Source organism: Nonomuraea sp. NPDC049625, assembly GCF_040675285.1.
Lineage (GTDB): Bacteria > Actinomycetota > Actinomycetes > Streptosporangiales > Streptosporangiaceae > Nonomuraea > Nonomuraea angiospora_A.
Genome location: NZ_JBFAOQ010000003.1, coordinates 170,257 through 227,155 on the forward strand (window position 1 = coordinate 170,257; position 56,899 = coordinate 227,155).

The 56,899-nt window shown below is 71.5% G+C and carries 50 protein-coding genes (2 of these 50 running past the window's edge); 21 read left to right on the forward strand and 29 right to left on the reverse strand.

Translation table 11 applies throughout. From position 1 onward, the window contains the following. Together AB0J87_RS14315 and AB0J87_RS14320 are read right to left on the reverse strand one after the other, a co-directional pair. On the reverse strand, positions 1-184 hold the 5' portion of the coding sequence (locus tag AB0J87_RS14315; protein ID WP_363965346.1) for a sugar ABC transporter substrate-binding protein. The gene continues 1,073 nt to the left of window position 1, outside the view; 184 of the gene's 1,257 nt are visible here — the first part of the coding sequence; it begins with the start codon at positions 182-184; the stop codon falls past the left edge of the window. 46 nt (positions 185-230) lie between these two features. Beyond that, on the reverse strand, positions 231-1,394 hold the full coding sequence (locus AB0J87_RS14320) for a PLP-dependent aspartate aminotransferase family protein (protein ID WP_363965348.1): 1,164 nt from the start codon (positions 1,392-1,394) through the stop codon (positions 231-233). An 11-nt stretch (positions 1,395-1,405) separates the two neighbouring features. Here AB0J87_RS14320 and AB0J87_RS14325 point away from each other — a divergent pair, with 11 nt between their 5' ends. Together AB0J87_RS14325 and AB0J87_RS14330 are read left to right on the forward strand one after the other, a co-directional pair. Then, a complete protein-coding gene (locus tag AB0J87_RS14325; protein ID WP_363965350.1) occupies positions 1,406-2,440 on the forward strand; it encodes a LacI family DNA-binding transcriptional regulator in 1,035 nt (344 codons plus the stop codon). Between the two features lie 41 nt (positions 2,441-2,481). Beyond that, positions 2,482-4,644 carry a helicase-associated domain-containing protein gene (locus AB0J87_RS14330; protein WP_363965352.1) on the forward strand — a complete coding sequence of 721 codons (2,163 nt, stop codon included), beginning with the start codon at positions 2,482-2,484 and terminating at the stop codon, positions 4,642-4,644. 48 nt (positions 4,645-4,692) lie between these two features. Here the strand turns inward: AB0J87_RS14330 and AB0J87_RS14335 are convergent, their stop codons facing one another. From AB0J87_RS14335 to AB0J87_RS14380, 10 genes are all read right to left on the reverse strand, one after another. Next, positions 4,693-6,180 carry a cation acetate symporter gene (locus tag AB0J87_RS14335; protein WP_350722197.1) on the reverse strand — a complete coding sequence of 496 codons (1,488 nt, stop codon included), beginning with the start codon at positions 6,178-6,180 and terminating at the stop codon, positions 4,693-4,695. Further along, positions 6,177-6,605, reverse strand: coding sequence for a hypothetical protein (locus tag AB0J87_RS14340; RefSeq protein WP_350722198.1), 429 nt, complete (start codon positions 6,603-6,605; stop codon positions 6,177-6,179). The genes AB0J87_RS14335 and AB0J87_RS14340 overlap by 4 nt, the downstream gene beginning before the upstream one ends. Next, positions 6,605-7,351, reverse strand: a complete 747-nt coding sequence (locus AB0J87_RS14345; protein WP_363965355.1) for a LytTR family DNA-binding domain-containing protein — start codon at positions 7,349-7,351, stop codon at positions 6,605-6,607. The genes AB0J87_RS14340 and AB0J87_RS14345 overlap by 1 nt, the downstream gene beginning before the upstream one ends. Before the next feature lie 33 nt (positions 7,352-7,384). After that, complete coding sequence (locus AB0J87_RS14350) at positions 7,385-8,563, reverse strand: histidine kinase (RefSeq protein WP_192786257.1); 1,179 nt, start codon at positions 8,561-8,563, stop codon at positions 7,385-7,387. A gap of 75 nt (positions 8,564-8,638) precedes the next feature. After that, a complete protein-coding gene (locus AB0J87_RS14355; protein ID WP_363965357.1) occupies positions 8,639-9,043 on the reverse strand; it encodes an HIT family protein in 405 nt (134 codons plus the stop codon). A gap of 18 nt (positions 9,044-9,061) precedes the next feature. Next, complete coding sequence (locus AB0J87_RS14360) at positions 9,062-9,778, reverse strand: DUF1838 family protein (protein ID WP_363965359.1); 717 nt, start codon at positions 9,776-9,778, stop codon at positions 9,062-9,064. A gap of 26 nt (positions 9,779-9,804) precedes the next feature. After that, complete coding sequence (locus tag AB0J87_RS14365; protein ID WP_363966588.1) at positions 9,805-10,224, reverse strand: protease inhibitor I42 family protein; 420 nt, start codon at positions 10,222-10,224, stop codon at positions 9,805-9,807. A gap of 51 nt (positions 10,225-10,275) precedes the next feature. Further along, positions 10,276-10,914, reverse strand: coding sequence for a DUF3618 domain-containing protein (locus tag AB0J87_RS14370; RefSeq protein ID WP_363965361.1), 639 nt, complete (start codon positions 10,912-10,914; stop codon positions 10,276-10,278). Further along, positions 10,911-11,291, reverse strand: a complete 381-nt coding sequence (locus AB0J87_RS14375) for a phage holin family protein (protein ID WP_363965363.1) — start codon at positions 11,289-11,291, stop codon at positions 10,911-10,913. The genes AB0J87_RS14370 and AB0J87_RS14375 overlap by 4 nt, the downstream gene beginning before the upstream one ends. A gap of 255 nt (positions 11,292-11,546) precedes the next feature. Next, complete coding sequence (locus AB0J87_RS14380; protein WP_350722209.1) at positions 11,547-12,308, reverse strand: methyltransferase domain-containing protein; 762 nt, start codon at positions 12,306-12,308, stop codon at positions 11,547-11,549. Positions 12,309-12,403: 95 nt separating this feature from the next. Between AB0J87_RS14380 and AB0J87_RS14385 the strand changes: the two genes are divergently transcribed. Together AB0J87_RS14385 and AB0J87_RS14390 are read left to right on the forward strand one after the other, a co-directional pair. Then, entirely contained in the window at positions 12,404-15,379 is a 2,976-nt protein-coding gene (locus AB0J87_RS14385; RefSeq protein ID WP_363965365.1) for a DEAD/DEAH box helicase, read from the forward strand. Continuing rightward, entirely contained in the window at positions 15,379-16,143 is a 765-nt protein-coding gene (locus AB0J87_RS14390; RefSeq protein ID WP_363965367.1) for an SWIM zinc finger family protein, read from the forward strand. Before AB0J87_RS14385 ends, AB0J87_RS14390 begins: the two co-directional genes overlap by 1 nt. A 12-nt stretch (positions 16,144-16,155) precedes the next feature. Here the strand turns inward: AB0J87_RS14390 and AB0J87_RS14395 are convergent, their stop codons facing one another. The 8 genes from AB0J87_RS14395 to ctaD form a co-directional block, all read right to left on the reverse strand. Further along, positions 16,156-17,094: a diacylglycerol kinase family protein gene (locus AB0J87_RS14395; protein WP_350722214.1), complete on the reverse strand. Its 939-nt coding sequence runs from the start codon at positions 17,092-17,094 to the stop codon at positions 16,156-16,158. Positions 17,095-17,185: 91 nt separating this feature from the next. Continuing rightward, a complete protein-coding gene (locus tag AB0J87_RS14400) occupies positions 17,186-19,900 on the reverse strand; it encodes an immune inhibitor A domain-containing protein (protein ID WP_363965370.1) in 2,715 nt (904 codons plus the stop codon). A gap of 176 nt (positions 19,901-20,076) precedes the next feature. Further along, on the reverse strand, positions 20,077-20,418 hold the full coding sequence (gene frdD, locus AB0J87_RS14405; RefSeq protein ID WP_363965372.1) for a fumarate reductase subunit FrdD: 342 nt from the start codon (positions 20,416-20,418) through the stop codon (positions 20,077-20,079). Beyond that, positions 20,415-20,798: a hypothetical protein gene (locus tag AB0J87_RS14410; protein WP_363965374.1), complete on the reverse strand. Its 384-nt coding sequence runs from the start codon at positions 20,796-20,798 to the stop codon at positions 20,415-20,417. The genes frdD and AB0J87_RS14410 overlap by 4 nt, the downstream gene beginning before the upstream one ends. Continuing rightward, positions 20,795-21,529: a succinate dehydrogenase iron-sulfur subunit gene (gene sdhB, locus AB0J87_RS14415; protein ID WP_350722219.1), complete on the reverse strand. Its 735-nt coding sequence runs from the start codon at positions 21,527-21,529 to the stop codon at positions 20,795-20,797. The genes AB0J87_RS14410 and sdhB overlap by 4 nt, the downstream gene beginning before the upstream one ends. Continuing rightward, a complete protein-coding gene (gene frdA / locus AB0J87_RS14420) occupies positions 21,522-23,255 on the reverse strand; it encodes a fumarate reductase (quinol) flavoprotein subunit (RefSeq protein WP_363965377.1) in 1,734 nt (577 codons plus the stop codon). Before frdA ends, sdhB begins: the two co-directional genes overlap by 8 nt. 4 nt (positions 23,256-23,259) lie before the next feature. After that, positions 23,260-23,493, reverse strand: coding sequence for a hypothetical protein (locus AB0J87_RS14425; RefSeq protein ID WP_350722223.1), 234 nt, complete (start codon positions 23,491-23,493; stop codon positions 23,260-23,262). Between the two features lie 33 nt (positions 23,494-23,526). After that, positions 23,527-25,242, reverse strand: coding sequence for a cytochrome c oxidase subunit I (gene ctaD, locus AB0J87_RS14430; RefSeq protein WP_363965379.1), 1,716 nt, complete (start codon positions 25,240-25,242; stop codon positions 23,527-23,529). 269 nt (positions 25,243-25,511) lie between these two features. On the opposite strand from ctaD, the gene AB0J87_RS14435 reads away from it, so the two are divergent. After that, entirely contained in the window at positions 25,512-26,339 is an 828-nt protein-coding gene (locus AB0J87_RS14435; protein ID WP_363965381.1) for a TIGR03619 family F420-dependent LLM class oxidoreductase, read from the forward strand. 95 nt (positions 26,340-26,434) lie between these two features. Continuing rightward, positions 26,435-27,640 (forward strand): aminotransferase class I/II-fold pyridoxal phosphate-dependent enzyme, encoded by a 1,206-nt coding sequence (locus tag AB0J87_RS14440; protein WP_363965383.1) that lies wholly within the window; start codon positions 26,435-26,437, stop codon positions 27,638-27,640. 1 nt (position 27,641) lies between these two features. On the opposite strand, the gene AB0J87_RS14445 is transcribed toward AB0J87_RS14440, so the two are convergent. Beyond that, positions 27,642-28,211, reverse strand: coding sequence for a hypothetical protein (locus AB0J87_RS14445; protein WP_350722230.1), 570 nt, complete (start codon positions 28,209-28,211; stop codon positions 27,642-27,644). A gap of 100 nt (positions 28,212-28,311) precedes the next feature. Here AB0J87_RS14445 and AB0J87_RS14450 point away from each other — a divergent pair, with 100 nt between their 5' ends. From AB0J87_RS14450 to AB0J87_RS14480, 7 genes are all read left to right on the forward strand, one after another. After that, positions 28,312-29,673, forward strand: coding sequence for an FAD-linked oxidase C-terminal domain-containing protein (locus AB0J87_RS14450; RefSeq protein ID WP_363965385.1), 1,362 nt, complete (start codon positions 28,312-28,314; stop codon positions 29,671-29,673). Between the two features lie 205 nt (positions 29,674-29,878). Then, positions 29,879-32,188, forward strand: coding sequence for a protein kinase (locus tag AB0J87_RS14455; RefSeq protein ID WP_363965387.1), 2,310 nt, complete (start codon positions 29,879-29,881; stop codon positions 32,186-32,188). A gap of 66 nt (positions 32,189-32,254) precedes the next feature. Next, the gene (locus tag AB0J87_RS14460) at positions 32,255-32,893 is read left to right on the forward strand and encodes a TetR/AcrR family transcriptional regulator (RefSeq protein WP_363965389.1); all 639 of its coding nucleotides are present in this window, start codon (positions 32,255-32,257) and stop codon (positions 32,891-32,893) included. Positions 32,894-32,946: 53 nt separating this feature from the next. Beyond that, on the forward strand, positions 32,947-34,479 hold the full coding sequence (locus AB0J87_RS14465) for a carboxyl transferase domain-containing protein (protein WP_363966590.1): 1,533 nt from the start codon (positions 32,947-32,949) through the stop codon (positions 34,477-34,479). Continuing rightward, positions 34,476-36,350, forward strand: coding sequence for a biotin carboxylase N-terminal domain-containing protein (locus AB0J87_RS14470; protein WP_363965391.1), 1,875 nt, complete (start codon positions 34,476-34,478; stop codon positions 36,348-36,350). Before AB0J87_RS14465 ends, AB0J87_RS14470 begins: the two co-directional genes overlap by 4 nt. After that, complete coding sequence (locus AB0J87_RS14475) at positions 36,347-37,108, forward strand: enoyl-CoA hydratase-related protein (RefSeq protein WP_363965393.1); 762 nt, start codon at positions 36,347-36,349, stop codon at positions 37,106-37,108. Before AB0J87_RS14470 ends, AB0J87_RS14475 begins: the two co-directional genes overlap by 4 nt. Beyond that, entirely contained in the window at positions 37,105-39,039 is a 1,935-nt protein-coding gene (locus tag AB0J87_RS14480) for an acyclic terpene utilization AtuA family protein (protein WP_363965395.1), read from the forward strand. The genes AB0J87_RS14475 and AB0J87_RS14480 overlap by 4 nt, the downstream gene beginning before the upstream one ends. Here the strand turns inward: AB0J87_RS14480 and AB0J87_RS14485 are convergent. Then, positions 39,028-39,900, reverse strand: coding sequence for an ROK family protein (locus tag AB0J87_RS14485; protein ID WP_363965397.1), 873 nt, complete (start codon positions 39,898-39,900; stop codon positions 39,028-39,030). The genes AB0J87_RS14480 and AB0J87_RS14485 overlap by 12 nt on opposite strands. Before the next feature lie 27 nt (positions 39,901-39,927). On the opposite strand from AB0J87_RS14485, the gene AB0J87_RS14490 reads away from it, so the two are divergent. From AB0J87_RS14490 to AB0J87_RS14510, 5 genes are all read left to right on the forward strand, one after another. Beyond that, on the forward strand, positions 39,928-40,734 hold the full coding sequence (locus tag AB0J87_RS14490) for a GNAT family N-acetyltransferase (RefSeq protein WP_363965399.1): 807 nt from the start codon (positions 39,928-39,930) through the stop codon (positions 40,732-40,734). 81 nt (positions 40,735-40,815) lie between these two features. Beyond that, positions 40,816-41,829, forward strand: coding sequence for a phosphotransferase family protein (locus tag AB0J87_RS14495; RefSeq protein ID WP_363965401.1), 1,014 nt, complete (start codon positions 40,816-40,818; stop codon positions 41,827-41,829). An 87-nt stretch (positions 41,830-41,916) separates the two neighbouring features. Continuing rightward, positions 41,917-42,171: a hypothetical protein gene (locus AB0J87_RS14500; RefSeq protein ID WP_355194919.1), complete on the forward strand. Its 255-nt coding sequence runs from the start codon at positions 41,917-41,919 to the stop codon at positions 42,169-42,171. A 57-nt stretch (positions 42,172-42,228) separates the two neighbouring features. Beyond that, positions 42,229-43,080, forward strand: a complete 852-nt coding sequence (locus AB0J87_RS14505) for a helix-turn-helix transcriptional regulator (RefSeq protein ID WP_363965403.1) — start codon at positions 42,229-42,231, stop codon at positions 43,078-43,080. Positions 43,081-43,149: 69 nt separating this feature from the next. Next, the gene (locus AB0J87_RS14510) at positions 43,150-43,416 is read left to right on the forward strand and encodes a hypothetical protein (protein ID WP_192786285.1); all 267 of its coding nucleotides are present in this window, start codon (positions 43,150-43,152) and stop codon (positions 43,414-43,416) included. A gap of 337 nt (positions 43,417-43,753) precedes the next feature. Here the strand turns inward: AB0J87_RS14510 and AB0J87_RS14515 are convergent, their stop codons facing one another. From AB0J87_RS14515 to AB0J87_RS14530, 4 genes are read right to left on the reverse strand one after another with little or no spacing between them, the layout of a single operon-like run. After that, complete coding sequence (locus AB0J87_RS14515) at positions 43,754-44,722, reverse strand: ABC transporter substrate-binding protein (protein WP_363965405.1); 969 nt, start codon at positions 44,720-44,722, stop codon at positions 43,754-43,756. Positions 44,723-44,736: 14 nt separating this feature from the next. Continuing rightward, entirely contained in the window at positions 44,737-45,684 is a 948-nt protein-coding gene (locus AB0J87_RS14520; protein WP_363965407.1) for an ABC transporter permease, read from the reverse strand. After that, a complete protein-coding gene (locus AB0J87_RS14525) occupies positions 45,681-46,502 on the reverse strand; it encodes an ATP-binding cassette domain-containing protein (RefSeq protein ID WP_363965409.1) in 822 nt (273 codons plus the stop codon). The genes AB0J87_RS14520 and AB0J87_RS14525 overlap by 4 nt, the downstream gene beginning before the upstream one ends. A 48-nt stretch (positions 46,503-46,550) precedes the next feature. Beyond that, positions 46,551-48,923: a GMC oxidoreductase gene (locus AB0J87_RS14530; protein WP_363965411.1), complete on the reverse strand. Its 2,373-nt coding sequence runs from the start codon at positions 48,921-48,923 to the stop codon at positions 46,551-46,553. A gap of 157 nt (positions 48,924-49,080) precedes the next feature. Here AB0J87_RS14530 and AB0J87_RS14535 point away from each other — a divergent pair, with 157 nt between their 5' ends. The 3 genes from AB0J87_RS14535 to AB0J87_RS14545 are packed head-to-tail and all read left to right on the forward strand — an operon-like array spanning position 49,081 to position 53,051. Continuing rightward, the gene (locus tag AB0J87_RS14535) at positions 49,081-50,142 is read left to right on the forward strand and encodes a hypothetical protein (RefSeq protein WP_363965413.1); all 1,062 of its coding nucleotides are present in this window, start codon (positions 49,081-49,083) and stop codon (positions 50,140-50,142) included. After that, entirely contained in the window at positions 50,139-51,068 is a 930-nt protein-coding gene (locus AB0J87_RS14540) for an acetoacetate decarboxylase family protein (protein WP_363965415.1), read from the forward strand. The genes AB0J87_RS14535 and AB0J87_RS14540 overlap by 4 nt, the downstream gene beginning before the upstream one ends. Before the next feature lie 48 nt (positions 51,069-51,116). Next, a complete protein-coding gene (locus AB0J87_RS14545) occupies positions 51,117-53,051 on the forward strand; it encodes a peroxidase family protein (RefSeq protein ID WP_363965419.1) in 1,935 nt (644 codons plus the stop codon). A gap of 17 nt (positions 53,052-53,068) precedes the next feature. On the opposite strand, the gene AB0J87_RS14550 is transcribed toward AB0J87_RS14545, so the two are convergent. From AB0J87_RS14550 to AB0J87_RS14560, 3 genes are all read right to left on the reverse strand, one after another. Next, positions 53,069-53,587, reverse strand: a complete 519-nt coding sequence (locus tag AB0J87_RS14550; RefSeq protein WP_363965421.1) for an N-acetylmuramoyl-L-alanine amidase — start codon at positions 53,585-53,587, stop codon at positions 53,069-53,071. A 197-nt stretch (positions 53,588-53,784) separates the two neighbouring features. Then, positions 53,785-55,824 (reverse strand): glycosyltransferase family 39 protein, encoded by a 2,040-nt coding sequence (locus AB0J87_RS14555; RefSeq protein ID WP_363965423.1) that lies wholly within the window; start codon positions 55,822-55,824, stop codon positions 53,785-53,787. Beyond that, positions 55,821-56,899, reverse strand: the 3' portion of a protein-coding gene (locus tag AB0J87_RS14560; RefSeq protein WP_363965425.1) for a bifunctional glycosyltransferase family 2/GtrA family protein. 97 nt of this gene lie beyond the right edge of the window; the window shows 1,079 of its 1,176 coding nt (coding positions 98-1,176); its start codon lies beyond the right edge, outside the window; it ends in the stop codon at positions 55,821-55,823. The genes AB0J87_RS14555 and AB0J87_RS14560 overlap by 4 nt, the downstream gene beginning before the upstream one ends.

Here is a 56,899-nt window from a genome sequence, read left to right on the forward strand (position 1 = left end):
CCTTGATGCCCGGGTTGGCCTTCTCGAAGTCCTTCAGCAGCGTTTTGATGAGCTTCGTGCGTTCGGGACTGGTCAGGCTCTCGATCATGCGGAGCCGTACCTCGCCGGGGGACGACGAGCCGGAGCCGCAGCCCGCGAGCAAGAGCGTGGCGGCGACCGCGGCCGCCAGGAGGGGGGTTCTCATGCTGAGCCTCCAGCTTCAGACAGCGCTGTCAGTCACGCGCTGCCAGTCACGCTAGGCGACCGACCCCCTCCAGCGCTAGACCGAGGTCCTTGATCAACGTGTCCGCGGGCTCCAGGCCGACCGAGAGCCGCACGAGGCCGACGGGGATGCCCATGGTGGCCCGCACGCTCTCCTCGGTGGACAGGGCGGGGGCGTTCACCAGGCTCTCAAAACCTCCCCAAGACACCCCAATCCTGAAATGTCGCAAATTGTCGAGGAAGAGTCCGACCTCCTGGCGCGATTCCGTGTCCAGCACGAGGCTGAACAGGCTGGAGAACCCCGACATCTGCCGCTTCGCGAGGTCGTGCCCCGGATGGGATGGCAGCCCGGGGTGGTTCACCGCCCGCACGGCCGGATGCTCCGCCAGGAACTCGGCCACGGCCAGCCCCCGCTCCTGGTGCGCGGGCATCCGCACGGGCAGCGTGCGCAGCCCCTTGATCACCTTGGCCGCGTCGTGCGGCGACATGGCGGCCCCGTACAGCTGGTACTCGGTCAGCGCCAGCGGCCTGATCAGCCGGGACGGGCCCACCACGACGCCGCCCACGAGGTCGCTGTGCCCGCCGATGTACTTCGACAGCGAGTGCACGACGAGATCGACGCCCATGGTCAGCGGCTTCTGGAAGATCGGCGTGGACCAGGTGTTGTCCATCACGCTCACCAGCCCGCGCTCCCGCGCCCACGCGGTGACTTCGGCGATGTCGACCACGGCGTAGGCCATGTAGGAGGGGGACTCGAAGTAGAGTAGACGGGTGGTCGCCCTGATAGCGCTGTCACACTCCGCGAGGTCGTTCACGTGCGTATGCGTGACCCCGAACTTCTCCAGGTAGCGCAGGAACTGGGTGGTCGGCCCGTACACTGCGCCCAGCACCAGCACGTGATCCCCGGCCTTGACGAGCGAGGAGATGGTCGCCGAGATGGCCCCCATTCCCGACCCGAAACACTTGGCACGCTCTCCCCGCTCGAGCGCGGCGAGCTTACGCTGAGCGAGATCGACCGTCGGGTTGGTCCCCCGCCAGTAGACGTACCTCTCGTCCTCGTTCCTGATCGCCTCGCCGAGCTCCTGCGCGCTCCCGAACGTGAACAGCGAGTTCTCGAACACCGGTGGGTTGACCGCGCCCAACGCCCAGGGCTCGTCCTCGCCCAACCGGCCACAGATCCATTCGTCATCCATGGGGGCAGACTATGACAGCCAGGGATCTGGGTGACCGGGCGGCCTCCCAGGGTGAAACCACTCGCAAGCCGACCATGGCCGACGTCGCCAGGCACGCGGGCGTGAGCCTCAAGACCGTCTCCCGCGTGGTCAACCAGGAGCCGCACGTCCGGGCCTCGCTGCAGGAGCGCGTGCAGGCGGCCATCAGCGCGCTCGGCTACCGCCGCAACGAGGCCGCCGCCCGCCTGGCCAGGGGCGCGACCATGCTGACGCTCGGGCTGGTGATGGAGAACATCTCCAACGAGTTCTACTCCCGCCTGGCCGCCGCCGTGGAGTCCGCAGCGGCCCGGTACGAGGCGCTGGTGGTGTTCGGCTCGTACGAGGAGAGCGCCGACAAGGAGCGCATGCTCATCGAGTCCATGTACGCCCGGGGCGTGGACGCCCTGATCGTCGTCCCCTCGGCGGCCGATCACTCGTGGCTGGCCGAGCACGCCTCGCTCACCACGGTGTTCGTGGACCGCGTGCCCCCGGGCCTGGAGTCGGCGGACGTGGTGCTGCTGGACGACGTGCGGGGCGGCCGGGCCGCGACCGAGCACCTGCTGGCCCGCGGCCACCGCCGGATCGCGCTGGTCTCGGACGACGAGGGCATCAGCTCGGTGCACGACCGCGCGACCGGCTACCGCGCGGCCCTGCGCGCGGCCGGGCTGCCGGCCGACGACACGCTGACGGTCCGCGGGCTCTTCGACCCGTGGCGGGTCTCCCACGAGGTGAGCCGCCTCCTGGACCTGCCCGACCCTCCGACGGCCTTCTTCGCCACCAACAACCGCGCCGCGATCGGCATCCTGCAGGCGCTGCGGGAACGTCCGGAGCGGCCCGCGTACGTGAGCTTCGACGACTTCGCCCTGGCCGACGTGTTCAACCCCGGGGTGACGGTGGTCCGCTACGACACGGCCCGCCTGGCCCGCAGCGCGGTGGACCTCCTGCTGAACCCGTCGCCGTCGCCCCGCCGCGTCAAGGTCCCGGTCGAGCTGGTGGCCAGAGGCTCGGGCGAGCTGCCGCCCTCCTGAACACCGTGCGTGAGCGGCGTTCGTCTCGCTAGGGTCGAGTTGTGCCTCTTCCCGCCGCCGACCTCGCCCGGCTTCTTCGCAACCGGCCGGAGCTGGCCGCCGTCCCCTCCGCCGAGGCGCTCGAACGCCTGCTCGCGGCGCCGGAGCTGGCCGTGCCCGCCCTGCTCGCGCTCGACGCCGACTGCCACCTTGTCAGCCAGGCGCTGCAGATCCTGGGCGGTGAGGCCGGCCGCGCGGCGCTGGCCGAGCTGCTCCACGATCCCGGCGACCGGCTCGGCGAGACGATCGAGACCCTGGCCGCGTGGGGTCTCGTGACCCTCGACGGGGCCGGCGACGGGGGCGGCGATGGGGGCACGGTGAGGTCCCCGCACCCGCAGGGGCTGTGGGCGAACCCGTTCGGGCTGGGCCGGCCGTTGCGCGAGCTGACCGCCGAGGATCTGAAGTCCCTGGTCAAGGGGCTGGGCGGCAGGCCCAAGGGCCGCAAGTCGGAGGTGCTCGCCCAGGCGGCGGAGATCGTGCGCGACGGCCGGGCCGTCCGCGCCCGCGCCGCCGCGTTGCCGCGCGAGGCGGCAGCGCTGCTGGAGTCGATGGCGGACGGGCAGCCGGTCTTCCAGCACGCCGTCTGGTACGGCACCGTCGATGCGGACCATCCGGTCACGCGCCTGGCCGAGGCCGGGTTCGTGGTGCGGGACGGCTGGGAGTACGAGATGCCCATGGAGGTCGCGCTCGCGCTGCGCGGCGACGGCTGGAAGCCGGAGCTCACGGGCCAGCCGGACGTGCCGTCGGTGGAGCTCACCGGGCCCGCGGACGGGCTCGCCGCCGCGCTGGCCGCCGTTGACCAGGTGGAGGCGCTGATCGAGCTGACGGGAACGCAGCCCATCGCCGAGCTGAAGGCGGGCGGGGTGGGCGCGCGGGAGCTGAAGCGGGTGGCCAAGGCGCTGGACGTTCCCGAGCAGGCGGTCGTGCTCTGGCTCGACCTCGCCTTCGGCACCGACCTGATCGCCTCCGAGGCCGGCCAGAGGCTGGCGGGCACCACGCTGGCCGACGAGTGGCTGGGCCTGGATCCGGCTTCGCGGTGGCAGGCCCTGGTGGAGTCCTGGCTGGCGATGCCGCAGGCGGCCACGTTCAGGGTGACGGGCTGCTGCGAGGAGCACATGACGCCGCAGGCTCCGCCGTACCAGTTCGAGAGCGGGGCCGGCGAGATCCGGCGGGCCGCGCTGCGCGTGCTCCGGACGCTGCCTCCCGGGCGGGGGTCGAGCCCTGAGGGGTTGCTCCCGGCCGTGGGCTGGCGGACGCGGGCGGTCAAGGAGTTCGCGCCGGCCGCCGCCGAGTTCGTGGCCGCCGCCCTGCGCGAGGGCGAGCTGCTCGGGATGGTCCAGGAGGGTGCGCTGACCGAGCTCGGCCGCGCCCACCTCGACGGCGCCGGCGTGGCCGGCCGCTTCCCCACGCCGACCCACACCGTGACCCTGCAGAACGACCTGACCGCGATCGTGTCAGGGGTGCCCGCGCCGCAGCTGACCGCGTTCCTGAACGGCTGCGCCGACCTGGAGTCACGCGACCGGGCCAGCGTGTGGCGCTTCTCGCACAAGAGCGTGCGCCGGGCGCTGGACGCGGGGACGACGGCCGACGGCCTGCTCGACGAGCTGGCCCGCGTCGCCGCCAAGGCCGTCCCCCAGCCGCTGCGTTACCTCGTCACCGACGTCGCCCGCCGGCACGGCGCCGTCCGCGTCACCTCCGCCGCCTCCGTGGTGACCGCGGAGGACCCGGCGCTCATCACCGAGCTGTGCGGGACCAGGGCCCTGCGCAAGCTGGCGCTGCGCGCCATCGCCCCCACGGTCGCCCTCAGCGCCCTGCCTCCCGACGAGACCCTCCAGCTGCTGCGGCAGGGCGGCCACGCCCCGGTCGCCGTGGCCCCCGACGGCACCATCAAGGCGGAGCCGCCCCAGCGCCGCCGCCTGCCCGTGGAGCCCGACCCGGCCTGGGACGCCACCGCGATCCTCCAGGGCGGCGAGCCCGGCACGCCCGCCGAGGCCCTGTCCGTGGCCTCCGTCACCGGCGAGCCGATCGTCATCGTCTGGCAGCGGCGTGAGCACTACATGGAGGACATCGAGCTCACCCGCGGCACGGTGTCCGGCTACTGCCACGACTGCGGCGCCGAACACACCTTCCAGCGGGCCCGGATCAAGGAGGCTCATCTGCCCTGATCGCCGGCGGGATCACTGGCGGGGTCACTGGTGGGGTCACTGGTGGGGTCACGACGAGCGGGGGCGCCAGTCGCCGCGGTCGAGGTCGAGGTCCTCCGGGGTGTGCAGCCTGACCATGGTCCTGGCGACCCCGGGCGGCACGCGGTGCGGGGTCAGGAAGGACACCGACACCATCACCGCGAACGCGATCGGCACCGTCCACGCCGCCGGCTGGCCCAGCAAGGCGCCGGCGGGCCCGTCGTACGGACCGGCGACGATCGTGACGAGCACGGCCGCGCACGCGAGCCCGCCGCCCACGAACAGCCCGGCCAGCGCCCCCGTGGTCGACAGGCGGCGCCACCAGATGCCCAGCACGAGCAGCGGGCAGAACGACGAGGCCGCCACCGCGAACGCCAGGCCCACCACGTCCGCCACCGGCAGCGCCCGCGCCCACAGCGCCAGGGCCAGCGGCACCGCGACCGCCATCAGCGTGGCGATCCTGAACGAGCGCACGCTGCCCTTGAGCAGGTCCTGCGCGATCACCCCCGCCACGGACACGGTCAGCCCCGACGACGTGGACAGGAACGCGGCGAACGCCCCCGCCGTCACCAGCGCCGTCAGCAGCTCGCCCAGCGTGCCGCCGACCATCCGCGCGGGCAGCGTCAGCACGACCGTGTCCGTGCGGACCAGGTCGGGCGCGTAGAGGCGGCCGAGCCAGCCGTACACGGCGGGCATCAGGTAGAAGGCCCCGAGCAGCGACAGCACCACCAGCGTCGTGCGGCGGGCGGCCCGGCCGTCCGGGTTGGTGTAGAAGCGCACGAGCACGTGCGGCAGCCCCATGGTGCCCAGGAACGTGGCCAGGATCAGCGAGTACGTCGAGTAGAGCCCGTACTCCTTGCCCCCGGCCAGCGGCACCTGCCAGGTGGCCGCGTCCTGCGGGCCGACCGCGGGCGCGCCGTCGGCCTTCCACGCCATCAGCAGGAACACCAGCGGCAGGGCCAGCGCCGTCAGCTTGAGCCAGTACTGGAACGCCTGCACGAACGTGATCGACCGCATGCCGCCGGACAGCACGTTCACCGCCACGACGACCGCGACCAGCAGGCCGCCGACCCACACGGGCGCGCCGGTGATCTCCCGCAGCACCAGGCCCGCGCTCTGGAACTGCGGCATCAGGTAGAACCAGCCGATCAGCACGACGAGCACGCTCGCGGTGCGGCGCACGGCCATCGACTCCAGCCTGGCCTCGGCGAAGTCCGGCAGCGTGTACGCCCCCGAGCGCCGCAGCGGCGCCGACACCAGCACGAGCAGCACCAGGTAGCCGCCGGTCCAGCCGACGGGCAGCCAGAGCATGTCCACGCCGAACGACAGGATGAGCCCGGCGATGCCCAGGAACGAGGCCGCCGACAGGTACTCGCCGCCGATGGCCGAGGCGTTCCAGAGCGGGCTGACGGTGCGGGAGGCGACGTAGAAGTCGGAGGTGGTGCGGGAGACCCTGATCCCGAACGCCCCGATCAGCACGGCCGCCACCACCACGATCAGCACCGCGGTGAGGCTCATCGGCGTTTGACCAGTTCGGCGAAGTGGCGCTCGTTGCGCTCGGCCTGGCGCACGTACAACCAGGCGCCGATGACGAAGGCGGGGTAGATGAGCCCGGCGAGCACCGCCCACGGGAGCGGGACGCCGAGCAGGTGGACCGAGCGCAGCTCGGGGATGAGCAGGAACAGCAGCGGCAGCCCGCCGACCACGCACGCCAGCACCGTGCAGACGAACAGCGCCAGCCGGACCTGGGTGCGCAGGAACGAGCGCATGTAGACCTCGCCGAGCCTGGTCTGCTCGTCGATCTCCCGGGTGGCCGGGTAGCGGGGCCGGCGCGCGGCGGCCGTACGCGGGCTCATCACGGCCACCCGGCGCAGGGTCTCGCGCCGGGACGCCTCGGCGCGGGGCAGCGGGGCCCGGCGCCCGGGACGCGGTTCGGGGCTCATCAGGACCTCGCCTTCCTGGCTCTGCGCACCAGCAGGTCGCGCAGCTCGCGCGTGTGGCGGCGGCTGACCGGCAGTTCGGTGTCCCCCACCCGCACCGTGCACTTGCCCGAGTCGATGTGCAACTCCTCGATGTGCTTGACGGCCACCAGATGGCTCCGGTGCACGCGGACGAACCCGGCCGAGGCCCACCGCTCCTCCAGGGTGGCCAGCGGGATGCGCACCAGATGGCTGCCCGTCACCGTGTGCAGCCGCGCGTAGTCCCCGTGCGCCTCGACGTAGATCACGTCGGCGCTGGACACGAACCGCGTCACCCCGCCCAGTTCGACCGGGATCGTGTCGGTCTCCCCCGCCTCCGCGGGCACGTCGGCCGAGACCGCCACCCGCCGGATCGCCTCCGCCAGCCGCTCCGGGCGTACCGGTTTGAGCAGGTAGTCCTCGGCCTTGATCTCGAACGCGTCCACGGCGTGCTCCTCGTACGCCGTCACGAACACCACCCGGGGCGGGTTCGCGAACTGCGACAGCAGCCGCCCCAGCACCACGCCGTCGAGCCCGCGCATCCGGATGTCGAGGAAGACCGCGTCGATCGGCCGGCCGTCGGCGATGGCGCGGTCGAGCAGCCGCAGCGCCGCCGCGCCGTCCCTGGCGGTGGCCACCTCGCCGATGCGGGGGTCGGCACGCAGCAGGTACGACAGGTCTTCGAGGGCAGGCAGCTCGTCATCGACCGCGAGGACCCGTAGTTGCGCCATAGACAGTGATAAAACCGACAAGAAAGATCGAGGTCAACGGGCAGAGACGCCTGGGTGATATTTCGGCAACCTGATGTTGACCTTGGTGCCCGCTCCCTGGGCCGTCTCGACCACGAGGCCGTACTCGTCGCCGTAGACCTGGCGCAGCCGTTCGTCCACGTTCGCCAGCCCGACGCCGCCCGTGGGGGCGATGTCACCTGCGAGGATGCGGCGCAGCCGGTCGGGGTCCATGCCGAGCCCGTCGTCCTCGACGCTGATGCGGCACTCCGCCCCGGCGTCCTCGGCGATGATCGTGATGCGGCCGACGCCGTTGCGGCTCTCCAGGCCGTGCCTGACGGCGTTCTCGACGAGTGGCTGCAGGCACAGGAACGGCACCGCGACCGGCAGCACCTCGGGCGCGATCCGGAGCGTCACCTGGAGCTGGTCGCCGAACCTGGCCCGCTCCAGGATCAGGTAGCGGTCGATCGAGCGCAGCTCCTCGGCGAGCGTGGTGAACTCGCCGTGCCGGCGGAAGGAGTAGCGGGTGAAGTCGGCGAACTCCAGCAGCAGCTCCCTGGCCCGCTCCGGGTCGGTGCGCACGAAGGAGGCGATCGTGGTGAGCGAGTTGTAGATGAAGTGCGGGGAGATCTGCGCCCGCAGCGCGCGTACCTCGGCCTCCATGAGCAGCGTGCGCGAGCGGTCCAGCTCGGCCAGCTCGAGCTGCGAGTCCACCCACCCGGCCACCTCCTGCGCGGCCCTGACCAGGCCGGCGGAGGCGTCCTGCCCGTAGGCGGCCAGGGCTCCCACGACCCGGTCGTCGGTGGTGAGCGGCACCACCACGGCCTGGCGGATCGGGCATTCGAGCAGCTCGCAGTCGATGGTCAGCACCTGGGTGCGGCCGTCTTTCAGGGTGGCCGCCGCGTGCTCGAACGCCTGGTCGGCGTGGTGCTCGCCGGCGCCGTCGTAGACGAGCAGCCGCTCACCGTCGGTGATGGCCAGCGCGGCCGAGCCGAGCAGCGCGCGCAGGTGCCGCGAGGCCCGCTCGGCGCCGTCGGCGGTCAGCCCGGCCCGCAGCGGCGGACCGGCCAGCGAGGCGGTGTGCAGGGTCTCGAACGTGGCCCGCTCCGCCGGGCTGGTGCCCAGCTCGCGACGGCCCCGCATGACCCGCCAGAGCACGATCGCGGGCACGCTCACGAGCACCGCGACCACGGCGACGCCCACCACGTACTCCACGCCGCCAGAGCTTAACTCAGAGGCCCTCCTTCGTCGGTCCTCTGAGCAACTCCCGTGTCCATTGGCTCGCTTCGCTCACAGTGCCTTGGCTATCAGGTCCGCGTACGACTCCGCCTCCTCGGTGGAGTCGTACTTGGTGCGCGGCCAGAAGAAGCCGCGCAGCCCGTCCTTCCTGTTGCGCGGCACGATGTGCACGTGCAGGTGGGGCACACTCTGGCTGACGCGGTTGTTCATGGCCACGAACGTGCCGGCGACCTGGAGCCCCTCCTCCACCGCCCGGGCCACGGCCTGCACCCGCTCGAAGAACGGCCCCACGTCGGTCAGGTCGGCGAGCGTCTCCACGTGGATCCTCGGCACCACCAGCACGTGCCCCTTGAAGACCGGCCGGACGTCCAGGAACGAGACCGCGACCTCGTCGGAGTGGACCATGGTCGCCTGTCGCTCACCCGCGATGATCTCGCAGAACAGGTCAGTGCTCACCGCCCGACCCTATCCGCCTCATCCGCGGGGCCGCCCCGCCCGCTCGGCGAAGGCCGTCCAGCTCGTCACGTTGGGCGCCGACCACTCGGCGGGGGCGTGCAGGAAGTGCTCGCCCACCCGCTCGCGCAGCCGCTGCGGCACCTCGGCCACCTTGGCGCCCCGGCAGTGGTAGACCAGCCCGCCCGCGCGCTGCCCCATCGCCATCCACGGCAGCCACGGCGAGACCCGGCACCACGAGAACACGCACGGCACGTCCGGCACGCCCGAGTCCAGGTCCTTGGCCGAGGCGAAGAACTGGAACAGCTCCATCGCCCGGTAGGTGTCGTTCGCCGAGTTGTCGGGGTAGTCGGCGACCTTCAGGGGCGAGGGGTAGGCCAGGCGGATGTCGATGTTGTAGACGACCTGGTCGCCCAGGCGGGTCGTCGGCACCGGGTAGGCGCCGAGCCGCTGGTTGACCGGGTCGTTGAAGACGTGCTGCACCTCGACCGTCCGCTCCGTGAGCGGGTTGTCCCAGGTGTCGAGCACCTCCCTCGTCTTCGGGTCGAGGTAGAGGGCGGCCTCCCTGGTCAGCAGCTGCCAGCCGCCGTCGGCCTCGACCGCCCTGGCCACGTTCAGCCCCTCGAACCCGAACAGGTGGTGCGGCCCGCCGTCGTCCTGCCAGCCGTACACGTCGCCGGTCCAATAGGAGATGGTCTCCGCGCCGTCGGAGGAGGCGCGCACCCGGATGAAATCCATGATCCCCACAGTAACCGGGCGGCGCTCTACTTGACCGATACGGTGAAGACGGCCTCGCCCGACTGCTGCCTGCTCTGCTCGTCCGGTGGCGTCGTGGCCTGGCCGCACCGCCAGCAGTCGTACAGTTTGATCTCCGTCGTGCCCGGTCGCTTGCTGTTGAAGACGAAGTAGGTCGTGCCCCCGGCGCCGACCCCGCCGCCCTCGGCCTTGTGCTCCTCGCTGATGAACGAGGCGACCTTCGGGTCCGGCACGGCGACCAGCTTCCACTCGTCGCCCACCGACGGGTTGTCGGCGACGGCCAGCGAGAAGCGCTGGCCGGGGCGCAGCTCGACGGGCACGGTGGTGCCCTTGGCGCCCTTGACCACCGTGCCGAAGTCGCTCACCGCTGAGCCTCCGCCGCACCCGGCCAGCAGGGCGAGCGTGGCGGCGGCGATCGTTCGACGCATCACCACGGCAGGGTATCTGCCAGTGCGGGCGCCGGCCGTACCCGTCCCCTTCTACCGGCGCGTGTGGCGGTTGCGCCGCAGCATCATGCGGCGGACGACGAAGGCGATCACGGCGCCGGCCGCGGCGACGAGCAGCACGGGCCGCTTGCGCGCCTGCCCGGCGGCGTCCTTCACCTGGTGCGGCGTGCCCTCGCGAACCTTGCCCGCCACCTCGGACGCCTTCTCCTTGACGGATCCGGCCATGCCCGCGGCCCTGTCCTTGGCGGTCTCGGCCACATGGGCGGCCCTGGCCTTGACGTCGGCCTTGGCCGCCAGCGCCCCGACGGTCTCGCCCAGCTCCCTGCGGGTTTCCTCGATCTCTTTGCGCACGTTGCCCTCCTCGTGGTGACCTGTCCCGCGTGCCGTCTCACGCGTGTGGTGCGTCCTGCTGTGGTGGTGATGACGCGGCGACTCCGCGTCGGCCCACTCCCGTTCCAGGGCCTGGGCACGCTCGTCGTCGTAAGGGGGTTCGGGGGCGAATGTCTCGTGTGCCGTCCGCTCCTCCTCCACCCGCCGGGCGTTCTCGGCCGCGCCCGGCCTGGTCGGCGGCACGTTGATGGACTCGCGTTCGGTCGGCGTGCCCACAGTCTGCCTGCGGGCGCCGACGTTTCCGGCATATTGCTCGCTGTATCCAGGGTCGGTCTCGCTCATCGCCGCGCCCTCTCCTTGACCATGTCGATGTCGGCCCTGACGCTCGCGATGGTCTCCGACGGGACGGGCGGCCCGGCGCGTCGCACCTGACCCTTACCGACCAGGCCGAGCAGCGCGGCGATGACGAAGAGCAGGCCCGCCACGATGGCGGCGGCGGCCCACGCCGGCAGGACCAGGGCCAGCAGCAGAATGACGGTGGTCACGAGTGCGGCGCCGCCGAAGAACGCGGCCATTCCCGCCGCGCCGAACAGCCCCGCTCCGAAGCCCGCGCGCTTGCCTTTTTCCGCCAGCTCCATCTTCGCCAGGCGGAATTCGTCCCTCACGAGCCTGGAGAACTGCTCGGAGAGGTCGTTGACCAGCTTGTGGGTGTCGTTCACAACGTTCGCCTCCTCGCTGAGGAAGGCGACTACCCAAACGAACGGCCTTCTATCATGCGGTTTTACCGCTTGGCGACCTTGAGCAGAAATCCGAGGGCCGACAGCACCGGGTCTTTCTGCACTTCGCACCAATTGTCCGGCTGCTTGGGCTTGCTCCACGGAGAGGGGAGCTCGCACGAGGGAGCCTGCGGCTTGGGCCGCTCACACCACGATCCGGGAGGGTTCATACCAATATGCTACAACTTCAGGTGGGGCTTATATAAGCCTTTCCTCACCTCTTGCGCAGATGAGGTGGATTAGCGCCGCCACCCTCCGGTAGGGGTCGGTCCGGCCCGCGCGTTCCTCCACCGCCAGAATTTCGTCAATCTCCTCGGGGACGGGCGCTCCGTCCGGCGCGGCGTCGCAGAACACCCGCACGCCGTACCACTGCGGCACCTCCAGCCCCTGTACGGCCAGCCGCCGCGTGAGCTCGTCGAGCCGGTCGGCCCTGGCGGGGACGCCGAGCCGATTGACGTAACCGGTGCCCTCGAACGCCTGCAGCGCCCCCGCCCAGTCGCCCATGAGCCCGTTGCGCATGGCGAGGGCGTCGCCGTTGCGGACGAGGAGCGAGAGCCGGCCGCCTGGCGCGAGGAGGCGGGCGAGGTCGGCGAGCAGCGGGTCGGGGTCGTCGAAGTACATCAGCACGCCGTGGCACAGGACGATGTCGAAACTCCCCGGCCCGAACAGCTCCCGCAGCCGCCCTGCCTCGGCCTGGACCGTCCGGATGCTCATGCCCGGCTGGATCCCGGCCTCCAGGAGGCGGAGGAGGTCGCGGGAGGCGTCGAGGGCGGTGACGTGGTGGCCCCGGGCGGCCATCCTGAGCGCCTGCGTGCCCTGGCCGGAGCCCACGTCGAGGATGCGGCAGGGGGTCTTGGGGAGGTGCGCGGCGAGCTGGCGGGTGACGAGGTCCTGCCGGACGACGTCCCGCAGCGCCCCCAACCGGGCCGCCCACCTGCCCTCTGCCCCTGAGAACCTCATGTGCAGGATCCTAGGCGGACCCGATCTTCCCCTCCTCGCGGGCCCCCGGCCGCAGGCGCGGCGGCGGGGAGCCGCCGGCGCGGTAGCCTGCCGGGGTGCTGGTACACGGGGTCTGGGCGGCCGGCGGGCTCGCCTTCTGGGCGGAGATCGCCGAGGCCGGCGACGCGTCCTCCGGGGCCGCCCCGCGCCGGCCGCAGCGCCATCCGACGGGGCCCGCGCCCCACCCGTTCGCCTCCCCCGCGTCCGGCGTCGCCGCCGCGCTCGGCCTCGACGACCCGCCGTCACGGACGCTGGAGCTGCTCCTGCCTGGCTCGGCCAAGGAGCCGCTGCCCTCGCCGGAGACCGGCCGGCTCGCGGAGACGACCCGGCCGCGGCTGCGCCTCTGGCAGGTCCCCGTCGTGGTGCCGCCCGCTTCGGAGGCCCTGCACGTGCTGGACGGGCACACCGGCACCGCGACCATGCGCCACTGGGCCGCCGTGGCGGCCTTCGCCCGCGACCTCGTACGCCGGGGCCGCGTCATCCCGCAGCTCGTCCCTTCCTCTGCGGGTGGCCGTGAGCCCGAGGACGCGATGGCCATGTGGGCCGTGCCGGAGGCCGACGCGCGGGCCGTGTGGCGGCCGGTGGTGACCGGGGCCGACGCCGGCTACTTCCGGGAGCTGGCGCTGGCCATGCCGCCCGCGTGCCGTACCTCCCAGGTCGAGCGGCCGTCCGCCGGCGTCCTGCTCGACGCCCTTGAGACGTTCGCCGACGCCCTCGTCCGCCAGACCCTCACCGAGCCGCTGGTCGCCCGGCCCAGGACGCTGCACGAACGCTGGCTGGCCGCCCTGACCGGCGTCGCGCCGCAGTGCCCCGACGTGCCCGGGCTGCGCGAGGAGCTGGAGCGGTGGCACGAGAGCGTCGCGTCGGCCGAGGGCGCGACCCGGGTGTGCTTCCGGCTGCTGGAGCCCGCCGACACCGAGGACTGGCGGGTCGAGCTGGCGCTGCAGGCCGCCGACGACCCCAGCCTGTACGTCCCCGCGGCCCACGTCTGGACCGGCGAGACGGTGACGGGGCTGCCCGGCAGGCCCGAACGCGACCTGCTGGCCGGGCTGGGCCGGGCCGTCCGGCTCTACCCGGAGCTCGACCGCGCCCTGCGCGGGCCCACGCCGAGCGAGCTGGCGCTGGACACGGCCGGCGCGTTCGGGTTCCTGCGACAGGCCGCGCCCCTGCTGCAGGCGGCCGGGTTCGGGGTGCAGCTGCCCCGCTGGGCCGGGCGTACGAGGCTGGGGCTGAAGCTGACCACCAGGGCCAAGGCGCAGACGGCGGCCACCGGGCAGGGGTTCGGCATGCGGGAGCTGGTCGACTTCCGCATCGACCTGGCGGTGGGCGACGAGACGATCAGCGAGGCGGAGCTGGCCGAGCTGGCCCGGCTGAAGGTGCCGCTGGTCCGGGTGCGCGGCCAGTGGGTGGAGCTGGACGACCGGCAGCTCAAGGCCGCGCTCAGGGCCGTGGAGGGCGCCCGTACGGGGGAGGCGAGCGCCGCCGACCTCCTGCGTCACGTGGTGCAGGAGGACGACGCCGAGCTGCCGCTGCTGGAGATCGACGCCGACGGCGTGCTCGGCGACCTGCTGTCCGGCCAGGCCGAGCGGCGGCTGACGCCCATCGCGACCCCCGCGGGGCTGGACGCCACGCTCAGGCCCTACCAGGAGCGCGGCCTGGCATGGCTCAGCTTCCTGTCGGAGCTGGGCCTGGGCGGCGTCCTGGCCGACGACATGGGGCTGGGCAAGACGATCACCACGCTGGCCCTGCTCGTCCACGAGCGGGCCGGCGCGCCCACGCTGCTCGTCTGCCCGATGTCCCTGGTCGGCAACTGGCAGCGGGAGGCCGCCAGGTTCGCGCCCGGCCTGCGCGTCTACGTGCACCACGGCAGCGGGCGCGACGCGGCGCTGATCCCCGGCGCCGATCTGGTGATCACCACGTACGGCACCGCCCAGCGCGACCTCGAGACGCTCAAACGGCACGAGTGGCGCAGGGTCGTGTGCGACGAGGCCCAGGCGATCAAGAACAGCGGCACGCTCCAGGCCCAGGCCGTGCGCTCGATCCCCGCCGGCGGCCGGCTCGCCCTCACGGGCACCCCGGTCGAGAACCACCTGGCCGAGCTCTGGTCGATCATGGAGTTCGCCAACCCGGGGCTGCTGGGGCCGCGCTCGCGGTTCAGGACCCGCTTCCAGGAGCCCATCGAGGCCCAGCAGGACGAGCAGGCCGCGCGGGCGCTGAAGCGGGCGACGGGGCCGTTCATCCTGCGCCGCGTCAAGACCGACAAGTCGATCATCTCGGACCTGCCGGAGAAGCTGGAGGTCAAGGAGTGGTGCCCGCTCACCACGGAGCAGGCCACGCTCTACCAGGCGGTCGTGGACGACATGCTGGCCAAGATCGACGACAGCGAGGGCATCGAGCGGCGCGGCCTGGTCCTGGCCACCATGGCCAAACTGAAGCAGGTCTGCAACCACCCGGCCCACCTGCTCAAGGACGGCTCCCGCCTGGCGGGCCGGTCCGGCAAGCTCACCCGGCTGGAGCAGCTGTCCGAAGAAATCCTGGCCGAAGGCGAAAAGGCCCTGCTTTTCACGCAATATGCGGAGTTCGGCACCATGCTGCAGCCGTACCTCGCCCAGCGGCTCGACACCACGGTCCTGTGGCTGCACGGCGGCCTGCCGAAGAAGACCCGCGACCGCCTGGTCGACCGGTTCCAGAACGACGAGGAGCCGATGCTGTTCGTGCTGTCGCTCAAGGCGGCCGGGGTCGGGCTCAACCTGACCGCCGCCAACCACGTCGTCCACGTGGACCGCTGGTGGAACCCGGCCGTCGAGGACCAGGCCACCGACCGGGCGTTCCGCATCGGGCAGCGCAAGAACGTGCAGGTGCGCAAGCTCATCTGCGCGGGCACCCTCGAGGAGCGCGTCGACCAGATGATCGAGCGCAAGAAGGCCCTGGCCGAGCGGGTGGTGGGCACCGGGGAGGACTGGCTGACGGACCTGTCGACGGAGGAGCTGCGCGAGGTGTTCAGGCTCACGGCGGAGGGGGTGGGCGGATAGTGCCGGACTGGTTCCAGGCCACCAGGCCGATCAAGGTCGAGGGCGGCATCAGGGCCCGCACCCAGCGCGGGACCATCGGCTCCACGTGGTGGTCCAGGCGTTTCATCGACATCCTGGAGCGCGTCTGCGACAAGGGCCGGCTCTCGCGGGGCCGCGCCTACGCGCGCCAGGGCCAGGTCCTGTCGATCGACCTGTCCCCCGGCGAGGTCAGGGCCGCCGTCCAGGGCTCGCGGCGGGAGCCGTACGCGATCGTGGTCAGGATCGAGGCGTACGACGAGCGGCGCTGGGCCGTCATCGAGGAGGCGATCGCCGAGCAGGCCGTCCACCGGGCCAAGCTGCTGGCGGGAGAGATGCCGCCGGAGATCGAGGAGCTGTTCGCGGCGCTCGGGATCGACCTGTTCCCGCGCGATCTCGACATGGACTGCTCGTGCCCCGACTGGGGGTTCCCGTGCAAGCACCTGTCGGCGGTGCTCTACCTGCTGGCCGAGTCGTTCGACGACGACCCGTTCCTGGTGCTGGCCTGGCGCGGCCGGACCCGGGAGCAGCTGCTCGGCTCGCTGGCGGAGGACGCGCCCAGGCTGGAGGTGCGGGACGTGCCGTTCGCCGACCGGCTGGCCGACTTCTACGCGCCCGGCGCCACGGCGCACCGGCCCGAGCGCCGCCCCGCGGCCGCCGCTCCGGACCTGCTCCTGCGCGTCTTCCCGCCGCCCGCCGACCTGGCCCGCGCGCTCACCCCGGCGTACCGGCGGCTCGCCGGCTCCTGAGGCTCCGGGTGGTCAGCGGTCCTCGAAGGAGGAGGGCACCATCACGCGCACGCCGTTGGGGACCACGCGCAGCCGGATCGGGGTGCGCAGCCGTACCTCGCCGTCCACGTCGGCCGCCATCGGCGGGTCGGTCTCCAGCAGCATCTCCCGCCCCACCACGAACGGCCCGCCGGCCATGCTGCGCCACCGTCCGGTGGTCGCCCTGATCAGCGTCTCGCCGAGCAGGCGCAGCTTCTTGCCCGAACCGAGCTGGTAGGCCACCAGCATGCCGTTGTCGATGCTGATGTCCTTGGCCACCTGCCAGCCGCCGTGGAAGCGGCCGTTGGCGATGTTGAGCTGGTGGGTGAGCAGCTCGTGGCGCTGCCCCTCGACCGTGATGTACGCGCGGAACGGCGTGTGCCCCGGCAGGATCGTCAGGGCGGTCAGCGGGTAGGCCGGGCGCCCCACGATGCGCTTGAGCCACGGCTTGACCTTGCCCGCCACCTCGACGGACACCCCGAAGCTGGCCAGGTTGGCGAACGGCCGGTCGTCGGCCATCCCCAGGTCGATGTCGGCCACCTTGCCCTCGGCGAACACCCTGATCGCCCCCGCCAGGTCGAGCGGCAGGCCGAGGCTGCGGGCGAAGTTGTTGGTGGTGCCCAGCGGGAGCACCCCGAGCGCCACGTCGCGGTGGGCCACATGGCGCACGGCCGAGGAGAGCGTGCCGTCGCCGCCGCCCACGACGAGCAGGTCGGGCTCGGTGGCCAGGGCCGCGTCGAGCAGCTCGCGCAGCCGCTTGGGGTTGTAGACCGACAGCTCCACCAGCGGCTCGAAGCCGAGGTTGTGGATCTGCTCGATCACCTCGAAATAGTGGCGGCGGCCGCGGCGCGAGCGAGTGTTCACCACCACTGCCACCTTGCGATCTCTCCGGATCGCCTCGGTGTGCTCGTCTTTGGTGCGCAATTCGCTCATGGTCATCAATGGTAGGTGCAGACCGCGCTGCCTAGGGTCGGCCGCCGGCACGCGGAAGGCCGCCGGGACACCCCGGCGGCCTTCTTGATCGTTACTTCTTCGGCGGGACGACCTGGACGATGGCGCCCAGGTTGCCCGGAAGCGGGCTCACCAGCTTGAACTGCACGCCCAGCGCCTTGCCCTCGTCACCGGGGTTGCCGGTGCCGAGCACCGAGCCGGCGGCCACCTGGCCGTACAGCTCCGTGGCGGGGGTGCCGTCCTGGTGCACCACTCGGCTGCTGTACGTCTGGTCGCCCTTCGACGGCACGACCGCCGAGGCGTCGAAGTCACGGTAGTAGAGACCACTGCCGATCAGCTCGAGGCCCGGGTACCAGGTCTTCGCGTCGGTGAAGGCCGGGACGCCCTTCTGCGCGGGCAGGTCCGTGCAGTACGCGCTGAACGGCTCGTCCGCCGCCTCCAGGCACTCCTTGAACGGGTACGTCTTGCCGAACCCGAACGCGGCGTTGGACGACTGGACGCGTCCCTGGAGGTTCTTCTGCAGCGTCGGGTCCTTCTCGGCCGCGGTCCCGGTGCGGCGCAGCGGGTCGAAGTGCGAGTCCACGACCAGCAGGCTGCCCTTGGGACCGAGGCTCGGCGGGAGCCGCAGGGTGTCGCCGACGTTGTTGTTGATGAACGTCGAGTCGCGGTACCACACCAGCAGGCCCGGCGCGTTGTACTTCAGCTTCTGCACCTTCCACGCCCCGTCGCGGGAGTAGTCGGTGTCGTAGGCGTACTGCAGGCCCTTGTCGAAGCCGTCGAAGTTGCGCCACTCGGCCAGGTAGAACCGGGAGATCTCGCGACTGCCGTTGTTGCGGGTCCAGCCGGTGCCGCTGGTGTTGGTGAACGTGCCGCCGACGGCCTTCCACCCGTTGTCGCCGTTCTCGACGTCGTCGCTCCACACGGACGTGCCGCCGTTGGTGAGCTGGAAGTCGTCGGCGTGCCAGCCGCGCTCCTGGAAGGCGGCGTCGGTGTTGTACGTCATCCGCAGCTTGATCGTCTTGCCGGCGAACGGCGTCAGGTTGACGTAGTCGTGCCGCCAGCCGCCGCTGTCACCGGTGAGGCCGTACTTCTTCTCGCCGAAGGCGTGCAGGTTGTTGTTCGGGTCCGGATAGTCGTCGGGCGTGCTGACCTCGGCGCCGGCCTCGTCGAAGACCTTCTGCTGGGCCCAGGTCTGGCCGCCGTCGGTCGAGACCTCGACGAAGCCGAAGTCCCAGTCCTGCTCGATCACGTAGTTGTTCCACATCCACAACTTGAGATCGGTGCCGGCGGGGACGGGCAGGTCGCGGGTCACCGTGAGGTTGGCCCAGTCCTGGTCGAGGCCGCTCCACCAGGCGTTCGAGCCGCTGTGGGGGTCGATCATCTTGAGCGGCGTGGAGGCCAGGTTGACCCGGACGCCGTCCTCGGTGAGCTTGGGCGTGCGCGAGGACTGCCCGACCGTGACGATCTTGGAGGCGTCGCCCGGGTTGAACGTCTTCGGGTTCGCCCAGCCGAGCACCCACTTGTCCCACAGACCCATGTGGGACGGCATCGACTGGAAGATCGGGCCGGAGTGGGAGCCGCTGGACATCAGGTCCCAGAAGTCCACGGCCGAGCTGGCCTGGCCCGAGGTGTCGTACAGGTCGGGCAGGCCAAGGTCGTGGCCGTACTCGTGGGCGAAGACGCCGACGCCGGAGTCCTCGGGCTGCACGATGTAGTTGGAGATCTTCTTGTCGGTGCCGGGGATCTTGTAGCCGCCGGCGACCGCGCTGGAGTGGGCCCAGATCGCGTACGTGCCCTCGGCGCCGCCGTCGGACGACTTGTCCTTGCCGGCGTGCACCAGCACCAGGTGGTCGATCACGCCGTCGGGCTCGTTGAAGTTGCCGTCACCGTCGGCGTCGGCGACGTCCTCGACGTCGTAGTCCGCCCACGGGAAGCTCGGCTGGGCCTTGACCAGGCTCTCCACCACGTCGATCGGCAACTGCTGGGCGCCGCGCGGGTTGTCGGGGTGGCCGGACATGTCCTGCGGAGGAGCGCCGCAGGCCGCGGCGCCGTACCAGGCCTCGGAGTGCGGGACCTTGATCCAGCCGGCCGCCGAGCCGGTGACGGAGTAGGCGCCCTTGGACATCTCCTCGTACATCTTCTTCATCGTGTAGCCGGAGATGTCGATGCCGGGCTTGCCGTCGCGCGGGTCCTTCAGGTCGGGGCGGACGCGCTCGGTGATGCCCTTGTCGGTGTAGAGCATCTTGTTGAAGTGCTCGGGGCTGAAGTCCTTGACCCAGAAGGAGTTGTTGTCCTTGTGCGGCAGCGTGGCCGGGTTGGGGATCTTGTTGTGGAGAGGCCCGTTCTTGAGCGTGCCGGGCGGCTCCACCACGCAGTCGTTCGCGTCGCTGTCGGTCGTGCGCGGCCGGTTGAAGCCCGAGAAGTCGTCGTTGGCCTGCTCGTTGAACTCGACGAGGATCGTCAGGAGCTTGGCCGTGCGGGTCTGCTTGGAGTTCTTGAAAATCCATTCAGCGGGATTGCGGCCGGTCCTGATGGCCTCGTTCTCGCGGGCGGCGAGAATGCGGCCGGCGGCCGGATTTCCACTGGTGAACTTGCGGTCGAACTTCTGTGCCGGACTGAGCGAGCGCTGGTTCTTGTCGTTGACCGACGGCTCCTGCGGGTCCTTCTCGACCGCCGGAGGAGCGTAGTTGATGTAGTAGTCCGCGGCGGTGGGCTCGTAGTTCGCGACGGACGCCGCCTGAGCCGTGGGCGCGGACAGGGCGGCGCCGAGAAGGGCGACCGCCGGCAATGCTGCTAATAAGCGCTTCGTGCTGGGCACCAGGAACCCTCTCTGCCCGGGGTCGCCGGGCGCATGGCCATAGGGGTGTGCAATGCCGGACGTTAGAGGGTGCTTCAACGAATAGTAAAGTACGTCGTTGAAATGTGATCAAAGGGGGACATTTAGCGCACCGTTGGCATAAGGAATCAGAACAATATGAGCCCCGCCACGATCCCGCCCGCGACGGCGCCGCCATAACAGATCACCGCGATGACCAGGTCGAACCTGGCGATGCCGAGCACCTCCTCGCTGGTGAACCTGACCCGGTGCGCGGCGTGGAAGAGGCACAGCACGGCGACCCCGAGCAGCGCGATCCGTACCGGCACGGGGTCGAGCAGCGCGCGCAGCTGCTCGGGGGCGGGCCAGTCGACCACGCCGAGCGGCATGAGCACCCCGAAGAGCAGCACGAGCACCGGCAGCACGAGCGCCGCCACCACTCCCCCGCCGCTGAAGAGCAGCCACAGGTACGGCTCCAGAGTGCGTCTCATGGCGACCTCAGGACGAAGTAGGCGATCAGGAGGGAGATCGCCACCCACGCCGAGTGGTTGCCGCCCTGGATCATCCAGGCGGGCACCCGCCAGCCGTCCAGGCGGACGACCGTGGCCTTGGGGGCGAGGTTGAGGAATGTGATCGTGTGGAAGACGGTCGCGGCCAGCGCGAGCACGTTGATCGCGATCATCCACGGCCGGGCGGCCAGCGCGGCGAACTCCTGGAGGGTGCCGCCGCGCACCGCGTCGGCGAACATCAGCACGAAGACGATCGACCAGGCCACGAAGACGCTGGTCAGCTCGCGCAGCACGAACACCGCGCAGTGGCGGGTGCGGACGAACCAGAGGTTGTCGCGCGGCGGGCGGTAGGCGGTCGTCATCGCCTGCTCCACGGCAGGACCGAACGCAGGGCTGCGGTCAGCTTGTAGCGCTGGATGGCCTCGGCCGGGTCCACGTGCTTGGGGCAGACCCGCGTGCACTCGCCGACGAACGTGCACCCCCAGACGGCGTCCTCCTGGTTGAGCACGTCGAACCGGTCGCCCATGTCGCGCGAGTCCAGGTTGTAGCGCTGGGCGAGCGCGATGGCGGCCGGGCCGAGGAAGTCGGGGTCGAGCACGTAGACGGGGCAGGCCGAGTAGCAGAGCAGGCAGTTGATGCACATGCTGTACTGCTTGTACGCCTCCAGCTGCTCGGGCGTCTGGGCGTACTCGGCGGTCAGCGGCAGCTCCTCGCCCTCCCTGATCAGCCAGGGCCGCACGGACGACAGCTTGGCCAGGAACCCGTCGATGTCCACGACCAGGTCCCTGATGACCGGGAAGCCCTTCAGCGGCTCGATCCTGATCGGGCCCGCGCCGAACTCGGTGAGGAAGGTGCCGCAGGTCAGCCTGGGCTCGCCGTTGACGGTCATGCCGCACGAGCCGCACACGCCCATCCGGCACGACCAGCGGTACGACAGGCTGCCGTCGAGCTGGTCCTTGATGTGGTTGAGGCCGTCGAGGACCGCCCAGTCGGCCATGAGCGGCACGTCGTACCCCTGGAACACCGGCTCCTCGTCCTCGCCGGGCCGGTACCGGGCCACCTCGACCCTGATCGTCGCCGTCCCATCAGTCACGTCCGTACACCCTTTCTCCCGGAGGCCAGCGGGTGATCGTCACGGGGAGCAGCCCGACGGACGGGGTGCCGTCGGGTGCGCGGTGCACCAGGGAGTGCGCGAGGTAGGCGGCGTCGTCCCTGGCCGGGAAGTCGGTGCGCTGGTGCGCGCCGCGCGACTCCTGCCGGTTCAGCGCGCAGGCCACGATGGTCTGCGCGACCTCCAGCATGGTGTGCAGCTCCTGCAGGTTGATCAGCTCGGTGTTGAACGCGGTGCTCGTGTCGTCGATGCGGACCTCCTCGGCGCGCTCGCGCAGCTCCGCGAGCGTGTCGACGGCCTTGGTGAGCACGTCGCCCGTGCGGTAGATGCCGGCGGCCCCTTCCAGAGTGTGCTGCATCTCCTCGCGCAGGTCGGCGATCCGCTCACCGGTGCTGCTGCCCTCCCGGACGCGTTCCAACCGGCGCCGCTCGTCGGCCCCCTGGCTCCGCACGGCGGCCGGCTCGCCGTCCCGGTGCGACCTGGCGAACTCGGCGGCGGCGATCCCGGCCCGGCGGCCGAAGACCAGGCACTCGGGCAGCGAGTTGGAGCCGAGCCGGTTGGCGCCGTTGATGCTCACGCAGGCGGTCTCCCCGGCCGCGAACAGCCCGGCGACGGGGGTGGCGCCGTCGATGTCGGTGTGGACGCCGCCCATCATGTAGTGCACGACCGGGCGCACCGGGATGAGGTCGGTGGCCGGGTCGAGGTTCTGGTAGCTGCGGCACAGCTCGCGTACGAACGGGATGCGGGCGTCGATCTTGCTCTCGCCCAGGTGGCGCAGGTCCAGGTAGACGACCGGGCCGTACGGGGTGTCCACCGTGCGGCCCTTCTGCTGCTCGTGCACGAACGCCTGGGAGAGGCGGTCGCGCGGGCCCAGCTCCATGCTGCGCAGCTTCGGCGTGGGCGTGGGCTTGCCGAGGTCGTAGTCCTGCAGGTAGCGGTAGCCGTCCTTGTTGATCAGCCAGCCGCCCTCGGCCCTGGCCGCCTCGGTGATGAGGATGCCGGTGAACGGCAGGCCCGTGGGGTGGTACTGGACGAACTCCATGTCCTTCAGCGGCGCTCCCGCCCGGTAGGCCAGGGCCATGCCGTCGCCGGTCTTGATGGCGGCGTTCGTGGTGAAGGGGAAGACGCGGCCGCAGCCGCCGGTGGCCAGGATGACGGTCCTGGCGGCGATGGTCTCGATGCGGCCGGTCCTGATCTCGACGGCCACGACGCCGTGGACGCGGCCGTCGTCGACGACGAGCTTGGTGACGTACCACTCGTCGTACCGCAACACGTCCTGATATTTCAGGGTTGTTTGGAACAAGGTGTGCAAGAGGTGGAAGCCCGTTTTGTCGGCCGCGTACCAGGTGCGCATCTTCTTCATGCCGCCGAACGGGCGGACCGCCACGCGCCCGTCGCTCTCCCGGCTCCAGGGGCAGCCCCAGTGCTCGAGCTGGATCAGCTCCTCGGGCGCCTCGGCCACGAACGCCTCGACGGCGTCCTGGTCGCACAGCCAGTCACCGCCGGAGATCGTGTCGTAGCAGTGCTCGTCGAGCGTGTCGCCGACGCCGATCACCCCGGCGGCGCCGCCCTCGGCGGAGACGGTGTGGCTGCGCATCGGATAGACCTTCGAGACGACCGCCACCTTCAGGGACGGGTCACTCTCGGCGACCGCGACGGCCGCCCGCAGGCCCGCTCCGCCTCCTCCGACGATGAGCACGTCGATCATTACGTCACTTCCCGTGGTCGGGTTGTATCGGGTCCTTCACCCGTTTGCCGTCGTGCCGGATGGCGGACAGGTGGATGCTGCCGTCGTGGTACTCGTGCCGGATCCGGCGGCAGCCGCAGTCGAAGAACTGGTCACGGATCACCAGGCCGTAGCCGTCGTCGTCGACGAGGCGCTCACCGCCGGACTTCTTCCCGCAGGGGGCCGTCTCGGGGGTGAAGGGGATTCGCGTGCCTGACATCGCCGATCTCCCTAGATAGGCGAAATTTCATGATCAGTCGGGATTCTCCGGGCGAGGCTCGGCCTCGGAGGCTTCGTCGTGCTCGACCCCGTGCTGCACCGCTGAGGGCAGCTCCGCCTGCTCGCGGGGGTAGTGCAGGTCGAAGGCGGGCCGTTCGGAGCGGATCGGGGGCATGCTGACGAAGTTGTGGCGCGGCGGCGGGCAACTGGTGGCCCATTCGAGGGAGCCGCCGTACCCCCACGGGTCGTCGAGGGTGACCTTGGGCGCGTACTTGGCCGTCTTCCAGACGTTGTAGAGGAACGGCAGCGTCGAGGCCCCGAGCAGGAACGCCCCGGCGGAGGAGAACTCGTTGAGCGCGGTGAAGCCGTCGCCCGGGCTGTAGTCGGCGTAGCGCCTGGGCATGCCGAGCATGCCGAGCCAGTGCTGCACCAGGAACGTGGTGTGGAAGCCGATGAACAGCGTCCAGAAGTGCACCTTGCCGAGGCGGTCGTCGAGCATCCGGCCGGTCATCTTCGGCCACCAGAAGTAGAAGCCGGAGAACATCGCGAACACGACCGTGCCGAAGACGACGTAATGGAAGTGCGCGACCACGAAGTACGTGTCGCTGATGTGGAAGTCGAGCGGCGGCGAGGCCAGGATGACCCCGGTGAGCCCGCCGAGCAGGAACGTCACCAGGAACCCGACGGCGAAGAGCATCGGCGTCTCGAAGCTCAGATGGCCCCGCCACATCGTGCCGATCCAGTTGAAGAACTTCACCCCGGTCGGCACCGCTATGAGGAACGTCATGAGCGAGAAGAACGGCAGCAGCACCTGGCCGGTCGGGAACATGTGGTGGGCCCACACGGTCATCGACAGCCCGGCGATGGTGATCGTCGCGCCGACGAGCCCCAGGTAGCCGAACAGCGGCTTGCGGCTGAAGACCGGGATCACCTCGGAGATGATCCCGAAGAACGGCAGCGCGATGATGTAGACCTCGGGGTGGCCGAAGAACCAGAACAGATGCTGCCAGAGCAGCGCGCCGCCGTTCTCGCTGTGGAAGACCTGCGTGCCCAGCTTGCGGTCCGACTCCAGCACCAGCAGCGCCGCGGCCAGCACGGGGAACGCCATCAGCACCATCATGCTGGTCAGCAGCACGGTCCAGGTGAACAGCGGCACCCGGAACATGGTCATGCCGGGCGCCCGCATGCCGATGATCGTGGTGATGAAGTTGACCGAGCCGAGGATCGTACCGAGACCCGACAGCGCCAGGCCCATGATCCACAGATCGCCGCCGATCTGCGGCGAGTACAGCGCCGTCGACAGCGGCGTGTAGGCGAACCAGCCGAAGTCCGCCGCCCCGCCCGGGGTGAAGAACCCGGCCACCACCATCAGCCCGCCGAACAGGAACATCCAGTACGCGACCGCGTTCAGCCGGGGGAAGGCCACGTCGGGCGCGCCGACCTGCAGCGGCATGACCACGTTCGCGAACCCCGCGAACAGCGGGGTGGCGAACAGCAGCAGCATCACCGTGCCGTGGATGGTGAACAGCTGGTTGTACTGCTGCTGGTTGACCAGCTGCATGCCGGGGGAGACGAGCTCGGCCCTGATGACCATGGCCATGAGGCCGGCCACGAGGAAGAACCCGAACGAGGTGATCAGGTAGAGATACCCGATGACCTTGTGGTCGGTCGTCGACAGCCAGGAGGCGAGGACGGTCCCGGTGCGGCGGCGCCTGACCTGCTCGATCGAGGTCTCGCGAACAGTCGTCACGGCTGCTCCCTCCAGTGCGGAGTGCTACCTGCGACGGACCGCTGGACGCCGCCCGCCTCAGGCGCGATTCGGCTACCTGCGGCGGACCGCCGGATGCGGCCCACCATGGCCTGCCCCGATCTACCCATTCCACGCCAAGCAGCGCCGCTCGGGAAGACGTTCTTTGACATTCGCACCGGAAGGTTTGACATGCGGGGGCGGCATGCGACCCATGCGTGATCGTCGCTGGTGGATCGGTTGAATCCGGCCTAGCGTTTCCAGGCGTGCCCATGACGCTCGGATTTCACCTGCCCAACGGCTACGCCGGCGCCGACCGGCGCGGCGCCGCCAGGATCGCCGCGCTGGCGGAGGAGCTGGGCTACGACTCGCTGTGGACGGCCGACCACGTGGTCCTGCCCAGCCCCCGGGTCGATCCCTCGCCGCTCGAACCCGGCGCGCCGCTGCTGGACGCCGTGGTCTCGCTGGCGTTCCTGGCCGCGCACACCGAGCGGATCCTGCTGGCCACCGGCTGCGTGGTGCTGCCCCAGCGCGACCCGCTGGTGCTGGCCAAGCAGCTGGCAAGCGTGGACGTGCTCAGCGGCGGACGGCTGGTGTTCGGGGCCGTGGCCGGCTACCTGGAGCCGGAGTTGCGCGCGCTCGGCGTGCCCCTGGAGGGCCGCGGCGAGCGTACGGCCGAGTACCTGCGGGCGATGCGCGCGCTGTGGGAGCAGGACGAGCCCGCCTTCCACGGCCGGTACGTCTCGTTCGAGGGTGTCGACGCCCATCCGCGCCCGCTCGGACGCGTGCCGGTCGTCATGGGCGGCCACACGCGCGCCGCCCACCGGCGGGCCGCCGAGCTGGCCGACGGCTGGTACGGCTGGATGCTGGGCCTGCGGGCGGCGGCGGCCCAGATCGAGTCCGTACGCGCCGAGGCCGCGGCGGCCGGCACCAGCCTCCACGTCTCGGTCACCCCGGCCCGCCCCCTCGACCCCGGGACCGTGCGCGCCTACGCGGACGCGGGAGTGGACCGGCTCATCCTGGCCCACCGCCCCGGGCTGTCCCTGCCGGAGGTGGAGGACTTCCTGCGCCGCAACGCCCCCGGCCGCCTCCTCGCCTGACGCGCCACATGTCCCACATTGCGGATATCCGCGGGCTCACCGGGTGAGGTCTTCTATCCTTCGTAGCCGGACCCGACTTCGGAGGAGAAGATCCCGTGACTGCTCAGGCTGACTACGCCGCCCTCGTCCAGCGAGGGCTCTCGCTCGACCTCACCAGGGGCAAGCCGTCGCCGCGCCAGCTCGATCTCTCCAACGACCTGCTCAAGCTGCCCACGTCCTACCGGGCGGCCGACGGCACCGACGGCCGCAACTACGGCAACCTGCAGGGCCTGACCGAGCTGCGCGAGCTGTTCGCGCCGCTGGTCCAGGTGCCCGCCGGCCAGCTCGTCGTCGGCGGCAACTCCAGCCTGGCCCTGATGCACGACACGATCGTGCACGCGCTGCTGACCAGGGTGCCGGGCGCCGCGCGGCGGTGGGTGGAGGAGCCGGAGGTCACGTTCCTGTGCCCGGTCCCCGGATACGACCGGCACTTCACGATCACCGAGCGGTTCGGGATCAAGATGGTGCCCGTCCCGATGAACGCCGAGGGCCCCGACATGGACGTGGTCGAGCGCCTGGTGGCCGCCGACGCGAGCGTCAAGGGCATCTGGTGCGTGCCGAAGTACAGCAACCCGTCCGGCGTCACCTACAGCGACGAGACGGTCCGCAGGCTGGCCGCCATGCCGGTCGCCGCGCCCGACTTCCGGATCTTCTGGGACAACGCGTACGCGGTGCACCACCTCACCGACACCCCGGACGAGCTGGCCGACCTGCTGACTCTGGCCGCCGAGCACGGCAACGCCGACCGCGTGTTCGTCTACGCCTCCACCTCCAAGGTGACGCTGGCGGGCTCCGGCGTGTCCTTCTTCGGCTCCTCGCCCGCGAACGTCGAGTGGTTCCTGCACAACACGGGCAAGCAGTCCATCGGCCCCGACAAGCTCAACCAGCTCCGCCACGTCGAGTTCCTGGGCGACCCGGCGGGCGTGGCCGCGCACATGCGGCGGCACGCGGAGCTGATCGGGCCGAAGTTCGAGCTGGTCGACAAGGTGCTGACCGAGCGGCTGGGCGACCTCGGCACCTGGACGAGCCCCGCGGGCGGCTACTTCATCAGCCTGGAGGTGCCGCACGCCGCCGAGGTGGTGGCCAGGGCCAAGGCCGCGGGCATCGCGCTGACGCCCGCGGGCGCGACGCACCCGTACGGCAAGGACGCCGCCGACCGCACGATCCGGATCGCCCCGACCTTCCCCGGGCTGGACGAGCTGGAGCAGGCCATCGAGGGCCTGGCCGTCTGCGCCCGCGCGGTGGCGGAGGAGCTGGGCTGAGCTAGCGGCCGTTCCTGAAGCCGAAGATGTACTCGCGCGTCTCGCTCGGATGGAACGAGACGCCGACCCCCGGCTCGAACACGACGTTGTCGCGCGCGCAGTAATAGAGGCCCTCCCACACGGCCAGGGCCTTCTCCCTGGCCGGGGCCTCGAGGGTGTCGCGCTTCCTGGCGCCGTACGAGCCGAGCACGTTCAGCAGCCCGAGCCCCCAGAACAGGCCGGTCAGGCAGAACGGGGCGAGCAGCACCTCGCCCCACTTGGGGTCCTGGCCCATGGCGATGACCAGCGACACGACCAGGTGCACCAGGGCCGCCACGAGGAGCAGGAGATAGCCCTGGTTCCTGGCCCACGGGGTGTAGTGGCGGCTGGGGAACGACAGCCAGACCGCGAGCTGCGTACGGCTCATGACGTGTTTCGAGGCGCCCAGCGCCGCCGCCGTGGGCAGGTCGGCGACCTCGCGCACGCCGGGCAGCCGCACTCTGCCGATCTTGTACGTGGTCCCGGAGGCCACCGCTCCGGGGACCGCGGCGACCTGGTCGGTCTCCGAACACACCGGGCACCTGACTTCCACCTGGGCAGTTTGGCCTTAAGTAACGACCTGCGCAAACCGGGAGGCGGAGCGTGTCCGGCCGGACCCTCCGGCCGAGTGGTTTCCACCTAAAGTGCATGGTGTGAAGCCGATTGATGCGTTGGTGAGCTCTCTGCCCGAAGGTCGCGTCCTGACCGACCCGGATGTGATCGACTCCTACGCCCGTGACCGGACGTTCGTGGCGCCGGGCAAGCCGCTCGGCGTGGTGCTGGCCGCCTCGCGTGACGACGTGGTCACGACGTTGAGGTGGGCCACCGAGCACCGGGTGCCCGTGGTGCCGCGGGGCGGCGGCTCGGGCCTGGCGGGGGCCGCCGTCGCCGGTGACGGCTCGATCGTGCTCTCGCTGGCCAGGATGAACGCGATCAGGGAGCTCTCCCCCGCCGACGAGATCGCCGTCGTCGAGCCCGGCGTCATCACCGCCGACCTGGACAGGGCCGCCAGGGAGCACGGGCTCATGTACGCGCCGGACCCCTCGTCGTACGAGATCTCCACGATCGGCGGCAACCTGGCCACGAACGCGGGCGGGCTGCGGTGCGTGAAGTACGGCGTGACCAGGGACTCGGCGCTCGGGCTCGAGGTGGTGCTGGCCGACGGCCGCGTGATCGGCACCGGCCGGCGCACGATGAAGGGCGTCACGGGCTACGACCTGACCGGCCTGTTCGTCGGCTCCGAGGGCACGCTCGGCGTCATCACCGCGGCCACGGTCCGGCTCAAGCGGGCGCCCACGGCGCCGCCGGCCACGTTCGCGGCGGAGTTCGGCTCGCTCCGGGACGCGGGCGCGGCGGTGTCGGCGATCATGGCGGCGGGCTGCCAGCCGTCCCTCATGGAGCTGATCGACCGCGCCTCGCTGGAGGCCCTCGACGACTGGCTCAACATCGGGCTCGAAGCGGACACGCAGGCCACGCTGATCGGCCAGTCCGACGCCACCGACAGCCAGGCCATGGTCGAGCGCATGGAGCGGCTGTGCCTGGAGAACGGCGCCTCCTTCGTGGCCGTGTCCTCCAGCCCACAGGAGGCCGAGGAGCTGATCAAGCTGCGCCGGCTGGACTACCAGGCCAAGGAGCGGCTCGGGGCGTGCCTGGTGGAGGACGTGTGCGTGCCCCGGTCCCTGCTGCCGGACATGATCACCGCCATCGAGGAGACGTCCGCGCGGCACGGGGTGAAGATCCTCACGGTCGCGCACGCCGGCGACGGGAACCTGCACCCGGTCTTCATCTTCGACCGCGGCATGCCCGAGCCGCCGGCGGAGGTGTGGGCGGCGGCGGACGAGGTGTTCACGCGCGCGCTGGAGCTCGGGGGCACGCTGACCGGTGAGCACGGGGTGGGCCTGCTGAAGCGGCGCTGGCTCGACCTGGAGTCGGGGCCGGTGGTCACCGAGGTCCAGCAGGGCATCAAGGCGGTCTTCGACCCCCTGGGGATCCTCAACCCGGGCAAGGCGATCTAGCTCTGGCCTGGAGAATCTCGGACTGTGGGCACCTTGACCAAGCCGTGACATTGGGGCCGGAAGCCCGTCCGACCTGCGACGAAGGGCTTACAGCGGCCTGACTTCCTTCGTCAAAACATGAAACTTCTGACAGGTCCGGCAGACGTCCCAACCATCACGCTGGTAGCGTTTTGCCCCATCTAATGGGTTGTAATGGGGGTCCGACGTGAATCAGTTCCAGCCGTTGGCGGCGGACGACCCGCGGCGGCTGGGGGCGTATGAAATCGTCGCCCGGCTCGGCGAGGGCGGCCAGGGCGTTGTCTATCTGGGTAAGAGCGATTCCGGGGAGCAGGTAGCGGTCAAGCTGCTGCACAACGCCCTGGTGGCCGACGCCGACGCCAGGACGAGGTTCCTGCGCGAGGTGGCGGTGGCACAGCGGGTGGCCAGGTTCTGCACCGCTCCAGTGCTCCACGCCGACCTGGATGGCAGCCGTCCGTACATCGTGAGCGAGTACGTCCCGGGGCCGTCGCTGCGTGAGATGGTCATCAACGAGGGGCCGCGGCGGGGTGCGGCGCTCGAACGGCTCGCGATCAGCACGGCCACGGCTCTCGCGGCCATCCACCGCGCCGGCATCCTGCACCGCGACTTCAAGCCCGCCAACGTCCTGATGGGGCCCGAGGGTCCCGTCGTGATCGACTTCGGCATCGCCCGCGCCCTGGACTCGCCCGGCGCGACGGCCACGGGGATGGCCATGGGCACGCCCTCGTACCTGGCGCCCGAGCAGCTCAGCGGGGCGGCGGTGTCGGAGGCGGCCGACGTGTTCGCCTGGGGCGTCACGATGGTGTTCGCGGCGACGGGCAAGCCCGCCTTCGGCGCCGACTCCATTCCCGTGGTGATGAACCGGATCCTCAACGAGGAGCCGGAGCTCGGGCGGATGGAGGGCATGCTCGGGGAGCTGGTCGGCCTCTGCCTCTCGAAGGACCCCGCGCAGCGGCCCAGCGCTGACGAGCTCATCGTCCGCCTCACCGGCCAGCCGGCCCCGAAGTCCGCCATCGAGCCGGTGACGGGCCAGCAGCTGATCGGCGGCGCCGCCGCCGCGGCCGGTGCCGGCGTGGAGGGTGGCGCCCCTGCGGCGAAGGGCCAGGACGTCTACCCGGGCCCCTGGACCCAGCCCACCGGCCCCGTCCCGCCCGTCCCGCAGACGGGCGCGTACGGCCGCCCCGCCGCGGCCGCCGCCCAGGCCGCGTCCCCCATGCCGGGCAACCAGCCCCAGGGCGGCCCACAGCCGGGGACACCTGGTATGCCCGGAACGCCCGGTGGCCCGGGGACCCCCGGTGCGCCGCAGCCCGGGATGCCCGCCGGTTCCCAGCCGGGTATGCCCGCCGGGCCGGTCGGCTCCCACCCCGGAATGCCCGGCAACGGCCCGCAGACGCCTCAGGGCGGCCCTCAAGCGCCTCAGGGCGGCCCGCAGGGTGCGGGCGCACCCGGAATGCCACCGCAGCACGGTGCGGCAGCGCAGCACGGTGCTGTCGCGTCCGGGATGCCGCCGCACGGCCCCGGCACGCCTCAGGGCCAGTCGCCCTTCCAGGGGGGAACACCAGGCGGACCGGGCAGGCCCGGAGCGCAGGGCGGTCCCACCCGTCCCGGAGGCCCGTCGGGCCCCGGTGACAGCGCGCCCGCGAAGCAGCGCCGCACACTGACGCTCGCCCTGTCCGGAGCCGCGGCCGCCGCCCTCCTCGTGGTCGTCGGCGCCGTGGTGGTGCAGGCCAACACCAAGGAAGTCCCGGTGGTGGCCGTCGGCAACTCCTCCAACAAGACCAGCGGCGACGGCTCCGGCGGCGGCCAGCCCGTCGACCCGCCGCCCGGCGACCAGACCCCGGTGCCGCTGCCCACGGACACCTCGGTGTCGGTGCCCACCCTGAGCATCGATCCGACGGAGAGCAAGAAGGCCAAGCACACCAAGCAGCCGGAACCCATCGCCGAGGTCCCGAACCCGGTCACCCAGGCACCCCAGCCCCAGACCACGACGAAGCGGCCACAGCCCACGCCCAAGCCGTCCGAGACCAAGACGAAGAAGAAGTCTTCCGACATGGTCGACCCCGTGGTGGAGCCGCCGCTCGGCGAATCGACGGACCAGCCGGGCACCGGCACGACGGTCCCGACCCGTCCCAGCAGCAAGCCGACCAAGACCTATGGTCCGCGCAAGCCGAACCCGTACAACGCGGCGTCAGTGTGCGGCTCCGGCTACAAGGTCATCGACTCGCGCTCCATCGCGACCGGCAACGCCACCGTCTATCTTCTGTACAACTCCGGTGCGGGCAAGAACTGCGTGGTCACGATGTCGCGCATGCTGTACCCGGAGAAGGCGCAGATGAACGCCATCCTCCAGGTGAAGGGTGGCTCCAGCGCCAGCAACCCGGGCAACTTCACCGCGTACGCCGGCCCGATCCGTCTGCCCGGAAAGCAGAAGTGCGTGATCTGGGGCGGTTCGTGGGGCGGCCAGACGTGGAAGTCCGGCTGGAGCCACTGCACCTGACCTGACGACGACATCCGCTGAAAAGGGCCCCTTGTACGGGGCCCTTTTTGCGTTAGCGTAGTTGACGTGATCGTCAGGTCTTCGGTGCCGACGTCCAGGGGCAGGCGGACGCGGGCCGCGCTGCTGCAGGCTGGGCGGGAGGCGTTCGAGGAGCACGGGTACGACGCCGTGCGGATCGACGACGTCTGTGGGCGGGCCCGGGTGTCCCATGGCACGTTCTACACCTACTTCGACTCCAAGGAAGCGCTGTTCGGCGAGGTCGCGGCGGCCGTGGTCGGGGAGATGTTCGCGGCCAGCCTGGTCGGCGCGGCGGCGGACCCGGACGATCCGTACGCCCGGATCGAGGCCGCCAACCGGCTCTACCTGCGGGCCTGGGCGGCGAACTCGCGGCTGGTGCGGATGGTGGAGCAGGCGGCCACGTCCGAGGAGAGGTTCGGGCGGTTGCTGCTCGAGCTGCGGGAGGTGTTCGTGCGGCGGGGCGCGGAGGGGCTGAAGCGGCTGCAGGAGCAGGGGCTGGCCGATCCGGAGCTGGATCCGCGGCTGACCGCCGTCATGCTGGGCGGGATGGTGGAGCACTTCGCCCACGTGTGGCTGGATCTCGGGGAGCGGGCCGACGAGCAGGTGGCGGTCGATCACCTGACGCGGTTGTGGGCCAGGGCCATCGGGTTGACGGGAACGTCAGGTTGGCGGGAGGAAGGCGCGTGATCAGGAGCAGGCTCGACACCGAGGGCGACGACTATCGCGGGCGTCGCGAGGCCATGCTCGCCAAGCTGGGCGAGCTCGACGCCGAGCACGCCAAGGCGGTGGCCGGGGGCGGCGAGAAGTACGTCGAACGGCACCGCAGGCGCGGCAAGCTCCTGGCCAGGGAGCGGATCGAGCTGCTGATCGACCCGGACTCGCCCTTCCTGGAGCTGTCGCCGCTGGCCGCCTGGGGCAGCGAGTTCCCGGTCGGGGCCGGAATGGTGTCGGGGATCGGGGTGATCGAGGGCGTCGAGTGCGTGATCACCGCGAACGACCCCACGGTCCGCGGCGGCGCGTCGAACCCGTGGACGCTGAAGAAGTCCCTCCGGGCGGCCGACATCGCGCTGCGCAACAGGCTCCCGTACGTGAACCTGGTCGAGAGCGGCGGCGCGGACCTGCCGACGCAGAAGGAGATCTTCATCCCGGGTGGCCAGATATTTCGTGACCTGACCCGGTTGTCGGCGGCGGGCGTTCCGACCATCGCGCTGGTGTTCGGGAACTCCACGGCAGGCGGCGCGTACGTGCCCGGCATGAGCGACTACGTGGTGATGGTGCGGGAACGAGCGAAAGTGTTCCTGGGCGGCCCGCCCCTCGTGAAGATGGCCACCGGGGAGGAGTCGGACGACGAGTCCCTGGGCGGGGCCGAGATGCACGCCAGGACCAGCGGCCTCGCCGACTACCTGGCCCAGGACGAGCACGACGCACTGCGGATCGGGCGGCGGATCGTCCGTTCCCTCAACTGGCGCAAGCAGGGCATGAGCCCGCAGGCGGCGCGGGAGCCCGGATATCCGGCCGAGGAGCTGCTGGGGATCGTCCCCGAGGACCTGAAGGTGCCGTTCGACCCCCGCGAGGTGATCGCGCGCGTGGTGGACGGGAGCGAGTTCGAGGAGTTCAAGCCGCTGTACGGCGCCTCCCTCGTGACCGGCTGGGCGCGCGTCCACGGCTACCCGGTGGGCGTGCTGGCGAACGCGCGCGGCGTGCTGTTCAGCGAGGAGTCGCAGAAGGCCACCCAGTTCATCCAGCTCGCGAACCAGTCGCGCACTCCGCTCCTGTTCCTCCAGAACACGACCGGTTACATGGTCGGCAAGGACTACGAGCAGGGCGGCATCATCAAGCACGGCGCCATGATGATCAACGCGGTGTCCAACTCGACCGTCCCCCATCTCACCGTCGTCATGGGCGCCTCGTACGGGGCGGGCAACTACGGCATGTGCGGGCGCGCGTACGACCCCCGCTTCCTGTTCAGCTGGCCGAGCGCCAAGTCGGCGGTGATGGGCCCGGCGCAGCTCGCCGGGGTGCTGTCCATCGTGGGCCGCGCGTCCGCGCAGGCCAGAGGGCAGGTGTACGACGAGGAGGCCGACGCGGCGATGCGCGCGATGGTGGAGGCCCAGATCGAGGCGGAGTCGCTGCCGTTCTTCCTGTCTGGCCGCCTGTACGACGACGGGGTCATCGACCCGCGCGACACCCGTACCGTCCTGGGCCTGTGCCTGTCGGCCGTCAACAGCGCGCCGGTGCCCGAACCGGCGGGATTCGGGGTGTTCCGGCCATGATCACCCGCCTGCTCGTCGCGAACCGGGGCGAGATCGCCCGCCGCGTCTTCCGCACCTGCGGGTCGCTCGGCATCTCGACGGTCGCCGTCTTCTCCGACCCCGACGCGGACGCGCCGCACGTGGCCGAGGCCGACCTGGCCGTACGGCTGCCGGGCGCCCGCCCGTCCGACACGTACCTGAACATCGGCCGCATCCTGGATGCCTGCCGCGCCTCCGGTGCGGACGCCGTGCATCCCGGATACGGCTTCCTGTCCGAGAACGCGGAGTTCGCGCGGGCCGTGCTGGACGCCGGGCTGGTGTGGGCCGGGCCGCCACCCGAGGCCATCGCGGCCATGGGGTCCAAGGTCGAGGCCAAGCGGCTGATGGCGGAGGCGGGCGTGCCCGTGCTCCCCTCGCTCGACCCGGAGGCGCCCGGGGAGTTCCCGGTCCTGGTCAAGGCGTCCGCCGGTGGGGGCGGGCGCGGCATGCGGATCGTCCGCGAGGCCGGGGAGCTGGCGCGGGAGGTCGAGTCGGCGCGGCGGGAGTCGGCGTCGGCGTTCGGCGACGGGACCGTGTTCGTGGAGCCGCTGCTGGAGAACGCCCGGCACGTCGAGGTGCAGGTGCTGGCCGACCGGCACGGCACGGTGTGGACGCTGGGCGAGCGCGAGTGCAGCGTGCAGCGGCGGCACCAGAAGGTCGTCGAGGAGTGCCCGTCGCCGGGGATCTCGGCCGAGCTGCGGGAGCGGCTGTGCGAGGCGACGGTCAGGGCCGCGCGGAAGATCGGCTATGTCGGGGCCGGGACCGTGGAGTTCCTGGTCAAGGGGGATCGGGTGGCGTTCCTGGAGATGAACACCCGGCTCCAGGTCGAGCATCCGGTCACTGAGCTGGTCTACGGGGTCGATCTGGTGCGGCTGCAGCTCGAGGTGGCCGAGGGAGCCGCCCTGCCCGCGACGCCGCCCGAGCCTGCCGGGCATGCCGTGGAGGTGCGGCTTTATGCGGAGGACGGGGATTATCTGCCGCAGAGCGGGGTGTTGCGGCGGTTCGAGGTCTCCGGGGAGGTGCGAGTGGATTCGGGGGTGGAGTCCGGGTCGGTGATCTCGCCGTACTACGACCCGATGCTGGCGAAGGTGATCGGGTACGGGCGGGTACGAGCGGAGGCGGTGCGGAAGCTGGTCACGGCGCTCCGGCGGGCGAAGCTCCACGGGGTCGTGACAAATCGCGATTTACTGGTAAAAATCCTGACAAATTCGGCCTTCGGGGCGGGTGACACCCACACCGGCTTCCTCGCCCCCGGCGGCCCTCTCGACGGCAGCTCCCCGGACGGGCCCGGCGAGCTCCCGGTGCTGGCCGCCGCGCTCGCCATGGCCGCCGAGAACCGCCGCCGGGCGACGGTGCTGGCGGGCCTCCCGAGCGGCTGGCGCAACGTGCGCTCCCAGCCCCGCCGGGCCCGCTTCGAGGAGGCCGAGGTCGTCTACGACCCGCTCCCCCAGGGCGTCACCGTGATCAGCGCGGAGCCGTACGAGGTGATCCTGGAACGCGACGGCGTCCGGCACACCTTCGAGGTGGCCCGCTACGACGAGGACGGCAAGGTCTACGTCGACCACGTCGGCGGGTGCGCCGAGCTGACCCCGCTCCCCCGCCTCCCCGAGCCGGTCGAGCACGTCGCGCCCGGCTCCCTGCTGGCCCCCATGCCGGGCAGCGTGCTCCGGGTCGAGGTGGAGCCCGGCGACCGGGTGACGAAGGGGCAGCCGGTGCTGGTGCTCGAGGCGATGAAGATGGAGCATCGGATCGCGGCGCCGTCCGACGGCGTGGTGTCGGACGTACACGTCGAAAAGGGCCGGCAGGTTGAAGCGGGCGCGGTGCTGGCGATCATCCAGGAGGAGACTGCATGACGAGCCTGGTGCACAAGGACCTGGCGGCGGGCGTCGCGACCGTCACGCTGGACTCGCCGCCCAACCGCAACGCCCTGTCCGTACGGCTCCTCGCCGACCTGTCCGACCGGCTCCACTGGGCGCTGGCCGAGCCGGAGGCCAGGGTGATCGTGCTGACCGGCACCGGGAACGTGTTCTGCTCGGGCGCCGACCTCAAGGAGCAGAAGGCCTCGGGCGCGGCGGTGACGGCGTCGTTCCCCGACGTCCTCACGCTGATCTGGGAGAGCCCGAAGCCGGTCATCTGCCGGCTGAACGGCACGGCGCGGGCGGGCGGCCTGGGCCTGGTGGCGGCGTGCGACTTCGCGATCGCGCCGGTGACGGCGTCCTTCGCCTTCTCCGAGGTACGGCTCGGCGTCGTGCCCGCCATGATCTCGGTGCCGGTGCTGCGCCGGGTCGAGCCCCGGGCGGCGGCCGAGTACTTCCTGACCGGCGAGGTGTTCGACGCGGCCCGGGCGGCGGAGATCGGGCTGCTCTCGCGGGCCGTCCCGGAGGACGAACTGGACGCGACGGTCGCGCACTACACCGATCTGCTGATCAAGGGCGGCCCCGAGGCACTGGCCATCGCGAAGCGGATGGTGCGGGAGGTGCCCGCGCTGTCGTTCGAGGAGGGGCTGCGGCGGATGACCGAGCTGTCGGCCGAGCGCTTCACCTCGGAGGAGGGGCAGGAGGGCATCGCGGCGTTCAGGGAGAAGCGGCCGCCCAGGTGGGCCGCCCGATGACGCTGCGGATCGCGAACTGCAGCGGCTTCTACGGCGACCGCCTCTCGGCCGCCAGGGAGATGGTCGAGGGCGGGCCGATCGACGTGCTCACCGGCGACTGGCTGGCCGAGCTGACCATGCTCATCCTCGCCGGGAACCGCCTCAAGGGCCGCCCCGGGTACGCGCCGACGTTCCTCCAGCAGATGGAGGACGTCCTGGGCCCTTGTCTCGATAAATCCATCAAAATCGTGACGAACGCCGGCGGCCTGGACCCGGCCGGCTGCGCGGAGGCCGTACACGACCTGGCCACCCGCCTCGGCCTGTCCCCCACGATCGCCCACATCACGGGCGACGACCTCACCGGCCGCCCCCTGGACCTGACCAACGCCGACACCGGCGAACCCCTCACCGCGACCCCCCTGACCGCGAACGCCTATCTCGGCGGCCGCCCCATCGCCACCGCCCTCGCGTCGGGCGCGGACGTGGTGGTGACCGGCCGCGTGACGGACGCCGCCCTGGTGACCGGCCCCGGCATCTGGCGGTACGGGTGGGGGCCGGGCGACCTGGACCAGCTGGCGGGCTCGGTGGTGGCGGGACACGTCATCGAGTGCGGCTGCCAGGCGACCGGCGGGAACTACGCGTTCTTCCAGGACGTACCGGACCTGGCGCACTGCGGCTTCCCCATCGCCGAGCTGAACGCGGACGGCTCCGCCGTGATCACCAAGCACCCCGGCACCGGCGGGCTGGTCTCGGTCGGCACGGTCACGGCGCAGCTCGTGTACGAGCTCGGGGGCCCGCGCTACCTGGGGCCTGACGTGGTGGCCCGCTTCGACACGATCACGCTCACGGACGACGGGCCCGACCGCGTCCTGATCTCGGGTGTCCGGGGTGAGCCGCCACCCGGCACCCTCAAGGTGGCCGTCAACTACCTGGCGGGCTATCGCAACACGATGACCCTGGTGCTGACGGGCCTGGACGTGGAGGCCAAGGCCCGGGCCGCCCAGGACGCCCTCTGGGCCCGCGTCCCCCGGGACTCGTTCGACCGGGTGGACGTGGAGCTGACGGACTCGGGCCTGCTGCGGATCACCGTCATGGACGCCGACGAACGCCGGGCGGGACGCGCGTTCTCCTCCGCCGTGGTGGAGACGGGGCTCGCCAGCTACCCGGGCTTCTACGCCCTCACCCCACCGGGAAACGCCACGCCGTACGGGGTCTACTGGCCCGTCCTCGTCCCCGCCTCGGAGGTCCGCCCCCGGATCTTCATCAACGGCAACGAGCTCCCTCCCACCGCCCCCGACATACCAGGAGCCGGGCCCGCGACCGGGAGCGGCGGTCAGGGGCTCCGGCCTCCAGGCGCGGCGGAGACGGCGAGCGAAGCGGGCGACGCAGCCGAAGCCGCCACCGCGCACCCCGCACCGGCCCTCTTCTCAGCGCCGGGTCGGCGGGACGCGGCACCACGCGGCCCGGCGCCCACGAACGGTGGCCAAGGGGCCGAGAGCGCCACCGGAAACGACGGGCAAAGGGCCGGGAGCGGCGGGCAGGGGCTTGGGCCCTCAGGCGCGGGGCAGGCGTCCGCGGTCGGGCCCCAGACAGCCGGGCAGGCGTCGGTGGTCGGGGCTCAGGTGCGGGTGCCGTTGGGGTGGATCGCCGGGGCGCGGTCCGGGGACAAGGGCGGGAACGCGAACCTGGGCGTCTGGGCCGACACCCAGGAACGGTACGACTGGCTGGCCGCCCACCTCACCCCCGACACCCTCCAACGCCTCCTCCCAGCCCTCGCCCCGCACCGCGTCGACCGCTACGAGCTCCCCAACATCAAGGCGCTCAACTTCGTCATCCACGGCCTCCTCGGCAGGGGCGTGGCCGCGAGTCCCAGGATGGACCCGCAGGCGAAGGCGTTGGGCGAGGAGCTGCGGGCGAAGGAGGTGGACATACCTCCGCACCTACGAGATTGATCGCCAGCCCAGCAGCCCCGCCCCGAGGAGCCCGGCACGTACGCCGAGGGACGACGCCACCACCTCCGGCGCCCGCCGGAAGGCGAGCCGCCCCGCCAGCCGCTCCCGCAGCGGCACCAGCAGCGCGTCCCCCGCCAGCGAGACCCCGCCCCCGATGACGATGCGCGCCGGGTCGAGCACCAGGGTGTACGTGGCCAGCGCCAGGGCGAGCGTGTCCACGGCCGACGACCACACCTCCGCCGCCCGCTCGTCCCCCTCGGCGGCCAGGCGCACCACGTCCGCGGAGGTGCCCGATCCGTAGCGTGCCGCGATGGCCCCGCCCGACGCGTACGCGGCCAGGCACCCGCGCTGCCCGCACCCGCACGCCAGACCGTCGGGCCGGACCGGGATGTGACCGATCTGCCCGGCGAAGCCCCCGGCTCCCCCGTACAGCGAGCCCGACAGGACGACCGCGCCCGCGATGCCCGTACCGATGGGGAGGAACAGGACGTCGTCCCCGCCCGTCCCGAAGGCCAGCTCGGCCTCCCCGGCCGAGCGGACGTCGTGCCCGAGCGCCACCGGCAGGTCCACGTCCGCGAACGACGAGACGGGCACGTCCCGCCACCCGAAGGCCGCGGAGTAGACGGCGTGGGTGGGCGTGACCAGCCCCGGCACCGCCAGCCCCACGGCGAGCGGGCGGCGCCCGGCGCGGGGCCGCGCGAGGTCGGCGACGAAGGCGGAGATGGCCGCGATCACCTGGTCGGCGCCGCGAGGCGTCGCACGTCGCTCGAAATGCAGAATTGTCCCGTCCCGGGCGACAAATCCGCCTTTGAAGGTGGTACCGCCGACATCGACCGCAGCGACGTAATCCAATCGTGCCATCGTGCCATCGTCCCCTAGGGTGCAACCATGGCCATCCGCCGCCTCACCCACGAGGACCTCGACGACTGCACCCGCCTGGCCAAGGATCGCGACTGGCCCCCCGAGCGCCACAAGTGGGGCCTCCTGCTCGAGGTCGGCGAGGTGTACGGCATCGACGCCCCCGACGGCGACGGCCTGGCCGCCACGAACGTCCTGACCTGCTACGGCGACGACCACGCCGTGATCAGCATGGTCCTCACCGCGTCCAGGTACGCCAGGCAGGGGCTGGCCCGCCGGCTCATGGAGCACGTGATGGAGCGGGCCGGCAGCCGTACGGTCTCCCTCTTCGCCACCGACAACGGCCGCCCCCTGTACGAGCAGATGGGGTTCCGGGCCGTCGGCGGGGTCGTCAAGCACACGGGCGTGTTCGCGGGCGAGCCGTCGGTCCGGACCCGCCCGGCCACGGAGGCCGACCTGGACGAGATCGTGAAGCTGGACGCGGAGCTGTTCGGGACGGACAGGTCGGCGCTGCTGCGGCGGATGTTCGGCTTCGGCGAGCGGGTACGGATCGCGGACGGCGGCTTCGGCCACTGCTGGCGCAACGACGACAACACCGTGATCGGCCCGGTCGTGGCGCGGGACGAGGAGACCGCGCGGGCGCTGATCGCGGACCTGGCGCTGGACGTGGGCGGCGAGGTGCGCATGGACCTGGACGAGGCGATGGACGGCCTGGTCGCGTGGGCGGTCGCGCACGGCATGGGCCACCCGTGGCGGACCGCGAGGATGGTGCACGGCGGCAACCTGCCGGGCGAGCGCGCCTGCCAGTTCCTGCCGTTCATGCAGGCGCTGGGCTGACCGCACGGCGCCGGGTTGACCGGGTGCGCGGCGCTCTCGTAGGGTCGGGCGACCAGAATATGATTCTGCCGAAGGGCGATCATGACCTCCACCCACATCGACGTCAGCGCCATCGACCTCGCCGCGCTCGGCACGTGGATGGACGCCCAGGGCCTGCCCGGCGGCCCGATCACGGGCGTCGCGCCGGTCCTGGGCGGCACGCAGAACGTCATGGTCCGCTTCGAGCGCGACGGCCGCCCGTACATCCTGCGCCGGCCTCCCCTGCACGCCCGCAGCAGGAGCAACGAGGTGCTGCGCCGCGAGGCGCGGGTGCTGACGGCGCTGCGCGGCACGCCCGTGCCCGCGCCGAGGCTGGTGGCCGCGCAGACCGAGCGGGAGCCGGTGTTCTACCTGATGGAGCCGGTCGACGGGTTCAACCCCTCGACGGGCCTGCCGGAGCCGCACGCCTCCGACGCCGCGATCAGGCACCGCATGGGGCTGGAGGCCGCGGCCGCGCTGGCCGAGCTGGGGCGGGTCGATCCGGGGGTGCTGCCGGGGTTCGGCAGGCCGGAGGGGTTCCTGGAGCGGCAGGTGCCGCGCTGGCTCAAGGAGCTCGACTCGTACGGCGAGCTGGACGGCTATCCGGGCCCCGACATTCCGGGTCTGCCCGAGACGGCCGACTGGCTGGCGCGCAACCTGCCCCGGACGTTCACCCCGGGGATCATGCACGGCGACTACCATTTCGCGAACCTGATGTTCGCCTGCGACGGCCCCCGCGTGGCCGCGATCGTGGACTGGGAGATGAGCACGATCGGCGACCCGCTGCTCGACCTCGGCTGGCTGCTGGCCACCTGGTCCAGCAACAACGGCCACGTCCCCGGGCTGCCGGAGCCGCGCGAGCTCATCGAGTACTACGCGGCGCTGTCGGAGCGCGACCTGTCGGCCATCGGCTGGTACGCGGTGATGGCCTGCTTCAAGCTCGGCATCGTCCTGGAGGGCTCGCACGCGCGGGCGTTCGCGGGAAAGGCACCAAAGGACATAGGGGACGTACTACACGAAACTACCCTGCAACTGTTCGAACGGGCACATCAGTTTATGGACGGCGTTCTCGGCTGATTTCCGGAAAAACGATCACTTCTTAACCCCCCGAGTCGTACAATTGCGCGCAATTGCACCGGTTATCGGGGAAGGATCGTCATGCGAATGCGGTTCCTCGGCTCCACCTCGGAGGCGGGCGCCTGTCCCACCCTGTACGAGACCGATCGCGGCACCATCGTCGTGCAAGGTCTGCAAGTCACCGACGCGGAGGCGCTCGCGGACCTCCGTGACGTGCTCGACGGCGAGACCGCGGTCGAGGTTCCGCGCGAGCTCATCACCGAAATCGCCCGCCGGGTCCTCCCCGACGGCCCGGCAACCGCTTTCCCGACCAGCGGAGGAACACCCTCGGCCACCGCTTGATCACAATTGCGAGTGACACTGGCATGATCCACGCAAGCAGGGCTAGCCTCTTGCGGCGTGACGTCGTTTCAGCAGGCGCGCATCGACCTTGGCGGCCAGTTACGACAGCTGCGCGAAGCCGCGCACCTGTCGGGCAAGGAGCTGGCCCAGCGGCTGGGCTGGCAGCCGTCCAAGGTCTCCCGCCTGGAGAACGCCCGGCAGACCGCCACGGAGGATGACGTGGTCGTGTGGGCGCAGGCCGTACGCGCCTCGCCCGACACGACCGACGAGCTCATCAGGCAGGCCATCGCGCTGCTCGAACGGCACGACGACTGGAAGCAGCGCCACCGCAGCGGCCTGGCCGCCCTCCAGGAGGACATCCGCGACCTGGAGGCGCGCACGAAGCTCTTCCGCGTGTTCGAGCCCGGCATCATCGTGGGCCTGCTGCAGACCTCCGAGTACGCCAGGCACGTCTTCCGCAAGGTCAAGCGCCTCTACAGCGCGGCCGACCAGATCGACGCGGCGGTGCGGGTGCGCATGCAGCGCCAGGAGATCCTGTACGACCGGACGCGCACGTTCAGGTTCGTGGTGACGGAGGCGGCACTGCGTACCTCCCTCGCCCCGCCCGAGGTGATGCGCGGCCAGCTCGACCGATTACTCGCCGTCAGCACGCTGCCGAACGTCGAGTTCGGCGTGATCCCGTTCAGCACGGAGCTGCCGTCGAGCCCGATCAACGGCTTCTGGATCTACAACGAGGCCATGGTCGGGGTGGAAACCATGACGAAGGACCTGATCCTTCGCGATCCCGATGACATCGGCTTCTACGTCCGGGCCTTCGATGACTATGCGAAGGTGGCGGAGTTCGACGAACCCGGGCGGGAGGTCATCATCGGAATTCTTCACGATTACCGCAAACAAACATCACATTAACCGCAGCAATTGCTTGCCTCCCCACCCAAGATCGTGCAATTCTGTCGCGAGACGTTGCGGAGGTGACGCATGATGCTTGATACCGCGCTCTGCCTCGAGCGATTCGCCTGGCACGCAGGTCGTCACGCTGACCTGACCATCCAGAGCCTCGCCCTGTCGAGCGACCCGGCCTACGTGTCGGTCCGCAATCGCTTCTCGGCCACGCTGACGGAGACGGTGACGTGCTCGGACGAGGGCGCGTACATCACCTCGTGGGGCTACCGCCTGGGCACCGCCGAAGACGTCGAGTCCGCCGCCGCCCGCCTCGCCTTCCTCCTCGCCGCCCTCCCCGCCTGACTCTTCCCGCGCTCAGCCCGAAACACGGCTTACGGCCTCCGACGCGGAATTTCGGCCCTGCGCCCCGCAGCCACCACCAACCGGCCCCGGCACGCGCCCTCCGGCAGGGGTCCCACCACGGGCCCACACCGCCCACACCCACGCCCCAGCGCCTCAGGACGCCTCTCGCGCCGACCGGGCGGGCGAAGGCGGGCAGGAGGTCGCAGCGCCCCTTTGGACGCCGCTCGATGCCGCCCGCCCGTCTCCCGGGTGCGCGGTCGCGGGCGGCGCCGCCGGGTCGGCGGCTCAGCGGACGGCGCCGAGCCGGCGAGCGCGCCGAAGCGGCGGTCCGGGCCGGTCAGCAGCCGGCCTTGTAGAGGATCTTCTGCACCTCCGGCTGGTCCACGTTCTTCGCGGTGACGATGGTGGCGTCCGTCGGGATCGACGGCGTGACCTGCTGCCCCTTGACCGCCGCGACCGCCTGCTCCACCCCCTTGGCCCCGATGTCCCCGGGCAGCTGCGCGATGAGCGCCTGTACGACGCCGTCCTTGAGCTGCTTCACCTGCGCGGGCCCCGCGTCGAAGCCCACCATCTTGACCTGACCCAGCTTGCCCGCCTGCTGGAGGGCGGATCCGGCGCCGGTGGCGGAGTTGAGGTTCGCGGCGAAGATCCCCGCCAGGTCGGGGTCCTTGGCCAGAGCGGCGTTGACGATCTTGGAGGCCTCACCGACGTCGTTGTGCGAGTACTGCACGCCCAGGAACGCGATCCCGGGATGCGAAGCCTTGATCTCCTCCTCGAACCCCTTGATGCGGGCGTCCACGGTGCTCACGCCCGGGTCCGTGGAGATGACCAGCGCCTTGCCCTTGTCGCCGATCTGCTCCGCCAGCGCCTTGGCCGCCGCCGCCCCGCCCTTGACGTTGTCGGTGCTGATCCTGGACAGGCCGATGCCCGGGTCCTCGACCACCGTGTCCACCAGGATGATCTTGATGCCCTGCTGCTTGGCCTGGGTCAGCGGCGCGATCATGGCCTTGACGTCGGTCGGCGCGATGAGCATGGCGTCCGGCTTGCTCGCCACCACCGAGTTGACGATCGGCGTCTGCAACGTCGGGTCGAACTTCTGCGGCCCCTGGACGTCCAGCGCCACGCCCAGCTCCTTGGCCTTGGCCTTCGCCCCGCAGGCCATGGTCTCGTAGAACTCCTCGCCCGCCAGCCCCTGCACGAGCGTCACCCTGACCTGGCCGCCGCCGCCTCCGCTCTGCCCGCCCTGCCCGCCGCAGGCGGCGATCGTCAACAGCAGCGTTCCCAGAGCTGCCACAGCCTTGCGCATCGTGGTGCCTCCTCCTACTGGTCCCGGGCCCTGCGCCTCCACTGGTCGACGTAGACGGCGGCGACGAGCACGGCGCCCACCACCACCTGCTGCCAGAACGGCCGCACGCCCAGGATCTGGAAGCCGTTCTGCAGCACGACCGGGATGAACACCCCGATGACCGTCCCGGCCACCGTCCCCACGCCGCCGAACAACGAGGTGCCGCCGATCACCACGGCGGCGATGGCCTGCAGGTTGTCGGTGGAGTGGGCGGACACGCCGGTGATGCCGTACTTGGCGAGCGACAGGTGCCCGGCCAGCCCGGCCAGCAGGCCCGCCAGGCCGTACACCTTGATCAGGTGCCGGCGCACGGCCACGCCGCCGCGCCGGGCGGCCTCGGCGTTGGACCCGATCGCGTACGTGTGCCGCCCGAAGCGGGTCCAGGCGAGCATGAGCGCGAGCGCGGCCGTGATGGCGGCGCAGATCCACACGATCAGCGGTACGCCCAGCCAGCGCGCCAGCCCGAGACCGAGGTTCAGGTCCGTGGGGGCGCGCAGATCGACCCCGCCGGTGAGCAGCAGGGCCCCGCCGAGCGACATGCCCAGCGTCCCGAGCGTCACGATCAGCGCGGGGATGCGGCCCAGGGCGATCAGCACGCCGTTCAGCACGCCCCACGCCAGTCCCGTCATGAGGGCGGCCAGGGTGCCGAGCGCGAGCGAGCCGGTGGCGTCCATGACCTCGGCGGCCGCCACCGCCGAGAACACCAGCACCCCGCCCACCGACAGGTCGATCCCCGCCGTGATGATCACGTACGTCATGCCGGTGGCGAGCAGCAGCAGGATGGCCGCGTCGCTGACGAGGTTGAGCAGGTTGAACGAGGTGGGGAACGTGGTGGGCGCCAGGATCGAGAACGCCGCCAGCAGCGCGACCAGCACCAGGCCGATCCACACGACCTGCAGCTCCCCCAGCCGCACCCCCTTCATCGGCCGCCCTCCCGCCCGTCGGGACCAGGGCCGTCCGGCTCGCCGTCCCCGTCCAGCGCTTCCTCCCGCGCTTCGATCGCGCCGGTCATGGCCCCGACCAGCTCCTCCATCGAGACGCGCGCGGTCTCGAAGCGGGCCACCCGGCGTCCGAGCCGCAGCACCTCCACCCGGTCGGACACCGCCATCACGTCCTGCATGTTGTGGCTGATCAGCACCACGGACACACCCGAGTCGCGCACGCCGCGAATGAGGTCGAGCACGCGCTGGGTCTGCACGACCCCGAGCGCGGCCGTGGGCTCGTCCATGAACACCACCCGCCGCGCCCACGTCACCGCCCTGGCCACCGCGACGCCCTGCCGCTGCCCGCCGGACAGGCCGGAGACCGGCGCGGTCTGGGACGCGAGCCGCACGCCGAGCCGTTCGCACGCCTCGCGCGTGGCCCGGCGCATGGCGGCGTTGTCCAGTACGCCGAGCAGGCCGAGGAGGCCGGGCCTGAGCAGTTCCCTGCCGAGGAAGAAGTTGGCCGCGGGGCTGAGGTCGGCGCAGAGCGCGAGGTCCTGGTAGACGGTCTCGATCCCGGCGCCCCTGGCCTCCTCGGCTGAGCCGAACGCCACCGGCTCGCCGTCCACCTCGACCGTCCCGGCGTCCGGCCGTTCGACGCCCGAGAGGATCTTCGCGAGCGTGGACTTCCCCGCGCCGTTGTCGCCGATCAGGGCGACCACCTCGCCGGGCCGCAGGGTGAAGTCCGCGCCGCGCAGCGCCTCGACGTGGCCGTAGCTCTTCATGATCCCGCGGGCGGCGATCAGTGGTACGGCCATAAGAACATCAAGAAGCCGATTGACATCGTTGTCAAGGCCGCGCGGCCGTCAGGGCACCCGCGATCCCGCCGCGAGGTCGTGGTAGGCCTCCCACAACTCGCCCAGGAACAGCCGGCCGAACCGCACCAGCCCCGCGGCCCCGTCGGGCCCCCACGTGCGGAACGTCGTCAGCTGGTGCAGGAAGTCCGGCAGGTGGATGCGGATGATCCCCGCGGCGACCACCTCGGCCTCCGCGTCGTCCGCCGGGCGGGTGTGCCCGCGCAGGATCCGGACGTACAGGGTGGAGGTGTCGGACCACAGGTCGGCCCCGGGGTCGTCGTGCACGTCCTTGACCCCGGTGAGCGTCAGCGGAGCGTCCCCGTCGCCGGTGAAGTGCAGGCGGTAGAGCATCCGCCGCCGGGCCGGGTCCTCTCCCGCCACGAACAGGTTGAACGACCCGCCCTCCACCCGCAGGCGTCCGCCGCCGAGCACGGGACAGGTCACCCACCCGGCGGCGGACGCCTCGTGCCCGGCGTCGGCCACGAACCGCTCGACGTCGCCGGCGGTGATGGTCAGGTGGACCGCCAGCGGGTGCCCGTTCGCGCGTCCCAGCCGCTCGCCCTCCTCCGGGTCGGCGGAGCCGGGCATGACGTGGCCGCGCATCTCCTCGGTGAAGCTCAGGCCGGACGAGACCCCGGCGCGCCGCGCCGCCGTCCGGGGCGCGGTCTCCAGGACGTGCTCGCAGGCCCGGTCCGAGATCGCGGCGATGGTCAGGGAGGGGTTGACGCCGACCGGACCGGGCACGCAGGCCCCGTCCAGGACGTACAGGCCCGGATGCCCGAACACCTCGCCGTACTCGTCCACGACGCCCTCCGCGGGGTGGCGGCCCATTGGGGCGCCGCCGAGCGGGTGCACCGTGATCACCTTGCGGGCCAGCCACAGGGGGTTGTCGCGGTAGCCGGCCCGCAGGACCCGGGCCATGTCCCGCATGACCCCGCGCATCGTGGTGAAGTACGGCATGGACGTGGCGGTCGTCCAGTCGACGTCGAGGTAGCCGCGGCGCAGGCGCATGACGCCGTCGGGGACGTCGCGGCCCATGCCGAGCAGGCCCAGCGACCCGTCGGACAGGTGCCCGTCGCCGAGCAGCGCGGCCAGTTCGGCGTTGATCCGGCTGCTCGGCGAGTGGCTCAGCAGGGCCCCGATCCTGCGCAGCACGAACCTGCCGGCCCTCCTGGCCTGGCCGCGCACCCCGGCGAACTCCCCCAGCCACTCGGCGAAGGGCGGGTAGCCCGCGTCCTCGACCAGGAAGCCCCGGCGGCCCCCGTGCCCCGAGTCGGCCGCGTCCGGCACCCGGATGGCGCTGGTGATCACGGGTCCGCGGCTGCCCTCCAGCGAGCGGTGGCGGCCCGCGCCGTCGCGGGCGTCCGTGACCAGCGTGAGGAGGTCGCCGTTGCCGCTGAAGCGGGCTCCGAGCATGGGGCTCAGGCCGGGGAACTCCGAAGCGCAGGTCAGCAGCAGGTACGTCGTCCCGAGCGTGCCCGCGGCCAGGACGAGCCGGTCACAGGTGATCGTGCGCTGGGGCAGCCGCCGGGTGTTGACCCGCCGCCGGTCCTCGCGCGGTTCGTGCACCACGTAGCTCACGGCGTAGCCGCCGCCGGGAGCGGGGGCGAGCCACCGTACCTCGTGCAGGGTGCGCAGGTCGGCGCTGGCGTGCCGGGCCGCCGACAGGTACGTGTGGTCGAGGGAGTTCTTGGCGCCGTCGTTGCAGCCGAGGTCGCACTCGCCGCGCAGCCGGCACGTCGTACGCGGCAGGCCGTGCAGGTTGCCGTACTCCGGGTCCGGAATGGGCAGCCCGGGAGCGGGATGGCCGCCGGGCTCCGGGGCGAAGGCGACGGCCAGCGGCGGCAGCTCCCACTCCAGCCCCAGCCGCCCGGCCGCCTCGCGCATGGCGAGGGTCTTGGCCGTGGTGTCGTACGGCGGCTGGCCGAGGGGGTAGCGCTGGGGCTGGAGCATCCGCTCCACGGCGTCGTAGTGCGGGTCGAGGTCGGCCCGCGTGACGGGCCAGTGCTCGTAGCCGCCGCCGGGTAGCGGGCTCTCCTTCACGAACCACCGCTCCGGCTTGCGCAGCAGCACATTGGCGTAGATGAGGGAACCGCCGCCGAGCCCGCTGGAGACGGCCGCGCCGAGCCCGCGGAAGCTCCACAGGTCGAACAGGCCGTACAGGCCCTCGCTCGGATCCCACAGGTTGCGCGCCATCGCGGCGGGCGCGCGCGGGAACGACCCCGGCGGGTACGACCGGCCGCGCTCCAGCACGACCACCCGCAGCCCCGCTTCCGCGAACCGGTAGGCCGCCACGGCGCCGCCGAACCCCGAGCCCACCACGACGACGTCGGCGTGCTCGCGGGCAGGACGTCTTGCCTGGTCAGAACCGTTATGGCGCATTGTCTCTCCCTCGTCCGGACAGGTCCGAAAAGTCGGGGAGATGTAGAATGTAAGAGTAACCGATCGGTGAGCTGAGCACCGGAACCAGGAAGTCCAGGAGTCCAGACCAGGTCTGCCGGCCCGGGGCCGGCAGCGGCCCGAGATCGTGGCGATCGGTATGCATGGACGACCCGCTACACACGAACGCGTCGTACCCTTCACCGCCGGAGACGGCAAGAACCTGCGCCTCGTCAACGTGCGCGGGCACGCCCCGCCGGCCAAGCCCCCGGTCCTCCTCGTGCACGGCGCGGGGGTCCGGTCCAAGGTGTTCCGTGCGCCGGTGCCTGCCAGCGTCGTCGACATGCTCGTCTCGCAGGGCTACGACGTCTGGCTGGAGGACTGGCGGGCCAGCATCGACCTGCCGCCCAACCCGTGGACCCTCGACCAGGCGGCGGGATACGACCACCCGGCCGCGGTGCGCAAGGTCGTCGAGGAGACCGGGGCCGACCGGATCAAGGCGATCATCCACTGCCAGGGCTCGACCTCGTTCATGATGTCCGCGTGCGCGGGCCTGGTGCCCCAGGTCGACACGATCATCACGAACGCGGTGTCCCTGCACCCGGTCGTGCCGCGCTGGTCGCGGGCCAAGCTCCGGTACGCGGTGCCGGTCACGCGCAGGTTCCTGCCCTACCTCGACCCGTCCTGGGGCGACCACCCGCCGCCGGGCGCGGCCGCGCTGATCACCCAGCTGGTCAAGGCCGCCCACGCCGAGTGCGGGAGCACGGTGTGCAAGCTGGTCAGCTTCACGTACGGCAGCGGCTGCCCCGCGTTGTGGCGGCACGAGAACCTCGGCGCGGCCACGCACGACCTCTGGATCCCGCACGAGTTCGGCCCGGTGCCGCTGACCTTCTTCCGGCAGATGGACAAATGCGTACGCAGCGGCCATCTGGTCAGCTACGAGCACATCGACGGCCTGCCGGACGACTACACGGCGCAGGAACCGCGTACCGACGCCCGGATCGTCTTCCTGGCGGGCGAGCTGAACCGCTGCTTCCTCCCGGAGAGCCAGCGCCGGTCCTACGACTTCTTCTCCCGCTTCGCCCCCCACCACTCCTTGCACCTTCTCTGCGGATACAGCCATCTGGACGTGTTCTTCGGCGAGCGCGCCCACCGCGACGTCTTTCCGCTGATCATCGAGGAGCTGGCCGGCACGCCGGCCCGGCACAGGGGGGACCGATGACCTTCACCGCACGACGCCGGCGCCCAGCCGGCAGAGTCGCCGGCCGATTCGCCAACGTGGACGGCATCCCGTTCCGGATGCCGGTGGGGACGCGGAGCAGCCCGGCGTTCATCGCCGCCTACCCGATCGACCCGCGCGGCGCGCGTGAGGCGCTGCCGGAGGAGCTGAGCCCGTACCGGATCCGCGGCGAGGGAGTGCTGCTGATCGCGGTCGTGGACTACCAGGACACCCCGATCGGCACGTACGTGGAGTTCTGCACCGGGATCCTGTGCACGCCGGGCGACCGGCCCGCCCCGCCGCTGCTCCCGCTGCTGTTCCGCTCGGCCTTCGGCACCGGCGTCCACATCGGTGACATGCCGGTGAGCACCGAGATCTCCGTCAAGGGCGGCCGCGGCATCTGGGGCATGCCCAAGCGGCGCGCCTCGCTCGACTTCGTCGCCGACGGGTCCACGGTCAGCAGCCAGTACGACCTCGACGGGCGACTGGTCATGCGCGTGGACGTGCCGCGCCCGCCGCGGGCGTGGCTGCCGATGCGGTTCACCGGCATCGGCTACGCCTCCTTCCGCGGGATGCTCTGGAAGTCGTCCGTCACGCTCTGCGGCCGGATGGGCCTGTCGTGGGGCGGCGGCCCGGAGAGCCGGCTCCTGCTCGGCGACCACGAGCGGGCGGACTGGCTGAAGCGGCTCGATATCCGCGACCGGCCGTTCCTGACCGCCTTCATCCCCTCCGTGCGCGGGGTGCTCCACGACCACGTGGAGAGCTGGTTCCGCACGTCGGCCACGCCGCCCCCGCCGCCCCGGGAGGGCTTGGAGTCCGTGGTCGGACTGGGGCTCGGGCAGGACCGGCTGCCGCCTCCCGACCGCGCGGCGACGGACCGCCTCCTGGGCCTGCCCCGGCCGCGCGAGTATGCGGCGCCGATGCCGTAGCCGACCGCTCACAGAAAACCCGCAGCCGACCGCCCACGGGGAGATCCGATGAAGCACCGACTCCGTATCGCCGCGCGCCTCACCGCCGCCTCCGCCCACGCCACCGCGCCCGCGCCCGAGCGCGCCGAAGCGCCCGAACGCGTCCGGCCGCCCGCCGGGCGGGAACCGCCGGTCGCCGGGGCGGGCTATCGCCGCTCATGGTTCTGGACCGCCTACGACGCGCTGGCCCGGGCGCTCGACCACCGCTTCGGCTGGGACCGGCTGCCCACCCCGCTCGGCCTGGCGGTCCTGGTGGGCATCCGCAACCGGCTGCGCAAACAGAACCTGTACGACACCGGCCGCCTGCCCTCCGTCGGCCCGCCACCCCCCGTCCCGGACCCGAAGGGCCACGACGTACGGCGGACCGCCAACGGCTCGTACAACGACGTGGACCATCCGGCCATGGGCATGGCCGGGACCCGGTTCGGGCGGAACGTCCCGTTGGACCACGCGTACGCCGAGCCTCCCGAGCGGGTCATGACGCCGAACCCGCGCACGATCAGCCGGCGGCTCATGACGCGGACCGAGTTCCAGCCCGCGCGCTCCCTCAACGTCCTGGCCGCGACCTGGCTGCAGTTCATGATCAGGGACTGGTTCAGCCACGGGATCAGCCCGTCGGAGGACCCGTGGACCATCCCGCTGGAGCCGGGCGACGACTGGCCCGAACCCCTGCTGACGATCCCGCGGGTCCCTCCCGACCCGACCCGCCCGCCCGGCTACGAGGGCCCCGCGACCTCGCTGAACACGCTCACCCACTGGTGGGACCTGTCGCTGGTCTACGGCCTGAGCGACGAGGAGCAGCGCGCCCTGCGCACCGGAACCCGGGGGAGGATCCGCCATCGCCCGTCCGGGACCCGGGCGATGGCGGGCGGCAAGGCCGACCCGACCCGCGAACCGGGCTTCTGGCTCGGCCTGGTGATGATGCAGGGGCTGTTCGAGCACGAGCACAACGCCATCTGCGAACGGCTGCACGCCGAGTATCCGGCCTGGGGCGACGACGAGCTGTTCGAGCGCGCCAGGCTGATCAACGCCGCGCTCGTCGCCAAGATCCACACCGTGGAGTGGACACCCGCGGTCATCAGCCACCCCACGGCGGTGACCGGCCTGCGGGCCAACTGGTGGGGCCTGGCCTCCGAGCCGATCAACAAAGCGCTGGGCAGGATCAGCCGGAGCGAGACGATCAGCGGCATCCCGGGTTCGTGCACCGACCACTTCGGGGTGCCGTTCAGCATCACCGAGGAGTTCGCGGCCGTCTACCGGATGCACCCGCTGATCCCCGACGACTACAGCCTGCGCCACCTGCGCGACGACTCCCGGATCCGCGACACCACGCTGCGCGAGCTGTCCGGCCCCGCGGCGCTGCGGGTCGCCTCGGCCATCTCCGCCGCCGACCTGCTGTACTCCTTCGGGACCGAGCACCCGGGCGCGATCGTCCTGCACAACTTCCCGCGCCTGCTGCAGGAGTTCGAACGTCCCGACGGCAAGCTGGTGGACCTGGCGGCCACGGACCTGATCCGCTGCCGGGAGCTGGGCGTGCCCCGCTACAACGAGTTCCGCAGGCTGCTCAACCTGCCGCCGGCGAGCGGGTTCGACACGCTCACGGACGACCCGGCGCTGGCGGAGGAGCTGCGCGAGGTGTACGCGGACCGGCTGGAGGACGTCGACCTGGTCGTGGGCATGTTCGCCGAGAAGCGCCCGGAAGGGTTCGCCTTCAGCGACACGGCCTTCCGGGTCTTCATTCTCATGGCCTCGCGGAGGCTCAACAGCGACAGGTTCTTCACCCCTGACTACGCCGAGCGCGTCTACACGAGGGCAGGGCTGGACTGGATCGCGAACAGCAGCATGGCCTCAGTGATCCTGCGCCACCATCCGGAGCTGCGCCCGGCCCTGCACCGCGTGGGGAACGCGTTCGCGCCGTGGCGCCGGTCCGGCGTCACGGCCTGAGGTGCCGTCCCGCCGCGTCAGGCGAGCCGGTCGTCGTCCGACGGCAGATTGACGCCCGCCGCGGCGGGGACCTGCATGCCGGAATGCACCCAGGCCAGCAGCTTCGTGCCGGGGCAGTCGGTGTCGCCCACATCGCCGTGGCCGCGCTTGTCCAGCGTACGGCCGGCCTTGGCGCAGGCCTCGTCGTACAGGGCCCGGAGCGCCATCTTCACGGCGTCGGTCGGGTTGTTCAGGCCGATGTAGGCGCATCCGATGCCGCGGACGTTGTGATCCGTGGCGTGGGCCCCCTGCACGTCCCAGCCGCGGCCCTCGTACACGGTGCCGTCGTCCCGCACGAGGAAGTTGTAGCCGATGTCGTTCCACCTCCGCTCGTCCATGTGGAAGTCCTGGATCTGCCGCGGCGTCTGCGTCGTCGGTCCCTCGGTGTAGTGGACGACGAACTCCCTGCGCTTCGACCACGGGACCTTGACGACGGCGTCCGGGTCTGCCGGCGGGCGGGCGTTCCAGGCACTGCGCTTGACGATGTTGATCGTCATGGTCTCCCCCTAGTTAAGTGCTCGACTTTTCGCAGGTTAGGCAGCAGCGGAGCGGGAGAGAGAAATGCGACGCGCGGGGATGCCGGGATCGTTGGCCATATTTCATCCTGTCTTGGGCGACTTGAGCCTTGATGGGCAGATGGCCCGAGAATGTGCTGGTTGATGGGTAGGGGCACCGTCAAGGCGCCCCTTTCCCGTTACGCGGCGCAGTCGTAGAGGCCGTCCTGGCCGTCCACGGCCTTGCAGTTCTGCTGGACCCAGGTGGTCACCTCGGTGTTGCCCCGGCCCGGACCGCCGCGGTCGCCGCCCGACAGAACGTAGCGGAGTTGCCCGGAGGAGGTGAGCTCTTTGAGGCGATCCACGGTCATGGCGGCGTCGCTGCCGGTGAAGCCGCCCATGGCGAGCACGGGCCTGCCGGTGGACAGGATGGTCGGCGAGGCCTGCATGGCGCTGTTCACCGCGACCAGCCAGGTGGCCTTGCCCTGGTTCGCCAGGAGGTACTTGACCATGGAGTCGCTCATCCCGCCGCCGGGACCGCCGCCCATGAAGCCCGCCCGGCCGGTCCGCCCCGTCCCGTCGCCCGCGTCCTGCCCGGTGGGCAGCTGGCCGTTGGGTGTCTGGCCGCCGGGGAAGTCGCGGCCGGGGAACTGGCCGCCCGGGAACTGACCGCCCCGGAACTGGCCGCCCGCGCCGCCGCCCATCCGGCCGAAGCCCATCTGCCCCGCGTTCGGGCCGGCGGTCGGGTTCGTCCCGTTCACCTGCGACCCCAGCGGCGTGACGGCGTACGCGGCGGGCCCGGCCAGCCCGGCGACCACCGTGGCCGCCAGCGCGAGGGCGGCGATCCTGATCGTCACCTGCGCCCGTACCCTGGCCAGCACCAGCACCACCACGGCCGCCAAGGTCGCCCCGAGCACGACCCAGGCCAGCCACGGCGCCCAGTCGGGCGTGCGGCGCAGCACCACGAACGACCAGCCGCCCGTCAGCGCCACCGCCAGCGGCAGCGCCCAGGCCCAGGTCCGCGAGCGGCGATACTCCTGCCACATGGCCACCCCGCCCAGTCCGCACAGCGCGGCCACGGCGGGCGCCATCGCGGTCGTGTAGTACGGGTGGAAGGTGCCGCTGGAGAAGCTGAACACGACGTAGTGGACGACCAGCCAGCCGCCCCACACCAGCCACGCCGCCCCGGACGGGCCCTCGATCCGGCGCACCCGCATGACCGCGGCGAACGCCAGCGCCACCACGCAGAACGGCAGCAGCCAGGAGATCTGCCCCGCCAGGATGTCGTTGAACAGCCGCCCGGCCCCGGACTCCCCGCCGAAGCCGCCACCACCACCGCCACCACCGGGTCCGCCGCCGGGGCCGCCGCCCTGGCCGAAGATCCGGCCGAGCCCGTTGTAGCCGATCACCAGGTCCCAGACGGAGTTGTCCGTGGAGCCGCCGACGTACGGGCGCGAGTCGCTGGGCCAGAGGTCGACGATCACCATCCACCAGGCGCTCGACACCAGCATGACCAGGCCGGCCGCCAGCAGGTGCCCCACCCGCCTGAGCCACGGCACGCGGGCGCACAGCAGGTACGCCAGCGCGAAGGCCGGCACCACCAGATACGCCTGGAGCATCTTCGCGTTGAAGGCCAGCCCCACGAAGAGCGCGCACACCAGCAGCGACCGCAGGCGCCCGGTACGCAGCGACTCCAGGCAGAACCAGGCCGCCAGCACGAGCAGCAGCACGAGGATCGTGTCGGGGTTGTTGTCCCGGTTGATCGCCACGGTGATCGGAGTGAGCGTCATGACCACGGCCGCGACCAGGGCCGCCGCGTCGGCGTACGTCCTCCCGGAGCAGGCGCGGCGCACGGCCGAGTAGACGAGGCCGACGGCGGCCACCCCGGCCAGGGCCTGCGGGAGCAGCATGCTCCACGTGCCGTAGCCGAAGATCCGCGCGGACAGCCCCATCACCCACAGCGCCAGCGGCGGCTTGTCCACGGTGATGAACGACCCGGCGTCGAGCGCGCCGAAGAAGAACGCCTTCCAGCTCTGCGTGCCGGACAGGACGGCGGCGGCGTAGTACTCGTTGGCGTTGCCGCTCAGCCCCCACGCGTACAGGACGAACGCGACGGCGAGCACCGCCCACATGGCGGGCCGCGACCAGCGCGGGTCCTCCTCGGCGCCCAGCAGGACGCGTGCGGGCAGGCTGCGGCTCGTGGCGGCCCGGTGCCCGGGCCGCATGGCGGTGGCGGTCATCGTGCCGTCCTCCGCCTGGGGTTGAAGACCCACACGCGCAGCAGCAGGAAGCGGACGAGCGTGGCCGCCGCGTTGGCGATGATGACCGCGACCAGCTCCACCCCGTGCGAGACGCCGGCGGGCAGCAGCGCGAGGCTGCCCGAGGTGAGCGCCAGCCCGACGAAGAACGCGATCAGGCCCTCGAACTGGTGCCGCATCGCCCCGACCGAGCCCTTGACGCCGAACGTGAAACGGCGGTTCGCGGCGGTGTTGGCCACGGCCGTGACCAGCAGCGCGACCGCGTTGGCGGCCAGCGGGGAGACGATCTGCCGCAGCAGCGAGAACAGCGCCAGGTACGCCAGCGTGCTCACCACGCCGACGATCGCGAACCTGGGCAGCTGCTTGGCCATCCCCTTCGGCAGCTCGGCCCGCTGGACCCGGGCCGGCACCGGGATGCGGGCCGCCCCCGACAGCGTCTTACGCGCGACCCTGGCCAGGCCGCGCAGGTCGTCGAGCGCAGTCTGGATGATGTCGACCCGGCTGTCCGGATCGTCCACCCAGTCCACGGGCACCTCGTGGATGCGCAGCCCGTGCCGTTCGGCGAGCAGCAGCAGCTCGGTGTCGAAGAACCACTGCTCGTCCTCGACGCCGGGCAGCAGCGCCTGCGCGATCTCCGTACGGACGGCCTTGAACCCGCACTGCGCGTCCGAGAACCCGGCCCCCATCACCGAGCGCAGCAGCAGGTTGTACGAGCGGGAGATGAACTCGCGCTTCGGCCCCCGCTCGACCCGCGATGCCCTGGCCAGGCGGGTGCCGATGGCCAGGTCGCTGTGGCCGGACAGGAGCGGCGCGACCAGCGGGAGGAACGCGTCGAGGTCGGTGGAGAGGTCCACGTCCATGTAGCTGACGACGTCGGCCTCGCTCTGCGACCAGACCAGCCGCAGCGCCCGGCCGCGGCCCTTCTCGTCGAGGTGCACGGCCCGCACGTGCGGGAGCTCCTGGGAGAGCTCCGTGGCGATCTGCCAGGTGTTGTCGGTGCTGGCGTTGTCGGCGATCGTGATGCGGAAGCCGTAGGGGAAGTTCCCGGTGAGGTACG

Bases quoted from the DNA above. Each gene is read 5' to 3' on its own strand.
- AB0J87_RS14480 (WP_363965395.1), top strand. From the start codon at position 37,105: ATGACGCTGCGGATCGCGAACTGCAGCGGCTTCTACGGCGACCGCCTC.
- AB0J87_RS14325 (WP_363965350.1), top strand. From the start codon at position 1,406: ATGACAGCCAGGGATCTGGGTGACCGGGCGGCCTCCCAGGGTGAAACC.
- AB0J87_RS14425 (WP_350722223.1), bottom strand. From the start codon at position 23,493: ATGTCAGGCACGCGAATCCCCTTCACCCCCGAGACGGCCCCCTGCGGG.
- AB0J87_RS14550 (WP_363965421.1), bottom strand. From the start codon at position 53,587: ATGACGATCAACATCGTCAAGCGCAGTGCCTGGAACGCCCGCCCGCCG.
- AB0J87_RS14370 (WP_363965361.1), bottom strand. From the start codon at position 10,914: ATGAGCGAGACCGACCCTGGATACAGCGAGCAATATGCCGGAAACGTC.
- frdA (WP_363965377.1), bottom strand. From the start codon at position 23,255: ATGATCGACGTGCTCATCGTCGGAGGAGGCGGAGCGGGCCTGCGGGCG.
- AB0J87_RS14545 (WP_363965419.1), top strand. From the start codon at position 51,117: ATGAAGCACCGACTCCGTATCGCCGCGCGCCTCACCGCCGCCTCCGCC.
- AB0J87_RS14520 (WP_363965407.1), bottom strand. From the start codon at position 45,684: ATGAAGGGGGTGCGGCTGGGGGAGCTGCAGGTCGTGTGGATCGGCCTG.
- AB0J87_RS14515 (WP_363965405.1), bottom strand. From the start codon at position 44,722: ATGCGCAAGGCTGTGGCAGCTCTGGGAACGCTGCTGTTGACGATCGCC.
- AB0J87_RS14530 (WP_363965411.1), bottom strand. From the start codon at position 48,923: ATGCGCCATAACGGTTCTGACCAGGCAAGACGTCCTGCCCGCGAGCAC.
- AB0J87_RS14345 (WP_363965355.1), bottom strand. From the start codon at position 7,351: ATGGCGCAACTACGGGTCCTCGCGGTCGATGACGAGCTGCCTGCCCTC.
- AB0J87_RS14535 (WP_363965413.1), top strand. From the start codon at position 49,081: ATGCATGGACGACCCGCTACACACGAACGCGTCGTACCCTTCACCGCC.
- AB0J87_RS14495 (WP_363965401.1), top strand. From the start codon at position 40,816: ATGACCTCCACCCACATCGACGTCAGCGCCATCGACCTCGCCGCGCTC.
- AB0J87_RS14540 (WP_363965415.1), top strand. From the start codon at position 50,139: ATGACCTTCACCGCACGACGCCGGCGCCCAGCCGGCAGAGTCGCCGGC.
- AB0J87_RS14335 (WP_350722197.1), bottom strand. From the start codon at position 6,180: ATGAGCCTCACCGCGGTGCTGATCGTGGTGGTGGCGGCCGTGCTGATC.
- AB0J87_RS14525 (WP_363965409.1), bottom strand. From the start codon at position 46,502: ATGGCCGTACCACTGATCGCCGCCCGCGGGATCATGAAGAGCTACGGC.
- AB0J87_RS14490 (WP_363965399.1), top strand. From the start codon at position 39,928: ATGGCCATCCGCCGCCTCACCCACGAGGACCTCGACGACTGCACCCGC.
- AB0J87_RS14555 (WP_363965423.1), bottom strand. From the start codon at position 55,824: ATGACCGCCACCGCCATGCGGCCCGGGCACCGGGCCGCCACGAGCCGC.
- AB0J87_RS14485 (WP_363965397.1), bottom strand. From the start codon at position 39,900: ATGGCACGATTGGATTACGTCGCTGCGGTCGATGTCGGCGGTACCACC.
- AB0J87_RS14470 (WP_363965391.1), top strand. From the start codon at position 34,476: ATGATCACCCGCCTGCTCGTCGCGAACCGGGGCGAGATCGCCCGCCGC.
- AB0J87_RS14465 (WP_363966590.1), top strand. From the start codon at position 32,947: ATGCTCGCCAAGCTGGGCGAGCTCGACGCCGAGCACGCCAAGGCGGTG.
- AB0J87_RS14395 (WP_350722214.1), bottom strand. From the start codon at position 17,094: ATGAGCGAATTGCGCACCAAAGACGAGCACACCGAGGCGATCCGGAGA.
- AB0J87_RS14410 (WP_363965374.1), bottom strand. From the start codon at position 20,798: ATGACGACCGCCTACCGCCCGCCGCGCGACAACCTCTGGTTCGTCCGC.
- AB0J87_RS14320 (WP_363965348.1), bottom strand. From the start codon at position 1,394: ATGGATGACGAATGGATCTGTGGCCGGTTGGGCGAGGACGAGCCCTGG.
- AB0J87_RS14380 (WP_350722209.1), bottom strand. From the start codon at position 12,308: ATGAGGTTCTCAGGGGCAGAGGGCAGGTGGGCGGCCCGGTTGGGGGCG.
- frdD (WP_363965372.1), bottom strand. From the start codon at position 20,418: ATGAGACGCACTCTGGAGCCGTACCTGTGGCTGCTCTTCAGCGGCGGG.
- AB0J87_RS14510 (WP_192786285.1), top strand. From the start codon at position 43,150: ATGATGCTTGATACCGCGCTCTGCCTCGAGCGATTCGCCTGGCACGCA.
- AB0J87_RS14500 (WP_355194919.1), top strand. From the start codon at position 41,917: ATGCGGTTCCTCGGCTCCACCTCGGAGGCGGGCGCCTGTCCCACCCTG.
- AB0J87_RS14365 (WP_363966588.1), bottom strand. From the start codon at position 10,224: ATGCGTCGAACGATCGCCGCCGCCACGCTCGCCCTGCTGGCCGGGTGC.
- AB0J87_RS14475 (WP_363965393.1), top strand. From the start codon at position 36,347: ATGACGAGCCTGGTGCACAAGGACCTGGCGGCGGGCGTCGCGACCGTC.
- AB0J87_RS14360 (WP_363965359.1), bottom strand. From the start codon at position 9,778: ATGGATTTCATCCGGGTGCGCGCCTCCTCCGACGGCGCGGAGACCATC.
- AB0J87_RS14435 (WP_363965381.1), top strand. From the start codon at position 25,512: ATGACGCTCGGATTTCACCTGCCCAACGGCTACGCCGGCGCCGACCGG.
- AB0J87_RS14340 (WP_350722198.1), bottom strand. From the start codon at position 6,605: ATGAGCCCCGAACCGCGTCCCGGGCGCCGGGCCCCGCTGCCCCGCGCC.